Source organism: Clostridium aromativorans (assembly GCF_020908015.1).
GTDB lineage: Bacteria > Bacillota > Clostridia > Clostridiales > Clostridiaceae > Clostridium_B > Clostridium_B aromativorans.
This window is the reverse complement of record NZ_JAJJPB010000028.1, coordinates 1-41,209: the sequence shown is the minus strand read 5'-3', so window position 1 is coordinate 41,209 and position 41,209 is coordinate 1. Positions and strand designations below refer to the sequence as shown.

The 41,209-nt window shown below is 33.2% G+C and carries 38 protein-coding genes; 3 read left to right on the top strand and 35 right to left on the bottom strand.

Annotated features, from left to right (window positions below):
- Positions 1-234: 234 nt before the first annotated feature.
- The 23 genes from LN736_RS15960 to LN736_RS15855 all read right to left on the bottom strand — a co-directional run bounded on the left by LN736_RS15960 (position 235) and on the right by LN736_RS15855 (position 26,368).
- The gene (locus LN736_RS15960; RefSeq protein ID WP_229981979.1) at positions 235-1,710 is read right to left on the bottom strand and encodes an oligosaccharide flippase family protein; all 1,476 of its coding nucleotides are present in this window, start codon (positions 1,708-1,710) and stop codon (positions 235-237) included.
- 300 nt (positions 1,711-2,010) lie between these two features.
- Positions 2,011-3,096, bottom strand: coding sequence for a glycosyltransferase family 4 protein (locus LN736_RS15955; protein ID WP_229981978.1), 1,086 nt, complete (start codon positions 3,094-3,096; stop codon positions 2,011-2,013).
- Positions 3,097-3,170: 74 nt separating this feature from the next.
- Positions 3,171-4,391: a phenylacetate--CoA ligase family protein gene (locus LN736_RS15950; protein ID WP_229981977.1), complete on the bottom strand. Its 1,221-nt coding sequence runs from the start codon at positions 4,389-4,391 to the stop codon at positions 3,171-3,173.
- A 167-nt stretch (positions 4,392-4,558) separates the two neighbouring features.
- Positions 4,559-6,685: a bi-domain-containing oxidoreductase gene (locus tag LN736_RS15945; protein ID WP_229981976.1), complete on the bottom strand. Its 2,127-nt coding sequence runs from the start codon at positions 6,683-6,685 to the stop codon at positions 4,559-4,561.
- A 12-nt stretch (positions 6,686-6,697) separates the two neighbouring features.
- Positions 6,698-8,644 (bottom strand): alginate lyase family protein, encoded by a 1,947-nt coding sequence (locus tag LN736_RS15940; RefSeq protein WP_229981975.1) that lies wholly within the window; start codon positions 8,642-8,644, stop codon positions 6,698-6,700.
- A 13-nt stretch (positions 8,645-8,657) separates the two neighbouring features.
- Positions 8,658-9,962: an O-antigen ligase family protein gene (locus LN736_RS15935; RefSeq protein WP_229981974.1), complete on the bottom strand. Its 1,305-nt coding sequence runs from the start codon at positions 9,960-9,962 to the stop codon at positions 8,658-8,660.
- Positions 9,963-9,991: 29 nt separating this feature from the next.
- The gene (locus LN736_RS15930) at positions 9,992-11,125 is read right to left on the bottom strand and encodes a glycosyltransferase (RefSeq protein ID WP_229981973.1); all 1,134 of its coding nucleotides are present in this window, start codon (positions 11,123-11,125) and stop codon (positions 9,992-9,994) included.
- Positions 11,126-11,152: 27 nt separating this feature from the next.
- Positions 11,153-12,529, bottom strand: coding sequence for a nucleotide sugar dehydrogenase (locus tag LN736_RS15925; RefSeq protein WP_229981972.1), 1,377 nt, complete (start codon positions 12,527-12,529; stop codon positions 11,153-11,155).
- 48 nt (positions 12,530-12,577) lie between these two features.
- Entirely contained in the window at positions 12,578-13,687 is a 1,110-nt protein-coding gene (locus LN736_RS15920) for a glycosyltransferase family 4 protein (RefSeq protein WP_229981971.1), read from the bottom strand.
- 71 nt (positions 13,688-13,758) lie between these two features.
- Complete coding sequence (locus LN736_RS15915) at positions 13,759-14,892, bottom strand: glycosyltransferase family 4 protein (protein WP_229981970.1); 1,134 nt, start codon at positions 14,890-14,892, stop codon at positions 13,759-13,761.
- A gap of 13 nt (positions 14,893-14,905) precedes the next feature.
- Positions 14,906-15,499, bottom strand: coding sequence for a sugar phosphate nucleotidyltransferase (locus tag LN736_RS15910; protein ID WP_326839093.1), 594 nt, complete (start codon positions 15,497-15,499; stop codon positions 14,906-14,908).
- A gap of 11 nt (positions 15,500-15,510) precedes the next feature.
- A complete protein-coding gene (locus LN736_RS19160) occupies positions 15,511-15,774 on the bottom strand; it encodes a sugar phosphate nucleotidyltransferase (RefSeq protein ID WP_326839092.1) in 264 nt (87 codons plus the stop codon).
- Between the two features lie 79 nt (positions 15,775-15,853).
- On the bottom strand, positions 15,854-16,513 hold the full coding sequence (locus LN736_RS15905; RefSeq protein WP_229981980.1) for a sugar transferase: 660 nt from the start codon (positions 16,511-16,513) through the stop codon (positions 15,854-15,856).
- 395 nt (positions 16,514-16,908) lie between these two features.
- Positions 16,909-17,556 (bottom strand): sigma-70 family RNA polymerase sigma factor, encoded by a 648-nt coding sequence (locus LN736_RS15900; RefSeq protein WP_229981969.1) that lies wholly within the window; start codon positions 17,554-17,556, stop codon positions 16,909-16,911.
- Between the two features lie 221 nt (positions 17,557-17,777).
- Positions 17,778-17,996, bottom strand: coding sequence for a DUF2922 domain-containing protein (locus LN736_RS15895; protein WP_150357592.1), 219 nt, complete (start codon positions 17,994-17,996; stop codon positions 17,778-17,780).
- A gap of 82 nt (positions 17,997-18,078) precedes the next feature.
- Positions 18,079-18,303: a DUF1659 domain-containing protein gene (locus tag LN736_RS15890; RefSeq protein ID WP_150357594.1), complete on the bottom strand. Its 225-nt coding sequence runs from the start codon at positions 18,301-18,303 to the stop codon at positions 18,079-18,081.
- 114 nt (positions 18,304-18,417) lie between these two features.
- Complete coding sequence (locus tag LN736_RS15885; RefSeq protein WP_150357596.1) at positions 18,418-19,146, bottom strand: CpsD/CapB family tyrosine-protein kinase; 729 nt, start codon at positions 19,144-19,146, stop codon at positions 18,418-18,420.
- A gap of 34 nt (positions 19,147-19,180) precedes the next feature.
- Positions 19,181-19,948, bottom strand: a complete 768-nt coding sequence (locus LN736_RS15880) for a tyrosine-protein phosphatase (RefSeq protein ID WP_229981968.1) — start codon at positions 19,946-19,948, stop codon at positions 19,181-19,183.
- A gap of 71 nt (positions 19,949-20,019) precedes the next feature.
- Positions 20,020-20,703, bottom strand: coding sequence for a YveK family protein (locus tag LN736_RS15875; protein ID WP_229981967.1), 684 nt, complete (start codon positions 20,701-20,703; stop codon positions 20,020-20,022).
- A 92-nt stretch (positions 20,704-20,795) separates the two neighbouring features.
- A complete protein-coding gene (locus LN736_RS15870) occupies positions 20,796-21,827 on the bottom strand; it encodes a DUF2140 domain-containing protein (protein WP_229981966.1) in 1,032 nt (343 codons plus the stop codon).
- Between the two features lie 147 nt (positions 21,828-21,974).
- Positions 21,975-23,303: a cell wall-binding repeat-containing protein gene (locus LN736_RS15865; RefSeq protein ID WP_229981965.1), complete on the bottom strand. Its 1,329-nt coding sequence runs from the start codon at positions 23,301-23,303 to the stop codon at positions 21,975-21,977.
- Positions 23,304-23,491: 188 nt separating this feature from the next.
- Positions 23,492-25,219 carry a cell wall-binding repeat-containing protein gene (locus tag LN736_RS15860; protein ID WP_229981964.1) on the bottom strand — a complete coding sequence of 576 codons (1,728 nt, stop codon included), beginning with the start codon at positions 25,217-25,219 and terminating at the stop codon, positions 23,492-23,494.
- 276 nt (positions 25,220-25,495) lie between these two features.
- Positions 25,496-26,368 (bottom strand): SLAP domain-containing protein, encoded by an 873-nt coding sequence (locus tag LN736_RS15855; RefSeq protein ID WP_229981963.1) that lies wholly within the window; start codon positions 26,366-26,368, stop codon positions 25,496-25,498.
- Between the two features lie 260 nt (positions 26,369-26,628).
- On the opposite strand from LN736_RS15855, the gene LN736_RS15850 reads away from it, so the two are divergent.
- A complete protein-coding gene (locus LN736_RS15850; protein WP_229981962.1) occupies positions 26,629-28,380 on the top strand; it encodes a WG repeat-containing protein in 1,752 nt (583 codons plus the stop codon).
- Positions 28,381-28,471: 91 nt separating this feature from the next.
- Here LN736_RS15850 and LN736_RS15845 read toward each other — a convergent pair whose 3' ends face one another.
- The 3 genes from LN736_RS15845 to LN736_RS15835 form a co-directional block, all read right to left on the bottom strand.
- Positions 28,472-28,870 (bottom strand): hypothetical protein, encoded by a 399-nt coding sequence (locus LN736_RS15845; protein WP_229981961.1) that lies wholly within the window; start codon positions 28,868-28,870, stop codon positions 28,472-28,474.
- Positions 28,871-28,969: 99 nt separating this feature from the next.
- The gene (locus tag LN736_RS15840) at positions 28,970-30,130 is read right to left on the bottom strand and encodes a TolC family protein (protein WP_229981960.1); all 1,161 of its coding nucleotides are present in this window, start codon (positions 30,128-30,130) and stop codon (positions 28,970-28,972) included.
- A 32-nt stretch (positions 30,131-30,162) separates the two neighbouring features.
- The gene (locus LN736_RS15835; protein ID WP_229981959.1) at positions 30,163-31,299 is read right to left on the bottom strand and encodes a TolC family protein; all 1,137 of its coding nucleotides are present in this window, start codon (positions 31,297-31,299) and stop codon (positions 30,163-30,165) included.
- 238 nt (positions 31,300-31,537) lie between these two features.
- Here LN736_RS15835 and LN736_RS15830 point away from each other — a divergent pair, with 238 nt between their 5' ends.
- A complete protein-coding gene (locus LN736_RS15830; RefSeq protein ID WP_229981958.1) occupies positions 31,538-33,103 on the top strand; it encodes a cell wall-binding repeat-containing protein in 1,566 nt (521 codons plus the stop codon).
- A 109-nt stretch (positions 33,104-33,212) separates the two neighbouring features.
- Here LN736_RS15830 and LN736_RS15825 read toward each other — a convergent pair whose 3' ends face one another.
- Positions 33,213-33,908 (bottom strand): metallophosphoesterase family protein, encoded by a 696-nt coding sequence (locus LN736_RS15825; protein ID WP_229981957.1) that lies wholly within the window; start codon positions 33,906-33,908, stop codon positions 33,213-33,215.
- 110 nt (positions 33,909-34,018) lie between these two features.
- Between LN736_RS15825 and LN736_RS15820 the strand changes: the two genes are divergently transcribed.
- A complete protein-coding gene (locus tag LN736_RS15820; protein ID WP_229981956.1) occupies positions 34,019-34,975 on the top strand; it encodes a helix-turn-helix transcriptional regulator in 957 nt (318 codons plus the stop codon).
- A 148-nt stretch (positions 34,976-35,123) separates the two neighbouring features.
- Here the strand turns inward: LN736_RS15820 and LN736_RS15815 are convergent, their stop codons facing one another.
- The 8 genes from LN736_RS15815 to LN736_RS15780 all read right to left on the bottom strand — a co-directional run.
- Complete coding sequence (locus tag LN736_RS15815; RefSeq protein ID WP_229981955.1) at positions 35,124-36,182, bottom strand: glycoside hydrolase family 130 protein; 1,059 nt, start codon at positions 36,180-36,182, stop codon at positions 35,124-35,126.
- A complete protein-coding gene (locus LN736_RS15810; protein WP_150357634.1) occupies positions 36,179-37,117 on the bottom strand; it encodes a DUF1861 family protein in 939 nt (312 codons plus the stop codon). The genes LN736_RS15815 and LN736_RS15810 overlap by 4 nt, the downstream gene beginning before the upstream one ends.
- 92 nt (positions 37,118-37,209) lie before the next feature.
- Positions 37,210-37,872 (bottom strand): MgtC/SapB family protein, encoded by a 663-nt coding sequence (locus tag LN736_RS15805; protein WP_150357636.1) that lies wholly within the window; start codon positions 37,870-37,872, stop codon positions 37,210-37,212.
- A 129-nt stretch (positions 37,873-38,001) separates the two neighbouring features.
- Positions 38,002-38,445 carry a heat shock protein Hsp18 gene (hsp18, locus tag LN736_RS15800; RefSeq protein WP_150357638.1) on the bottom strand — a complete coding sequence of 148 codons (444 nt, stop codon included), beginning with the start codon at positions 38,443-38,445 and terminating at the stop codon, positions 38,002-38,004.
- 282 nt (positions 38,446-38,727) lie between these two features.
- Positions 38,728-39,570: a dimethylarginine dimethylaminohydrolase family protein gene (locus tag LN736_RS15795; RefSeq protein ID WP_190972222.1), complete on the bottom strand. Its 843-nt coding sequence runs from the start codon at positions 39,568-39,570 to the stop codon at positions 38,728-38,730.
- Positions 39,571-39,810: 240 nt separating this feature from the next.
- The gene (locus LN736_RS15790; RefSeq protein WP_229981954.1) at positions 39,811-40,254 is read right to left on the bottom strand and encodes a hypothetical protein; all 444 of its coding nucleotides are present in this window, start codon (positions 40,252-40,254) and stop codon (positions 39,811-39,813) included.
- Positions 40,255-40,360: 106 nt separating this feature from the next.
- Positions 40,361-40,573, bottom strand: coding sequence for a hypothetical protein (locus tag LN736_RS15785; RefSeq protein WP_229981953.1), 213 nt, complete (start codon positions 40,571-40,573; stop codon positions 40,361-40,363).
- Between the two features lie 65 nt (positions 40,574-40,638).
- On the bottom strand, positions 40,639-41,209 hold a 571-nt coding region (locus LN736_RS15780), incomplete at its 5' end, for a transposase (protein ID WP_229981952.1).

Genomic DNA, 41,209 nt, shown 5'->3' with positions numbered 1-41,209 from the left:
CCTGAAAAAAATTATACCTGCAGATGGAAATTACGTCAAGGATGCTGACGCACCATCTGCGATGGCATGTCCTTGACATAATTTTCATCAACAGGTGAAGTGTATTTAAGGGAAAGCATTATGATACTGTTTATCAACCTAACTATAAATCTACTAAAAAATTGTCTTGACAAAGGGGTGCACTTTAACTAAACCCTAATTGTCTACCATTACCAAGAAGTTTTCTAAAATTATTTACATCGTTCTACTTTTTATTGATAATATCTTCATTTTAACCAATTTAATATACCTCACTAAATCATCTTTTTTAACCAATTTAAATTTTAAACATAAATATATGTATATAAATATAAATAATATATTATAAAAAAATTCTATTATCAAATTTTTATTTATTAATGTCAATAAATAATATCCTCCATATATACCAATAACAATTAAATAATTAATTAATGTAGTTGTAAAATCATATTTAACTTTATATAACGGAACAGAAAATGTGGAATTAATAATGTTAATCGACAAATAAGATATTAAAGTAGCTACTGCCGCACCATACATACCAAACTTAGGTATTAAAATTACATTTAATATTATATTAATCATCCCACCAAGTAGCATTATTATTCCAGTTAAGTAGGTTTTATTTTTTATCTGTATTCCTAAACTATAAAATTCATTCTCACCATATAAAAAATAAGAAAATAAAATCAACATTATAATTTTATAAGCATCCATATAATCTTTTGTTGTAAAAATTGAAATAATAATCCTGCTATATAGAGCAATAAATATTATTATAAGGCAACCAAAAAAATGATATTTTTTATACATATCATTAAATTTGACACTTGCATCATCATCTTTCCATATTTGAAATTTATACGGAGTAAAAATTGATTTAAACGGATCAACAAATAATGGTTGTATTAACATGCCAAATTTATAACCAACAGAATATATCCCTATTTCACTATAATTTCTATAACCAGCTAAAAAATATCTATCTGCTAATGTTAAAATTGTCCCTGAAACATTACATGGTAATAATCCACCACTGAATGTCAGCATATATTTTAACATTTTCTTATCAATTTCAAACTTAAAATTACGAACATTAACCATAACTAAATATATTAATACCATTAATATACTTAATATATATCCACTATACACACCTATAATACCTTGTTTTTTATAAACAACAAAATATATGGATAAAATTAAATTCATTATTAGCATTACCAAATTTATAGTCACTGTTATTACAGCTTCATAATTTAAATTGTAATCACACATTAATAAAATAACAAACTGTGATAATAAGCTACGAATAATTATTAATGCAAATATTTTATATGAATTATTAAAACTAAATATTATATTTGCAATAGTTCTCCCAAATATCATTAAAATTATTAAATCAATAATTGTTAAAATCAAAGCAAAATTTATAGCAGTATTTCTTAATTTATTTCTTTCTTCACCCTTATATTCTCTGTAAAATCTTATATAACCTGAATATATACTTAAAATCACAAATGTATTTATAAAATCAAGTACTGTATCTGCAAGTGAAAGTTGTCCATAACCCACTGTCCCCAATTGTCTTGTATATATTGGAAGTAATATAAAAGATATCGCCTTTGATAATACTTGTCCTATTGCATATATTATTCCCACCTTTATAAATGATTTTTTTTCTGGCATAAGTATAACCTCATATTTATAAATTTATTATCCTTCATTCAATAAAATATTAGATCTTGATTTCATTTATCAAATTTTTTAAATATATATCTAATTTCTTTGAAAAAATAAACATCACATAACCAGAAATTTTCTCAATATTACATAATTATTATTGACTATATTATTTTTTATAAAATCAATAATAATACCATTAAAGCCTTAATTTTTTTAAATTTGATGACATCTTGCCAACTATCTAGCTACCTTTCTGGTTATCATAATATATTTATATATACTAAAATAAATCTTAGATTGATTCTATAAATTAACTAATTTTTTATAAACATTCAATATTTTATCTGCATTGTCTTCTATTTTTATATCTTTTAATTTTTCTTTATAACATTTATAGTTGTCTATTACATCAACAGTTTTACTGTATAAATCTTCAATATCTCTTACTTTAAACAAAATTGTACCTTCTGGTCTTACACATACATTGCTAGCAATAGATGGAACTTTATAATATAATGCTTCAGCTATTGAAACTCCATATCCATCTGTATTAGTTGGTCTTAAAAATAATTTACTTTTTTTTAATATAGGATAAAACTCAGTATCTTTCGCTTCAAAAATAAATATATCACTATCAGGATCAAGTCCATAATCTATTATTTCATTTTTTAACTTTTTATAATATATTTTTTCCTCTTTATTTTGAGAATCACAACCTAAAAGCGCTAAAAATAAATTTACTTCATATCCATCTACCTTTAACTTATGGATTAATTTTATTAACATATCTATTCCGTATAAATCTTCATTATTATAGAATCTAAGCCATCCATTGGCACTTATTAAAAATTTAGACTTATTAACAAATTTCCAAACCCTCTCTGGTATATTTTCAAAATCATATTTACATTCAATTGGATTTATATAGGCTGGTATAGTTACAACTTTATTTTTATCAAATCCTAATTTTAGTAACTCCTCAGAAATACTAGGATTAACACATATTATCATGTCAATATTTTTCAAACTAAAAATTAATAACTTTCTTATAAAAACATTCGATTTAGACAATTGATCATGTATGCTTTGCCCATGTACAGATAAAATTATTTTCAATCCAAAAATTTTGTAAAATCCAAGCAAAATTCTTACTTTCTTATTTATACAATGAAAATGTATCAAATCTGTCTTCAAAAAAGGAATCTTAAAAATAAATTTTTTATAATTATCAATGGAGATTATCTTTTCAGATTTATTATCAAATCTTTTAAATTCATCATACAAAACAACATTAATATTTTTTCTCTCCAAATATTTCCTAATTCTTTTAATATGAACTGAAATACCACCATATGGTGGAGGGTAAGGCCCAATAATTATTACCTTCATAAAAATTATCTCCTAATATTCAACTTCTGAAATATATCTATTATTATTACAAATTTCTAAAATAAGACATATTCTCAGCTTATATTTAAATTTTGAATTAAAAATTTATATTTCCCAGATTTAGTCCTTACAATATTATCCACAATCTTGATTTCTACATCTATCCTATTATATGCTGCATTTTTCATCTTATCAGATATTTCATTTAAATCAGTTTTATTTAGTTTTTCCTTTTCAACTATTTTAACTAACACTTTTCCTACTTCATTCTGGACAAGTTGCATCATTCTAATTTTGCCAAATGCATTAAAATGTTGAGAGAAAATTATACTCGTCATTGCAATTTTAGCTTTATCTTTAGTTATAATTTGTTCCTGTTCTCTACCTTGTACTCTTTTAATTAGTTTATAATTTCTTCCACAACTACAAATTTGGTTTGTATTTACAGCTAGATCCATAGTTTTATATCTTATAAAAGGAACTACATAATTATTAAATCCTGTTGCTACAATTTCCCCTATACCATTCTCTTCTGTAACATCTTCTCCATTTTTATTTATTAATTCTGTATAGCCATATTCACTAAAAATGTGATAATTATTACTCTTTTCACATTCCCCTGCAAGACAACATCCTTCAGTATGACCATACCAGCTATATACTCTTACATTAAATGCCCGTTCAATTTTTCTCCTTTGAAAATCATACATATTTTCTGAGCCACATAACACAGCTTTTAAGTTATTCAATTTAACTTTTAAATTATTATCTAATATAAAATCCGATAATAAACTTATAGATGAAGGATATGCTTGAATAAAATCCGGATTAAATTTTTCCAACAATTTTATGTATATAATCATATTCCCATCAGTTAGTTGATAAGAAGATAATATAAGATTATTTCCTACCTTTTCATATATACCTTTAGACGGTATATTACCTCTCAATATAGCATTTTTATTAATTTTATGGGCATTAAATCCTGTTCTTTCCCATTGTTTACAAATAAATGCATATTCAATAGCAGATGCACTGTTCTTATCTCTATAAAACCCCATCGGTATACCTGTAGAACCACCTGTAGTAACATATGAAATCTGATCTCTATTATAAGAAGTAGAAACCAAATCTTTCAGATTATCCTGCACTATTTTTTTTGTTAGATAAGGTATTCTTTTTAAATCTGTAAAACTTTGTATTTGGTTAGGCTTTATAGCATATTCATTGAATATATTCGTATAATATGGAACTGTTCTATATGCATGTTCAATTAATTTTTTTACTTGGAACATTTGATATTCTTCTAGTTTATTTTTTGACCAATATTGAGACTTTTCAAGGAAATTATACTTATCTCTAAAAACCTTTCCTTGTTTAATATACTCTGGTATATATCCATATAAATTTTTAATAGGTTTCCTAATAAATCGAGGTGAACGTTTAATCATTTCTTTTAACATTACTTTTTCAGCTCCCGCTCTACTAAATAACTTATATTTGTCGCCTGTTTTACCTGCCAAATAGGTATAGTATAATTTGTTCCATTTTTTATTGCTTTTGCAAACTCTTTAAGCTCCTCATATTGTCCCTTCTCTGAATTTCCACTTTCAATATTAGGTAATCTTAAACCATATCCACTGATTTTCTTATAGTCATCAATAGTTATGATATTTCCATCACAGTAAATCTGGCAAAATTCTTTTGGATAAGTGCTATTGCCAAGGGATGTATATGTAAGCGTACATAATGAACCATCTTCATATTTTAAAGTAACTACTACATTATCTTTAGGTGAAATATTTTTAGTTTTGGAATTAATACTATCTACAGATGCGCTCAATATTTTCGAGTCCGTAAAATAATCAAACAAGTCAAATATGTGGCATCCCTCGCCTATAATACGTCCTCCACCCTCTCCTGTATGTACCCAACAATCCAAGGGAATATATCCTGCATTCATTTGATAATTTATTATCATAGGGTTTATTCTATTTTTAATATGTTTTTTAGCTTCAATAGCATACCTGGAAAATCTCCTATTAAATCCTACAGTATATGGCATTTTAGTTTCACCTATTACTTGCAATACTTCTTCCATTTCCTCTTTATCAAGGGCCATGGGTTTTTCAACAAATACGGCTTTACCATTTTTCATAGCTTCCATGGACATACTTGCATGAAGATTATGCCTTGTACATATCATAACCATGTCTACACCATCATCATTCAATATCTCATTATAATCTGTTGTAGCATATTTAGCTCCATATTGTTCAGCTACCGCTTTGGCATTAGTACCAGTTCTGCTCATAATAGCATAAATATTATAAATGTCACTCAATTTCCTCAAATTTGGAAGATGCATTGATTTGGCAAATCCCCCTGCACCTATTACAGCTACATTTATCTTTTGATCCGTTTTTAATAATTTTCTATTTATATAAACTTTTCTTTCTATATTATTGCTATCTTCATTGTCATATTCTAACAGTACAATAAGTGGTTTATTCTCCGAAGTTTTTAATTCTTCATAAGCTTTTGCTGCTTCATCTAAAGGATATACCCTCTCGATGAGAGGTTTTAAATTTATTTTTTTCTCTGATAAAAGCTTCAAATATTCCTCCATATTTCTATTTTCTGTCCATCTTACATATGCATAAGGATAATCGATACATTTTTCTTCATACGTGGGATCATATCTTCCTGGTCCATAGGATGTTGAAATTATAAAATCCAGTTCTTTTTGATACATATCCTCTCTTTTATATTCATTACCTACAACACCAACAAGTACAACCTTGCCCTTCCTCCTGCATATATTAAATGCCTGGGAAAGTATTTGATTGGAATTTGAGGAAGCCGTTATTATCGCGGCATCAATTCCAAATCCTTCTGTAATTTTATCAACTTCTTCAATTATATTAAGTTTAGAAGAATTTACAGTAAAATCACATCCAGTTTTTTTAGCAATACCCAGTCTCCTATCGTCAATATCTATCCCTATAACTTTACACCCTGAAGCTTTTAACATCTGCACTGCAAGCTGTCCCATTATTCCCATTCCAATTACAGCTACAATCTCACCTAACCTCAAATCAGCCCTTCTAACTCCCTGCATCGCGATACCACCAACAGTAACTGTGGATGCCAAATCCATATTAAGTCCATCAGGGACCTTCATAACAAGGCTTCTTGGAACATCTATATATTCTGCATGGTTTGCAATTCCAGCACCTGCACAAGCTACTCTATCACCTATTTTCAAATCTTTAATGTTTTTGCCCAATCCTATTATTATACCAGAAGCACTGTAGCCTGTAGGCTTTCCCGATTCCATATCTGTAACTTTATTTAAAACAGCTCCAAAGCCCTGATTTTTTAACATATTCAATGCCTTCTTCACTTTTTCAGGCTGTTCCATAGCTTTTTTTACAATAGATTTACCAGATTCATTTACCCCCATAATTTCTGTTCCTGCACTAATGCAAGAATACAAGACTTTTACCAAAACGCCATTATCTGAAACCAGAGGTGCCGGAACATCTGATACTATAGCCTGTCCTTTTTTTATAAGTACCTGTTTCAAATTATCAACTCCCTAACAACATATCAATTCTACCTTATTATAATCTTTTTTCAGCATTATACTGAGCTTTTTAGTTTTAAATTTTTGTCCATATCCATATGACACATAGGTATCAGTTATCAAATATGGATTATGAAATTTCATAAATATACTTTTATTGTTCTTAATAAGATCTATTCCATTTTCTCTTCTTATTATATCAACATCACAATCCAATATGAAATTTACATATATGTCATCATTAATTTTATCCGGTAAAACATTATCTTCAATAATCATTCCATTATTTCTCAACTTAACAGTTCTTCTATGTATTACACCACATTTTCTTTTATATCCATAATGTTCACCCGAAAAAGTACTTTCATTGAAAATTACACATTTTGCAAAACTCTGCTCCTTCATATAAAACAAATCATATTTATTAAAATCATTCTGTTCATAACTACCAACCTGCAAAGTATTATGCATACCTGTACTCCTAAATAAATTCCTCATTTTATAATTAGAAGTATATACATAAGTCCCCGGGTCTACAATAAAATCTTCATTATCAACATTAAGCTCGATACTCAATTGATCATTATGGCTGTGACCCCCTTCACCACTGCAGGACAATTCCCCGCACCTTATAATGCAATAAATTCTATCATTCCTTAATATGTAATAACCGCCTTTATCATAAGCTTTAGAATTTAATGAAGGTACCTCACCAGATTCTTTAAAATTCCCTGTTATCCACAATGCATCCTCTCTATAATCTCTGCCAAAATATCTAAAATCATCTCTGTCAAAATACTCTCCCGCAGCAGCCAAGACATGCCTGAAATCCCTTCTATTCCAATTTCCATAATTTGATACTATCAATAATCTTCCATCATCTTCATCACCAATAATCGGTGACAACCCATTAGGTTTAATTATATTCATCATGAATTCACACATTTTTTCAAGCTTTTGCATATATTCATCTGAAAAGTAAATATCATTTTTATTACATAAAATTGTAGTAATTAAAAACAATTCAGTAACAAGTCTATGATAAGAAGTAGATGCCTCATAATCCGTTCCATCTAAATTCACTTCATTTTTCATTTCATTTTTAAATTCAGAGATTCCAAATTCAAGCCAAGCTTTTGGATTATTTTTCACTTTTTTATCTTCCATAATAAAATTATTAAAATATATTCCAAGCCATATAAGACCACATAAATCGGATAAATAATGGTTTCCGTTATGCTGGCCTTCATTTTCAAGGTTCCTATATATAAATTTTCCATGGAGGTAAAGAGATTTATTGAATTCAACCCAAAAATCATTATCAATATTTTTAGACTTTGTGAAGAAAAAATATCCACAAATTAAATTAACAGCTCTTATAGCAACATCCATAGTACAAGTCCAATTAACTGACATCTCAACAGGGTTGTTCTGTATCCAATTTGTAATTTCATTCTTAAATTCTATGGCATATTTTTCATTATCAGTTATCCAATATGCCTTTCCTAGAGTAATTATATGCTGAAATCTTGAAAGCTCCCAAGGAACTTTCACATCTGAATTATTTGACAAATTCACAATTTTTATATTTTTATAAAATCCATTCTTCCATACATACCCTGTTTTAAAATCCTTATTCCAAGACAAATCTTTACCTAAATATTTTTTTCCTGAACCGAGCAAATCAAATTTATGATTACAAATATTATCAGCTGATGTAATTATATTTATACTTAAACTATATTCATATAATTTTTCTTTAAATTTTTCCTTGTCCACTATATTATATAGAAAATTACATTTTGAATTAAACTTATGAAAGTATTGCTTCTCTAATATAATTGGATTGCTTTTAATTTTTATCATTCTAAAAATATAGTATATTCTCTTATTAGCTTTTTTTAATAATTTGCTTAAAATCTGCATTAGTGTTAAGTTACAAATTCTATATATTCTCAATTTAATAATTCTCCTATTTCCAACTAGTCATATTCAAAACTTTATAATTATTCTTATCAAGTAAAATTATAAATATTACTAGAAAATATATGCTCCCTGATTTAGACAAATAAGGCATATTAAACCAAGCCATGCATAAATAAGCTATAACTATTCCATATAAATACATTTTAGGTTGTGTATTTAATTTATTTGCTTTATTTAATAAATTAATATGGAATATTATAAATAATAACAGTCCAAAGAAACCATAAGCTATATAATATCCAAAAATATTATTATGTGGTCCTATATAATGAATACTGTCAATATTCTGAGATTCAGAAGATATCGTTCCGCCACCTAATCCGAAAAATACTTCCGGTTTTTCCATAACAGATTTAGAATTTTTCCATTGAATATCTTTTCGTTCTTGTATTGAATCATCTTGAGAAAAATTAAAAGTTATTACATTATATAATCTCATATATGCCATTGATGTATTAGGGTTATTTTTAAAATAATTTGTAAATAAATTTATAGAAATTATCAATATAAAAGCTAGCGGAATTAACTTTAATATAAATAATTTATTTAAAATCTTTCTATAATTCAAAAACAACATTATAATTATGAACATAATTATAGGTGATCTTTCCAAAGAAAACACTAGAAAATAAATGCTAAAACAAAAATTTATAAGAAATACAACTTTATTTCTTATTTTATTTTTATATAGATATAAAAAGGACACAATAACTACAATAAATAGCTGATATTCAACAAAAGAGTTCATTGTCCCAAAAAACCTTAATAACCCTCCGGATTGAAATAAATTTTGAACATTTTGCTGCAGCATTTGCTCTATATTAAGCCTATCCCATGGAAACAAGGCAGCAATAGAATTATATTTATACCATAAAATCTCTTGAATAACACCATAAAAAACAAATGGTAAATATACAATGTTTATAAAATTTACATACTTATTCACTTTAGTATAATATATAGCAATAAAACAGCTCATAAATGGTACTATTATATCTTTAACAGAATATACATTATCTATAAATGTACAATATACAGTATTAAAAATATAAGCAATAAAAAATAAAAGTAATATTATTAGATAAAAATAATAATTTTTAATTAAGCTAACATTTACAATAAAAATTAAATTTATACACAATATAAATAGCACTAAATAAGATAATATATTAAAATTAATATTTATATTATAATAGTTTATTATTCTCGTAAATAAATTTGAAAATAACATTAATATAATAAACATATAAGTACATAAATCTATAAAAAATCCATTTGATTTTTTTACCATAAAATACTCCTTATAAATTAAATGAAAAATTATAAATAACTTTGTATCTCTTCAAATCTTTTCTGCCATGTATTTTTCATTGCAAATTTAATATTATTTTCTTTATTTTTATACTTGTTCTCAATTGACTTTATTATATCTTTACAAAACTCATCATAACTTTTAGCAACATAAGCTGGGCTAATTATATATTTCATTTCTTTGAAATTAGTAGACACAACATTTAATCCTACACTCATATACTCGTAAAGTTTTATAGGAGTTATCGAATCTGTTAAGTTATTTACTTTGAATGGTATAATTCCAACATCACTATAATATAAATAATTAGGTATTTGTTTATAATCTATCTTGCCTAATATATGAATATTTTCACATGATTTTAATGATATTAAATCTATTTTATATGGACCAATCAGATAAAAATCTATTTGATTCAATCTTTCTGCACAATATTTTAATAAATTTAAGTCAAACCAATGATCAATTGCACCTACATAAATACACTTTTTTCTTTTATTATTCTGGAATTTTTTTGGAATAATATATTTTTTTCTAATAAAATTGCCTAACTCAACTCCATTTGGCAGATAAATCAAATCTTTCCTCAAACATTGTTTCTTTTTAATTAAATTATGTGCAGTAACAAAAACCAAATCAGCTTTTTTAATTATTCTCTTCTCAAAATATGACATTGTCTTACATGCCCAATTAAAGCTAGATAAATCATCAGCACATCTATAAATTAATTTATTATATTTAATTATTTTAGTTAAATAATAATATTTAGGGTTTGTAAGCCATAATATATCAACATTATCAAAATTATTTCGTTTAAAACTATTTTTTAAATTAGGTATAATTAATTTAATACTTAACTTATTAGCAAACTTTGTATTTAATATTGGTAATTTCCCATACAAAATCAAAGAATAAGGTGAATATCCAAATATATTTCTGTCTATTTGTTCAAAAAATTTTTTATTCAAATTTTTTCTCTGATTGAAAATCCTTTCATTAGCAATTCCTGTCATATGATTATACACCGGTGATAACCATAAAACTTTATACCCACTATTTGCAAACATTTTTGCATAATGATGATTACCAACTTTAAAATCACTATTATACTCTAAGTATTCCGCCATAACAATTTTTTTCATTTCTATCCTCACTCTATAAAATATCTATTATATTCTCCAATATAAAAAACCATATTTCCTAGCTTCTACAGCATTAACCACTGCTTTGGTATCTATGCATACAGGATTTTTATTCATAAGCTTGGCCATATGTTCACAGTCATCATAATTCATATCATTTTGTTTCGTTAGAATCAATACTGCATCTGCTTTTTTCAAAGCTTCTTTTTCATTTTCAACCTTGAAATCATATCTTGTAGGTACTATGGGATCAAAGGCTCTCACTTTCGCCCCAACTTTTACAAGAAGCTTGCATATATCTATAGAAGGGCTTATCCTGTCATCATTGGAATAATCTTTCATAGCTAGCCCCAAAACAGCTATCTTACAATCTTTAATATTTTTATTTCTGCTCTTTAAAAGTTCTCGAAGTTTATCAACTATAAATTGCGGAATTAAAGCATTTTTTTTTCGTGCAAGCTTTAATATATCCATAGATACATTCATTTTCTCCGCTCTTGGAGCTATATAATGATATGCATTTGGAATGCAGTATCCACCAACACCAGGACCCGGCGTTAAAAGATTTACTCTTTTATGTGTATTTGCAAGTTTTATTACCTCAAAAATATCTATACCCAGAGCTTCTGCAAATCTGGCAAATTCCTGGGACATGGCAATATTTACATCTCTCTGGACATTTTCAAATACCTTCGAAGTTTCCACTGCCTTTATACAGGAAGCCTTTACTATTCGAGCTTTACAAACCACTGCCAAAAGTGATGCCGCCCTTTCCAAGCTTCTCTTATTTACTGCCCCTACAAGTGTGGGCATATTTGCAAATTCTTCAAAGGCCTTTCCCTCTGCAATTCTCTCTGAAGCATAGGCAAGATAAAAATCAGTTCCCGCTTTCATATTTGATTCTCTTTCAAATATGGGCATTATAAATTCTTCTGTCGTTCCCGGAATCACAGTACTCCTTATAACAACTAGATCACCTTTTTTTAAATTTTTCCCTATGGTTACACATGCATTCTTCAGATAATCCATTATATACTCACCATTTTTTATCGGTATACCTACAGTTACAATTATATTATTACATTTTCTTACTGCTGCCTCACCATCTACCGTAGCTTTATATTTACCTTTTTTTATCTGCATGTTCAATATTTGTCGTATACTTACTTTATAAAATTTCTCAGTATGATTAGTCAGTCCCTTATTAGTGTTTGCCACAAGCAAATCATCTACATCCACACCTATGGTTTCACATCCTCTCAATGCAAAGCTAAGGGTAAGGGGCAAACCCACAAATCCCTGTCCAAATATACATACCTTTTTATTAATATCATTTTCATCTATGTTTTCATCTAAGCTTTCAATTATATCCAAACCACTTAAATTATTTTTTACTATTTCCATAAAATTTTCCCCTTCTATGTATTTAAATTAAAAAATATAAATAAATCTTCAATTTCTTAAATAAATATCAATTACAGCATTACAACATTTTTCCCATGAAAAACACTTTAATCTATTCCTAGATTTTAAAATTAAATCATCACATATTTTTTTATCTTGAACTACTTTTATAATCATATCACCTATTCCATTTAAATCATAAGGATCAATTTTTATTGCAGCTTCTCCCACAACTTCAGGAATAGAAGTTTTATTAGACACCACACATGGTATCCCATAACTCATAGCTTCAAGCGGTGGTAATCCAAATCCTTCATAAAACGATGGATAAACAAATACCACGGCATTTTTATATAAAAATTTTAACTCATCATCATTTACTTCACCAGTAAATAATATTCTATTGCTCAATTTTAAAGTATCCACCAAATCGTAAACTCCCTGATACATCCAACCGTTCTTACCAACAATAACCAGCTTATAATCATTAATTTGATTCTTAATTAAATCAAAAGCTTTTATAAGTCCATCAACATTTTTTCTTGGCGATATTGTGCTAACTGTAAGAATATATTTATTACCTTTTAAATTTAAAATGCTTTTATTAACATTGTTAATATCAATAAGCTCTTTGGAAAAATCATTAAATCCATTATAAACAACTTTGACTTTGTTTTTAACATCAGGATAATACTTTAATATTTCACTTCTAGCAAAATTAGTTATTGCTATTATCTTGCTAACTTTTTTTATAGATAAAGCAGTTATAAAATTTTTCCATATAGTTGTCTTCCATGTAAAAGCGTTTTTAAAACTTTTAAATGCTAAATCATGAATTGTGATAATAATTTTATTTTTAGAACATAACGGTGCCATAGTATCAGGATAATGAATAATTGCATCAGGATATTTTTTATAAATCAGTTTAGGAAGTTTAAATTGCTCATAATAATTTCTCTGCATACTATTTTTTATTCCATAAATAATTATTAAATCTTTATTACTAGCAAAATCAAATAAATCTTTATCCTCTTCTCTTATGACAATCTTAAAATCAACTTCATGTCGTTTATATACAGCTTTCGATAATTCATAACAATACCTTCCTATTCCTCCACTTAACGAAGTTTGAAGTGCATTAAATACTACCTGTTTCATTTATAATACCTTCCAGTTCTATTAATTATTTATAAAATTTCTATTTTTAATTAATATAGCTACCATCTGTTTTACATATCCATTAAATTTAAGTATAACTCTTCATGTTCTCTAGCAACTCTTTCAGCATTAAACATTTCATTTACACTTTTATAGCCATTATTTACTAAATATTTTCTAAGTTTATCATTATTTTTAATTTTAATAATAGCATGACAAAATCTATCTATATCTCCATAATCAATTAATAATCCATTATAGTTATTTCTTACTACATCTGGGATTCCGCCAGAATTAAAAGCTACAACTGGTTTGTTAGCTGCCATATATTCCGCTAAAACAAGTCCAAATCCTTCCCACTTTGAGGTTAATATACCAACATCAAATAAAGAGACATATTTAGGTACTTCATCAGTCCAACCTGTTATTAAAAAATTATTTCTTAATCTATATCTATCAATTAATTCTTCAACTTTACTTCTTAATTCACCGTCTCCAACTAGTATAAAATAACAACAATCCAATTTTTTTTTCAAACTATTAGCTATCTGAATAAAACTTTCAGGGGACTTTTGTGCTGATATTCTAGCCACCATACCAACAACAAATGCATTAGATGGTATATTTAATTCCCTTTTTATTTTTTCAATATCATATTTAACTTTATATCTTTCTAAATCTATACCATTATATATAACTTTGGTATATTTTTTCGGTTTTATATTATATTTTAATTGACTATTTTTTTCATGATTAGATATATTAATTATTACATCTGTAAAATTTGCCAACACTTTTTCCACATATACATATATCAATTTTTTTCTATTATCCACATCCATATCAAAGGCCCAACCATGTGCATTATATACAACAGGTATACTTAAAAACATAGATGCTATTCTTCCCAATGCTCCTGCTTTACTACTATGTAAATGAATAATATCCGGATTGATTTTTTTTATGTATCTTCTTATCATTATAATAGACTTTAAATCCAAATTAGGGGAAATTTCTCTTACCATGACAATTGTATCTAATTTACATCCAATCTCTTCAAAATTTTTTCTTTCTTCTTCATATTCCCTAGATGCCAATAAATAAAATTCAAATTTCCCTCTATCCATGTATTTAATAAGAATCTTCAAATATTCTAAAACCCCACCATTTGACTGAGTTATATGTAATATTCTAATTTTCTTCATAGGTTTCATCCCGCTAATGTTTATTTATCTTTCCCTTTATCTCTTTAATCCTCTCAATATCCTCTTTTTTTCCGACAAAAATAATATTGTTGCTGCTTCTAAGGCTCCTTATGTCACCCATACACACGTTGTTGTTATTGCCCTTTTCTCTGTACCTCTCAACTGCATGCCAGGTTCCTACATCATCCCATCCAAAATCCGAGGGGATAACATATATGTTTTTAGTTCTTTCCATTATTCCGCAATCCACAGAAATATTGTCTACCTTTGGATATCTTTCTGCAAGCAGTCTGCTGAAATTTTCATCATCTTTTTTAAACACACCTTTTAGAATATCATATGTACTGTTTAGATATTTTTTTGTAAGTTCCAATATAGTACTGCATTTCCATATGAACATCCCGCCATTCCAGAGAAAATTCCCTTCTTTAATATATTTCTTTGCAGTATCGACATCAGGCTTCTCCACAAATTTTTCAACCTTATATATATTAAAAGACTTATCACTTTTTTCCATGGCAGCTGCAGCCTCATTAATTGTACACTGTGAATTATAAACTGTAAATTGAATATATCCATAACCTGTCTCAGGTCTGTCAGGCTTTATTCCCAGGGTAACTATTGCAGAGTATCTTGTATGAAATCAGCCCCATAAGCTATGGTATTTCTAAATCTATTTTCGTCTACTACAAGATGATCTGAAGGAATCACTAAAATAGCTGCATCATTACATCGTTTTTTTATATAAAAGGCCGAAAGTGCTATACAAGGTGCTGTATTTCTTCCCACAGGTTCCACTATTATATTGTTTTCTGGTAAATTAGGAAGTTGTTCTTTCACAATCTGTACATACCTTTTCCACCTGCCATTATTAGTGCACACATCATATTAACAACCATCCTATAATATGTCTTAAAATATTTTTTACAAAAATTCTAGGGTTTTAACATTCAATCAAATTTCACCTAGCCCCATCGTCACCAAAAAACACTTTAAATGTTTTGAAAATAAGTTTTAAATCCAGCATTGTGTTTCTGTCTTTTATGTATTTCAAGTCCAGTTTCATCCAGTCATCAAAGTCAATATTGCTTCTTCCCATTACCTGCCAGTAGCAGGTAAGTCCAGGTTTAACCATTAATTTCATTCTCTGACGTTTTGTGAATTTGAGAACTTCCCTTGGAAGATTTGGTCTTGGACCTACAAGTGACATTTCACCTTTAATCACATTGAAAAGCTGTGGGAGCTCATCAAGACTTGTTTTTCTTATAAACCTACCGACCCTGGTAACTCGTGGATCTTCTTTCATTTTAAACATGGGCCCTGTCATCTCATTTTTATCTTTTAGCTTGTCCAAAAGTTCCTCAGCACCACTTACCATGGAACGAAACTTATACATTTTAAAAGGCTTTCCATTTAACCCAATCCTGACTTGCGAAAATATTGCAGGACCCTTTGAATCCAATTTGATTGCAGCCGCTACTATGAACATAACAGGGGATAACACAATAATTCCAATTAACGAAAATAATATATCCCCTGCTCTCTTGAAAAAATAATAACCGATAGTCTTCTCGTACTCATACTCATCTTCATTCTTATACTCATCTTCATTTTCTACCAATATACCAGTTATGCTAGTGACTTTATCCTCCAATTCTGTCAATATATCTCCCCCTCATACCAACAAAATTCACATAAATGTTACATTTATTATAACACCACAGCATTTGGCAGACAACCATAAAAGTCCCATTTATTTGTCCAATTTTATCATTTTAAAATATTATCGTATTTTAAAATGATAATTTTATATGTATTAAAATAGATTTAAAATTCTCTATTTTATGTCTATATGATGTGAGTTTTTATTACATTTTTCCCTATAAATTTTGATTTTACATTTATATCCACATTTCAAATTAGGCTCTGTAAATTGTCATTTACGCAAAACAGCCAACATCATATTCCAAAAAATCACTTTGGCATATAGTATTGGCTGAATATTTTCACATATTATCATCCAAAATTCATTATACTTCTCAGATGATCTACAGCTCTTTTTTTCCTGGCAGCTGCTGTCCTATATGGTATCTTCTCCTTTACTGCATATTCTTTTAAGCTTATTTCCCATATATAATACCAGACTATTGCACTTTTTTCTTCCTCAGAAAGTTTTCTTACAGCTCTCCACAGATCAGAATACTGCTGTTTTTCTATGAACTCTTCCTCGATATTTTCTTCTGACTCCACCGTGTCCACGAGTTCATCACCGCCGCTGTTCACACTATAAAGGCTGCAGCAAAAATATTTTTTCACACTGTTCCTTATTTTGCAGTAGAAATTCTTTTTGATGGCAGCTGCGGCATAAGTGGAAAAATGGCACTTGGAATTCATGTTGTATTTGTAAATGGACTTTATAAGTGAAAGCCTTCCTTCCTGCACCATATCCTCAAGAGTGTACCCTTCTATATAAAAGGAACTGGTAAGATTTATAACCATTCCGTCAAACCTTCTGCAGATTTCACCTATGGCAGATTTGTCCTTATTTTTAGCTCTTACAAGAAGTTCCACGAGGTGAGTCTTTTTCAGGCAGCTGTAATCTGTATTCACAATTTCTGGGGAATGCTTGTCCATAATATAATCGGGTTTGAATTTATATCCCATAACATTCTCTCCCTATGATTTCAAATTGAACCTATTGCACTTCAAATATATATTTCCTGTCTTAAATATTTTATTACAAATTCAAAATTTCGTGCCTTTCTGCCAGACTTTTCATCAATTAATCCTTAAATTCAGGCAGAACTTGTAAATAGCAGCGTTCGGATAAAAAGCGGGTCTGGAACAAGTATATCTGAAGCCAGACCCTATATGAGCACTACTTACTATTTCACCTCAAGCTCAACAGTAGAAGTATCCTGTATATGGGCAGAATCTACAGCTTTTAAATCCCCGTTTTTAGTGGTAAATATATTTTTTGCAATAATTGTTTCCATGGCAGTTTTTACTTCCTGATCCGTTATACCTTCTTTTACATTGGAGATCCTTATAGAAGCCTTTTTACCTTCTTCAGTCAGAAAACTCATAATCAATGATTTGGACATATAATTCACCCCCTTTTTCAATTCACGGTTCACAATACACAGTCCACAATTGTTCATTGTACATTGTCAATTATTAATTTGTCTAAGCGTTTGTTATACCACTTTCATCCTGCCTTATGAGCTCTTCTAAAGTCTTTCCGAGAAGCTTTTCTATTTCTCCGGCAACATCATAAATATCCTGAACAGCAGCATCTATTTTTATATTTGAAAAGGTCTGTCTTTTGATTATATCTTTTCCCTCTTCATCCAGACCATCTTTATATTTCAATATCACTGAAGTGTTCAATAAAGTAGTTTTAGCAGCCATCCTCATCACCTCCCTTCAAATAATATATATGCAGTTTTTCAAAAATAGGCAAGATTTTTTACAAAAAAAATAAAAGATATAAAGATCATTTCAAAATCTTTATACCTTTTAAGTCTATTTTCTCCTTCTGCTCTTTTTCTTACTCTTCTTGACTTTGCTGCCGTCCTCTCCGTAATAATACTGATAGTAATACCCATAGTATCCTTTTTCCTTTATCTCAAGCTTGTTTAAAACCGCTCCAAGTATATTGGCACCTACTTTCGATAAAAGATCTCTGGCTTTTACAGCTGCCTCTTTTTCCACCTGAGAAGACGATATTACCAGAAGACAGCCGTCCACGCAGCGGGATAAAAGCTGGGCATCCGTCACTGCCACTACAGGAGGAGTATCCAGTATTATATATTCATACTTCTCTTTCAACTGCTGCAAAAAAATTTCCATTTTCCTGGAGGCCAGAAGTTCTGCCGGATTGGGGGGTCTTATACCAGATGTGAGAAGATCCAGATTTTCAACTATATTTTGTTTAACCGCATCTTCAAAACTAATTTGCCCTGCCAGCACATTCGAAAGCCCGTTTTCATTAGATGTCAAAAATATTTTATGCAGATTGGGTTTCCTCTGATCACAATCCACAAGCAAGGTTTTGGCACCCGTTTCCGACATGACCACTGCCAGGTTGGCAGAAGTAGTGGACTTACCCTCCCCAGGTCCTGAGCTCGTGATCATTATAGACTGTATTTTCTTATCAAAAGAAGAAAATTGAATATTTGTTCTCAATGTCCTATAAGCTTCTGCAATAGGATCCATTGGGTTTCTTATAGTGACTATATGTACTTTATCCATCATCTTCACTCCATCTGTGTCTCAAATCTTATTACTATGTTCTAAAAAGGCTGAAAATTCTCTTTTTCTCTCTTATTCTCCCGCTTACGGGGTCTATAAGCTGATTTTTCAACAATCTCTCACAATTTTTTTCCATATACATATAAATATCATGATTGACTTGAGAAGCCATTTCAAGTGCACTGCTGATGCCCGGATGCCGCCCACCAGTGGAATGGGCATCTGATGCTATAAAACTACAGATTTCGTTTTTTATCAGAACCCTGGCAGTATTTTTCACTTTTTTCCCAAATATACCCCTTATACTTCCTGTATTTACCTGGACCAGACATTTTTCATCCAGGAATTCGTTTATCTTGGATGGGTTGTCTATAATATATCTGTATCTTTCAGGATGGGCCACAATTGGATGCACCCCTCTAATTTCAAGTTCATATATTATATCCAGAGCATTTTCCGGCATATTCATCATGGGGAATTCAACCAGCATATAATCTGTATCGCCAATGCAGCCTATTTTCCCGCTTTTATAATATTCAAGGCTGTAATGATCAAGCATTACCTCCTGACCGGGAATAATATTCACATCTATATTCTCTTCTTTGGCTCTGCTTTTTACTTTTTCCAGAAGTTTTTTTATATCATCGCAGCTGTTTTCATAACAACCACGGTAAAAATGTGATGACGCCACTATGGCTTTTATTCCATCCTCTTTCGTAAGCTTAAGCATTTTCAAGGTCTGCTCCATGGATTTTGAACCGTCGTCTATACCCGGAAGTATATGGCTGTGTATATCTATCATATAAATATCACCACCTTTTGTCCAATTTACAGCTTGCAATTGTAAGCTGTGCACTGTCAATTGTGAATTGATTAAACTCGTCCTTTTGGTATTATCCCCAGCACTGGAATTCCCAGCTGTTTTTTTATATCATCTTCGGTCTTTATAGTGTTGTCCATATATTCAAGCATAAAGGAAAATCCCACAGAAACCAAAAGACCTACAAAAAATGCAATAGCTACATTCAGCATTTTCTTGGGCTTTACAGGCTTGTCTGGAAACTGTGGCCTGTCCATTATATTTATGTCTCCACCTGTAGGAAATACTTTCTTTGATTCCGCTATAAAACAACTGCTCACTGCATTTACCATCTTTACAGCCTCAGATGGATCCCTGCTCTGCCCTGTTATCTGTAAAATCTGAGTTCCCTGCTGGGGCTCTATGGAAACCAGTTTTTTAAGTTCTTTTGGAGTAAAAGCCCCATTTAATTTGCTAGAGGCATTTTTCATAACAACATTGGAACCTGCAATCTGTGCATATGTCTTTATAAGATTCTGATACATCATCACATCATTGTACTGGGTATTGCTCTTCCCGTCTTCAGCAAGTTTTCCTATTATTATTGTGGTACTTGCTTCATAAGTCGGCTTTATCACAAAAAAACTCAGTAATCCAGATGCCAGAGTACATATTACAACCATAAGTGCTATAAGTTTTCTTCTCTTTTTCAATATATTATAAAAATCTCTCAGATCCAGCGTTGTTTCTTCTTCCACTTAGTTATTCCTCCTATATTTCAGTAATTGTTTTGCATCAAGGCTAACACTTTCAAAATACCCACTTTACAAAACCGCGGATAAAATTCTCCCTATTTTCCAATCATATTGTAAAGTATGCTGGCAGAAGATGCATCCACATTTGAAAATACCGCAGCTTTAAGCTGTGTCTTCTCACTGGATGACAATTTACTGTACATTGACCTAACACTGCTTTCTGCCGAATAAGGATTATAGGAAGGATCTTTCATGCTGCCCACCACAGACATCATCTGGGATATAACCGCTTTTTGAGCTCCTGTATTTACAGCTCCAGAGGCTGCACTCAATCCGTTTATCACCCTGGCAAGTGCCTGCTGCCTTTCTCCTGAACTGGCTGATCCCAAGGATGTACCTGTACTGCTGCCAGAATTTCCAGTACCAGTACCCTCTCCACTTACAACATTAGTTTTCGTAGATAAATTGGAATTCTTTAGGCTGGAATATTTTTTTATGATGTCTTCTATGGACTGAAGTTTACCCTTCAGTATATCCTCAATGTTCAGTTTTCTCTTTTCAAGGGTAACTAAAAGCCTATTATCTTTCACACTCAAGGCAGTGATACCTACAGGAAATCCCTTTGTGCTCACCACTATGGAATTCTGCTCGACGGCTCCCTTGTTTTTCAACCTTGTAGACAGTTTCTTCAGAATATAGGATTTGGGCAGGGCGATTTTCCCGGCTTTAAAGTATTTTGGAGTATACCTGATTTCATCATTTTCCTTGGAAAGGGTGCCTTCCGATGTAACAAGGACGTCAAAACCCTTATAGGCTGAAGGTACATAAAATTTTATGTTGTCTCCGTCAAAATCCGCTTCCACCGCTTTCACAGTAATATCACTGCCCCTGTACTCTTTAAAATACAGAGATATAATCTGATTCACCTCATCTTTTGTAAGCTGTGCAGTTCCTCCCGTATCCTGGGCTTTTATTATCTTTTCAAAGAGCCCTACTGTAAATTTGTATTCAGGTACACTATAGGATGACTGCCAGAAAAGAAGTCTTCCAAAAACTGCTGCTATCAGAATTAAAACAATAACCACAGCTAAAAATATTGTTTTTTTACTTTTACTTGAATTTTTCATATATGCTCTCCCAAAATTTAAAATAAAGTTTTTATATAAAGTCACTCAAAAAATTATAAGTTATCCAGAAATATATTATTTATTATAACATATCCCAGAATAACTTATGTGTAAATTTAAAATTAACAATGGAACCAATATATCCCACTATACTCCAAATTTAGCTTCAAGAGCAAGGCCTTCTGAAATTGTAACTCCCGAATCAAATACAGCATTTTCCAGATCAGTCTTTTCTTTATCTGAAAGATTATCAAAAAGGGCTTTCACAGTTTTAGCATCCTGACTGTAATCATAATTTTGATCCGCCAGATATTTTTCCATTGAATCTATTACATCGGATATTATCTCTTTTTGATCAGCATTGAGTGTTGATGTACCTGAAATATCTATTGTTTTGAGTTTTGTCAGCACCGAACTGAAAAGATCATAGTCAGACTGGGAGCCGCCGCCTCCAGCTCCAGGATTTGTGGTATTCCCATCAAGCAAACTCTGAAGTGAGCTCACAATGCTTTCGGGCACTGCTGCAGTTCCCCCTACGGCAATAACTTTGACATCACCCGGCACATTTGATTTTAGAAAATCCTCTATTCCAATACTTACAGAATTATAGGTAAGAACAAGTGGAGAAGCCGTCTTTGCCGCCAAAGCTGAAGCCGAAAGTGCATCTGCAAATTCCTTTCCCGTAGGTCCGTCAGCCTGGACAACATATATATTGTCAAATTTGAGCTTGCTTTTGAAATAATCAAGTACATTCAAATTGGTATCAAACCTGTTCTGGCCGCTGATTCTTTCAGCAGATGGAAGCTGTGCAAGCACACTGTCACTTACAACAGCGCTGCCTCCAGTTACATAGGAATTTTCTATGGAAGCCCTGTTTTGAGCTATATACTTTTTTACTGAATCCGGCAGGGAGCCAGCTCCTGTAAGAAGTATGGGCATGTTTTCACTGGCAGCCACAGGTGCTATGGAAAGAGCATCTGCAAAGCCGTAAGCTGAAGTAACCACCACATTTGTGGAAGTTTTAAGTGCTTCTGCCACTTTTACAGAAGTCTCAAATCTGTCAGCCCCTCCAATTCTCTGGGTATCAAGTCCCATCTCTTTAAGTTCATTTTCTATATTCAGGGATATGGACGCCGTTCCGCCTATTTCTATTACATGCTCTGCCTTGAGCCTTATTATTTCATTTTTGGCATTTGCATCAAGAGCTCCGCTGGTGGTCAAGAGTATGGGAGCAGAATATTTTTTGGCAAGAGGTGCTGCACAGAGAGCATCGGGATAATTCTCTCCGCTGGCAAGTATTACATAACTTGAAGTGTCCCATCCGCTCTGAGATACCTTTGCGGATGTCTCATATCTGTTCTGACCGCCCAATCTCGGCACCGCTGCAGAGACACTTCGCGGCAGTACAATGCCTGCAGAGGAAGCCAGAAATATTCCAATAACCAGTGCCGAAAATATTTTATTTTTTCTTATCATAAAAACACCTTCCTTTCAATTCACAGTTTACAATTCACAATTATGGAGGATTTTCTTCCGCTGTGCTTTAGAAAATCTATATTGTGTGGATTTTCCGCTGGAAAATCTTCTTTTGTTGTCGTTTGTGCTTTAATAAATAGAATTCAGGTTTTCACCTGAATTCTATTTATATTTTTATTTAGTTGATACTAGCCTTGAATTGTAATATAGAAGTATGAATTTCCATTATCAACGTATACTTTAAATGTTCCAACTGTGCTAGTCACACCTAATATATCATCAATGTTTACTTCTCTTGATAAGCTACTATCATATAAAACTTTATTATCTTGTTCAATTCTATTTATGCTAAAAGGTGTACCTTTAATAGCTATTGTAGGCGAAGGATTACTTAGATTAACTGAATCTTTTATAGCAGATTCTAAACTAGTTATAAATGCAGTATAGCTATCGTAGTCTATTTCTTTATTTTTTATTTTCTGTGCTACTAATTGAACATCTATACTTCCACCATCTTTAATATACTGAGAAAACTTAGAATCTTTAGCTTTTTCTGCTATTAAAAAATCCTGAAATGTCTTTCCATCAATTTTAGCTGCATTTACATGAGCAGATGCTAAATCATAAATTTTTTGTACTCTATAAGCTATAGTACCAGGTGTATTTATATCTCCTACATCTGCCTTATCCACGTTATTAAATATATCTTGTACAGTAGTTATCTTATCTTCGTAAGAGCCTTTAACCTTTAATGTTATACTATCAGTTGTGTCAACATCATAATATTTTCCTAAATCAGGATTACTAGCTATAGTATCTTGAATCTTTGGACCATAATATTTAACGATATCAGCAGTAATATCAGTTGCGGTAGTGCTTCCACCGCCGCCACCGCCGTTAGATGCTTTGCCAAAGGCGTCTTTGATCTCGTCAGCCAGTGAATCGGATATGTTGCCTGTTCCGCCCAGTACTGTAAGAGTACTGTTCTTAGGTACATTTTCATCAAGAAAATCTTTTGTAGAAGAACTCAGTGTATATCCTGTTATTATAAGAGGATTCTTGTTCTTTGCTGCCAGTGCACCGCCTGTGAGGGCATCTGCAAATTCATTTCCTATAGGCCCCTTGCCAAGAGCTGCATAGATATTGCCAAAATTAAAGCTTGATGCAAACTCTTTAAGTACAGCTGTATTGGTTTCGTACCTGTCGGCTCCTCCCAGTCTCTTTGGAGAAGTAAACAGATCCTTAATAGAATCACTTACAGATCCAGTTCCGCCTATTACATAAGTTTCAGTTATACTTGAATTTGTTTTCAGATAATTCGCTTCAGCATCAGGAAGGCTGTTTTGTCTTGTCAAAAGTATCGGCATACCGTTTATAGCTGCAGAAGGGCCTGCCGACAGTGCATCTGCATAACCTTCACCACTTGCTATAACTGCTTTTACAGGCTTTGTTTTAAGAGCCTCAGCTATTCTTACAGAAGTTTCATACCTATCTTGTCCACCTAATCTTTGAACATCGGAAACCTGAGCTTTTATCTCATTTAAAACACTTTCAGGAACCACGCCTGTACCACCGACTACAATTACATGCTTTACATTCAGATCTTTTAATTGATTCAATGTATTTTGATTTAAACTCCCACCTGAAGTTAAAAGTACCGGAGCATCTTTAGCTTTTGCAAGAGGTATTGAGCAAAGTGCATCTGCATAACCTTCACCATTTGCCACTATTGCATAATCTGAAGAAGTCCATCCAGCCTGTGCAACTTTTGCAGCTGTCTCATATCTGTCCTGGCCTCCAAGTCTGTTTACCTGATTGGATGAATCAGCTTTTACAGCCGCTGGCAATGTCGTCCCTGCAATTAACAAGGTTGCCACACTGCAAACTGACAAAACCTTCTTACTACCTTTTTGCATATGTATTACCTCCATTCATATTTAATAAGAACTTAAAACAGACAAATACTTCATTTCACTTATACTTCTGTTGTTAACAAATTTGACATATTTATATTATACTATTAAAATAAATAATTTCCAATAGCTCATGACTTATTTGCATATAAGTCCTCTTACTATTTAGTATTCGTCTGTAATCGAAATTCTTTTAGACATTATCTGAAATTTACAAAAAAAATATGGAATTAACTTTATCACCTAAAGCAATTCCATAGCCTTAATACATTTGAGCAATTATATTCTCTTTATATTTTTGCCGCCATTTATATTTACCAATTTATAAATCACCGACCACCCATCCAGAGCTTGATCATATTCTGGATGAACATCTGTCGGAAATGCAAAATTACACAATTTAGCTCTATAGGGGCTCACTGTGAAATCCTTCAAATTGAAGTCCTGTGATTTTACCGCCCGCTTGTTTTTATCAAGCACGGTCATAGGCATTTTATTAATGGTAATCGGCTTGTTTGTAGCATTTCTCATAACTGTCGTTATAAGTATGTTTCCATTTGTCTGAAGTCCTATACTGAAAGTCGATATACTGAATTCTCCCTCTTCCATTTCAGGAAGCTCATCTAGAAACTTATCGAAAACAAGCTTGTCCTTAACGGATATTCCCTCAGGCAGTCCTTCATATCTCGGTCTCACTTTGGAAGTTATATTGAATTCACCATTCAATACAATTTTCCAGTCATCTGCAGGTATCTTATCCACTTTAAGATTTTTCTTTTCAAAATAAAGCTTTACAGGTCTGGCAGAATGAGGGGGCAGTTTTCCCAGTGACGAGAGGTTGAAGGTCTGGGATGCCAGAGTTTCTCCCTTAGAATTTACAATCAGAAAAGGTATTTTCTGCAGATTCAAATTAGTGGAAAGTCCATTTCTCACATAGACCTTAACTTCAACTTTATCTCCCAGGTCATAGGCATATACACCTGACACGTTGAGCTCCCCTTCCTTTATAGGCGGCAGCTCCCTTATCTCATCTATAAAAATTTCTTTTTGTACATCTGAAACTACATTTTCCTCTTCATCCAAAAGTGAAAGCACAGTAGAAACATATTCTTTTTTGTTATTTTTTTTGCCATCTTGTGTTTTCTTTACCATATTAAACCTCCAAAATTCTTTATAATAGCTCATTTATCCACAATACAACTATTGATTATCTTAACTTAATATATCATAAGGATTTTATAAAATCAAATATATATAAGTGTGGTGTTGCTAGTATATAGCCAAAAGTTTCAAGTTTACTTTTTATTAACTTTTTCCCGGGTAAAATTTCAGATTATAATCCAAAAAGATAGTTATTCATTTCTATTGATGGTATAATAATCTAAAAAATATATAATAGGAGGGTAAGGGGTTTGCAGAAGTATTTTAAAAGATATTTTGGATTAGCACTGGTTTTCTTATTCACTTTCAGCGGTACATTCATATGGAATTCACCAAAAGTTAGTGCATCAGCCGGAAAATACACAGTTTCAGATTTGGACATAACTGCAGACAATATATATTCATTTCAAAATGGCCTGGTCAAATTTCAGAGCGGCAGTTTATACGGGTTAATGGATAAAAATGGCACGGTAAAAACAAAACCTGAATTTACTTCCATCGGCTCTTTCAAAAACGGCTGCGCAAAAGTTTCCAAAGGTACAAAGTTCGGCTTTGCAGATGAAAATGGGACAGTTATAGTACAACCTCAGTATGAAGATGCAGGAGATTTTTCTGAAGACGGCCTGGCGGCAGTGAGCACAAATTCAAAGTGGGGATTTATAAACACCAGAGGCAGCGTCGTCACAGAGCCCCAATTTGATGTAATATACGGTTTTCAGCAGGGCTTCGCAAAAGTGAGAAAAGATGGAAAATATGGATTTGTAGATGGTCATGGGAATATATTCCTGGATTGCAAGTACGACAATGCCTATGATTTTCAGAACGGTTATGCTGCTGTAAAGCTCAATAACTCCTGGAGTCTGGTAGACACCCGGGGTAATTTCAAAGCTTTCAGCTTCGATGAGATAAAATCTCCCATACTGGGACTCGTACCTGTAAAATCCGGGGGTAAATGGGGTCTTTCCGACATGGACGGCAAAATAGTACTGGAACCCAAATACAAGAATATATACTATTTGAATAATAATCTGATAAAAGTGTCCAGCGGTGATAAATACGGACTCATCGATAAAAACGGCCGTCTGATCCTCGATACGGACTATGACAGCATCACATCTCTGGGCAGCGGTTTCTCTCAAATAGTTAGATCTGGAAAGTGCGGTATTGTAGATGCCTCCGGAAAAATGGTCCTTCAGCCGCAGCTGGACTGGATAGACAGCTACAAGGAGGGAAAAGCCATTATAACGTCCAATGGAAGATATGGATTTGTAAATTCATCGGGAGAAATAAAATACCTGTCCCAGTTTGACAAAATATATGCTTTCAGTGAAGGACTTGCAAGAGTTCAAAAGGAGAAAAAATGGGGTTTTATAAACAGCAATGGAGATATCGTGATAGATACTATATTTGACAATGCCCTGGATTTTAGTGAAGGCTATGCAGCAGTGAAAAAAAATACAGGCTCTTCAGGCATTGAAGATTCGGGCGATGCATCTCTTATTAAAAAATATATAAAATGGGGTTACATTGACAGATTGGGATCTACCTTTATATCCTATGATTTTGACAATGCCTCATCCTTTAATGACGGTACTGCCGCAGTTTTAAAGGACAATAAATGCAGCATCATAAAGAATTCAGATGTAAAATTAATGACAGCCCTTACTACAAAAGATCCACTTAAAACCTGGAGAATAAAATTCAGCAAGCCGCTTGACGACAAGACAGTCAAAAATGAGGATGACGATACTGTAATAAACGACATAGATATGACAATGACAGATAATATCAAGGTGATAGACAGCAGCGGAAAATACGTAAATGTCTCCTTTAAACTGGAGGATCCAAAAACCATAGCAGTAAGCCCTCCCTATGAGGGATATGAGACCTCCCAGGACTATACCATCACAATACTGAACAACAATAAATACAATATAAGAGATAAAGACGGAAGTACCTTAAAACCTTCTATTATAAAAATACCTTTTTCAGTTAAAAATTAAAAGTGTATAGTTAATGATCAGGTTGATTTTCGGCATTTGCCGGAAATCCTCCTCGCTTTTAACTATACACCATCCATTTTTCACCGTTAAATCATTTCACGGTTATATTTGCTAAGTTTTTATTATCCCTTACTGCCATTACACTGACCTGCATATTTTTATATTTCTTTTTTAAATCATTGGCATATTTTTGTGCCAGATCCTTCGCCTCTTTATCACTCACACCACTTTTAATTACCATAGTCGCTATAGCCCTGTTGCTCTGCACATATACTTTTCCATTCAGTATAGGCTTTTCTTTCTTAAGCTGGGCAGTTTTGTCTGCATCCTCAGTAATTTTAGGTCCTTTTGTATTTTCAGAAGTCTGTGCAGTTTTTTTAGTGTTGTCATTTTGCTGTCCGGATTTATTTCCAAAAGAACAAGCTGTAAAAGATACAATCAGCATCATAATAACTGCAGTAATTCCCAGTGATCTAATCTTTCCTCTCATCAAATTATCTCTCCTATACAACTATAATTGATTTACAGATTATATTCTATCATACCTGCTGCAATTTAACAGCTGCCCTTTAAGTTATTCATAAAAAATTTACTTGGAAAGATTGTATTGGAACTGATCTAAAGCTATCATATAATTGTCCTGGGCACTCTTTAAACTTACCTTTTCACTTTGAAGTGCAAGAGCGGCAGAATCAAGATCCACTTCAGTGAGTACCCCTTCTTTAACCTTGGTCAAAGTATTGTCATAATTCATCTGTGCATTTTCAACCTTTATATTTTCCGTATTCACCAGATCCTCGCTGTTTTTCAAAGAATAATAACTGTTCCACAAATTGACTTTAAGATTCAACTGTGTGCTGTAAAGACTGTTCTGGAGGTTCTGTATGCTGAGCCCCGTATTCACTTCCCCCGTAGCGTCATTGTAGGAATACTGCTTGTATATATCCTCCTGAATTTTAAGTATAGCAATATTATTAGTTATCTTTGCCATATCATAAGAATTGTTCACTGCATTGTCAATTTTTGACTGGATACTGCTGTCATCAAATTTTACAAACTGCTTTGATGCAGGTAGAACTAGATTTACATCAGTATTCAAATCCATATTTATGATCTGTTTTATATTGAGTTCAGACTGCTGAAGCTGTGACCTGGGAGTATTAAGAGAGGCCTCAAACTGGCTCCTTTGAACCTGAAGAGACTGAAGGGCATCATTTGTCAGCTGGCCCTGCTGTATCTTAGCCTCTGTCTGTGCAATCTTTTTATCCACATTTGCTATCTGGGCATTTATAGTAGTTATCTGATCCCGGGCATTTATTGCATTTAGATATTGCTGCTCTGCAGAAAATTTCAAATTCTGCAGTGTATCATCCCTGTCATGCTTGGCATCTTTGATATTCTGTTCATCCTGCTTCGGTACCACATCTATTGCAATTTTCACAGCCGCATACTGACCCGCAGGATAATTGACAGGGCTTTTATCAGCATTGAGCATTGCATTTTGATGGTCCCGGTCAAATTGTCTCTGATATAGAAGTATTTTCTGATCGTACATGTTAATTTCCATATTATTCTTTTCTATGCTGCTTAACACCTGGTCTAAGGTAAGGGTTGTGCTTGTCGTATCTGAAGTACCAACTGCAGCCGTGGTATCAGCAGGGACTGCAGCACTACTAGCTTCTGCAAAACAAGTGCTTCCCATGCCGAGTACCATAGCAAGTCCAACTATGACGCTTAACTTTTTTTTCAACTTTTTTGCCTCCCTACATAATTTAATTCATATCAATTACTGAGCTTTGATGTGTCATCTCCAACACCGCAGGCCAGGTTCAATTTAAGCTGTGCCATCCATATATCCCTTTGAAAGGATTTCAAATCATTCTGTGCTGCCTTTAAATTGCTTGCCTGGACGTCAAAATCCACTTTGCTCATCACACCTGCATTATATTTGACTCTGGCAACATTATAATTTCTCTGCGCCAGATTAAAAGCATCTTTTTTGGAATCAAGCATCTTAGACTTGTTTTGTAAATCACTATACAGATTGTTTATTTCAACAGGTATATTTATTTCAGCAATGTCAAGTGCATCCTGTGCCTGATTTACACCATACTGCCCAATCTGGTTCATAGTGTCATATTTAGAGTGGAATACCCCTTTTATAATATCATATTCAAATTTTTTGAGATTCACATTTTCCTGTGCATTTAAAATTTCCGCCCTGTTTTTCAGCGCATCACTTACATAATTATCATAACTTCTTATATAGGGCGACTCTGTGATTTTATCCCTGAGAAGCACATCGTACTTTGTATATATGTCCCTGTCCAAAACCTGATTTATTTTCATAACTGCAAGATCATATTGTCTCTGGACCTTATTCAGATTTAAATTTTCACTGTAGTAATCTGCCTCTGCCTGCTTTACATCTGCCGGAGAAGCCGTTCCCAGCTTTAGTTTCAATTGTGAAATATTATATTGATCTTTCGCACTTTGAAATTTTTGCTTTTCGAGGTCAAGTGCATCCTTAAAATCCATAAGGGCCGTATATTGGGTGTAAGCAGATAATTTCACCTGATTTTCAGCAACTTTGCCCATATTAGAGTACTTGTAAATGGAAAATTTGGCCTCTGCAGGAGGATTCGCTATGCCCTGCAAAAGTGTAAGCCTAGTATAGCTATCTAAAGTGTCTCCACCCTCATCCAACTGATCTCCATAGTTAGCAGCATTTTTAACTGCCTGATTGTATGAATTTTGAGCCTGCTGTGTTGAAATATCAGCACTTTTCACTTCATAAGACTCTTTTACCGCAGCATCAATGGCAGCATCAATATCCAGGGTATTTCCCTGGGCAAAAACTGAGGTGCTTGTACAAAATATAATTATAACCGCTGCAGCAAATGTTTTTATTTTGTTCATATTTTCCCCCTTTCACACACTACAGTAATTTTTCATTCTTGTGGTATCCAAGCAACTATTCATATTACCAATATCTTACCAGTGAACTAATTTTACCATAATTACATATACATTTCCATAGATACAGCTATAATTTTACATGATATTAAGTGTAAATTTCATGCTTTCCCTATATAGTTTTTCCCACATTTGTGCTAAACTTTAAGTATATACTTTTAAGGGAGGGAAAATACATATAATGAAAAAAATAGTAGGATTAGCTGTAAGTCTAACCATGTTACTCTGTACCGCAGCTCCAGCCTACGCCAAGACTACGTACAACGTAACAAGACTTGCGGGTACTGACAGATATGCAACATCTATAAAAATTGCATCTAGTTTTAAAACCGGAAATCTTCAAAACATAATACTTGCAAGCGGGAGAGATTTTCCGGATGCTCTAAGCGGCAGCGTTTTATCAAAAAAATACAACGCTCCCATACTCTTACTGAATGACAGCACAGATAACAATTCCGATGTCTTTGAATACATAAAAGATCATTTGAATTCTTCCGGAAACATCTATGTTCTCGGGGGCGGTTCATCCATAAGCGAGGACATTTTAGATCATATTAAAGAAATGGGTTACGAAAATGCCAATTTTACAAGACTGGGCGGATCCAACAGATTCGACACCAACAAATATATAATCAATTCACTGAAAGTCACAAACGGAACTCCAATAGTTTTGGCAAATGGATGGGGCTTTCCTGACGCCTTGAGCATATCCAGCATAGCTGCTTCAAAGGGATATCCTATATTCCTGGTAAATACAGACAGCCTGCCTTCAGAGACCAAGGATCTGATTTCATCTATAGAACCATCCAAAGTATACGTAATTGGCGGACAAGCTTCTGTATCTGAAACCGCCGTAGATGAGTTAAAATCCCAGCTGCCGTATTTAAATGATGACAACATAGAAAGATTAGGCGGAGCTACAAGATATGATACATCTATGAGCATATGCAAAAACTTCAGCTTCAATTCAAATACAGCAATACTTGCAAATGGCAAAAACTTTCCCGATGCACTTTCGGGGAGTGCACTGGCCGCCAAATTGAATGCACCTATAATTTTAACCGATGGAAGCGATATATCAAATCAAAAAAGTTTTATAGATGAGAAAAATTACAGGAACATATACCTTCTAGGAGGATTAGGTTCTGTAGATTTACCTGTGGAATATCTGCTAAAATCTCCATCGGCAGTGCCGCAGACTGAAAAAGATTATGTAAATAATTTAAAAGATTATTGTGAATCCTATGAAAACGAAACTTACAATACTGCAGACGAATTAAATCAAACCTATACCAATGCCACAAATACAATGTCAGAGTTAGATTCCGCCAGCAGTGCCGAGGAAATGCAGCAGTATCTTGATCAGATGATCCAGGTGCTTACTACCGGAAGTTCGTATCTTACAACTTATAAAAATAACCTGACAACATTTAGAGATGATGTATCCAAATTATCTGTTCCGGAAGGTCTGGAACCCCTAAACAAACAGTATATAGACAGCATAAATAAACAGATAAATGCTGTAAATCAATCCATAGGCTATACAAATAGCTGCATAGAAATACTGAATTCCATTAAAGATGGAATAGCTGAGAAGAATCAAAACAAAATAGAGACAGGATCTCAGAAATTACAGAACTTGAGCAATGAAATGAACGATATTGCAGATGTTCAAAACAGCAACAGCGGAATATACGATCTATATGTAAGACTCACAGATGCCCTGAACAACTTGAATCAGGAGTAACCTTCAATAGAAAGTTCAGAGTACAAAAAACAAATATCAAATCTAGCTGGTTTTCGGCATATGCCGAAAACCTTCATCATTTCATATCTAAACTTTGAACTTTTTGAATTTATTCCATTCCGGTTCTTATGTTGTCAATGCAGGCTTTTATTATGCCCTTCTGCTCCATGGCAGCTGCAGTTTTCTCATAATCATAGGTAAACTCCACCAGTTCTACATATACATCCCCATATTTTACATCCATGATCACATAAGTGCCATTGGGCCTGCCTATCTTGGGTTTTCCGATACTGCCGTCATTTATAAGTATTTTAGAACCGTATCTGCTTTCACAGGGTATATGGGTGTGGGCACAAACCAGCACATCCCCTGTAAAAGCCTCCATGACTTCCGATGCTTCCCTTGAATTTTCCAGAAGATATTCATTTATGGATCTGGTGCTTCCGTGTACAAAACAGATTTTTTTATCCAAAAACTGAAGATTTATTTCCCTCGGAAGTGATTTCAAATAGACCCTGTTTTCCTCTTTAAGTTCACCAGCTGTCCAGGGCATGCAGAATTCATTGATCCTGTTATTTCTTATGTAGTTGAACTTTTTTTCCAGCACTGCTGCATCGTAGTTGCCCAGTATGTTCAATATATGCTTTTCTCTTATAAATTCCACAACTTCATTTGGATAAGGACCATAGCCAACCAAATCTCCAAGGCATATTACAGCATCCGCCTTTCTTTTTTCTATATTGGAGAAAGCCTCCCTGAGTGCTTCCAGATTTCCGTGTATATCAGAAATAATTGCTATTTTCATATTGTTTCACTCCTTGTCATAACTTATTTTAACACAGTTTCTAATATCAATTTGTATTTCTAAAAAATATGTACTAAAATTATTGTTAGAATAGTATGAGGAGGAATATTATGTCAGGGAACACTGCCTTAACTCCGCAGGAAGTCGCAGATATGTTGAAAATAGCCAAGAACACAGTATACGAATTGATAAAAAGAGGAGAGTTAAAAGGTTATAAAGTAGGTAAAAAAATTAGAGTGGATACGAGAGATGTGGAGGAATATAAAAACAGGAAAAAGAATACTGTCAGCCGGCAAAACAATACACGTAAAAAGGACAATTCTTCACTTTTAGATATTCTTTACCCGGGAAATACCAGAGAGGATGATTTTGTAATCTGCGGTCAGGATATGCTTTTGGATATACTATCCCGTTATATAGAGATGCACTATCCTGAAATCAGGACATTTCGTTCATATATTGGAAGTTACAAGGGATTACTGGGGCTTTACATGGGAAAAGTACAGGTAGCTACCGCCCACCTATGGGATGGAGACTCCGGGAAATACAATATACCTTTTGTAAGGAGGCTTATTCCCGGCATACCCACCGTTATAATCCACCTGGCCTGCCGCATGGAAGGCTTTTATGTTGCAAAGGGCAATCCTAAAAATATTCACAGTTGGGAAGATTTTAAAAGACCGGATATCAATTTAATAAACAGGGAAAGGGGATGCGGCGTCAGAATACTCTTAGATGAGCACCTAAGACTGCTCAATATAAAGGGCAAAAACATATCAGGCTACAACAGGGAATGTCTTTCCCACCTTGCCGTAGCCAGCACCGTGGCCAGGGGAGAAGCAGATGTCGGCATTGGAAATGAAAAAACCAGCCTTCAAGTTCAAAACATAGATTTTATACCACTTCAAAAAGAGAGATATGAACTTGTCATAAAAAAAGATGACATGGATAATCCTCCTTTTAACTCGATAACCAAAATACTCAAGTCGGATAAATTCAAGCAGGAGCTTGCAGGTATAGGAGGCTATGATCTTTCAGAAACGGGCAATATCACAGCAGAACTTTAGGCAATGCACAATTGACAATTCACAGTTTACAATTTATTTACAATTTATTTACAATTTATTTACAACCCCCGGCAACAGCTTGAGCTGCAGGAGCAGCCTGGCCGGGGATAACCTGACCGGGGGGATAGCCACCCAGCCACCCTTGATCTTAGCCAAGGGTGCTTAAGATATCTTCTAATGCTGCAGCTGCAAGCCCAATGGAATTATCCGATATACCATAATATATATACAATTTTTCATGTTTTTTTACTGCACCACAGGGAAAAACCACATTTGAAAAAAATCCCCCTGTTTCATAATCCATCCTGGGATCAAGAAGCGGTTTCTCACTGCGGGCAATAATTCTTGAAGGGCAGTTGACATCGAGCAGAAGAGCTCCCATGCTGTAATGCCCCTGATCATCCACCCCGTGGTACAATTCCAGCCAGCCTCTATCTGTTTTAACAGGAGGTATCCCGGCACCTATTTTTTCAGAATCCCAGTGACCCTTTCTAGTACATGCCAATATTCTGTGATTTCCCCAATGGAGAAGATCATAGGATTCAGATATCCAGATGACAGGATCACCTGTACTTTTTGATACGGGCCTGTTTAGTGCAAAGTACCTGCCATTTATTTTTTCAGGGAAAATCACTACATCCTTGTTTTCCGTTTCAAAAATATTCCCGAGCTTTTTATAATCCTTAAAATCAGAAGTTACGGCTAGACTAGTGACAATTCCATATTGTGATACTGAACTATAGGTTATAAAATAGCTGCCGTCTATCTCAGTTATTCTCGGATCCTCGATGCCAAAGCTCTCGTATCTATTTTCCGGAAATATGAAAGGTTTGTCCTCTATTTTAAAATTCACTCCATCCGTACTTCTGGCGAGCCTTACATGGGACATGGAAGTGAGATATACAAAATCGCAGCAACTATCTTTCTCTTTAATTACTCTGGAATCACTAAAGTCATATCTGTCATCTTCCTTATCCAGATCTACAGTTTTCAGAGCAGCACTCTGCCCGTCTATAACTGGAATTTTTATATGCCCATCATTATTGTCCTTAAACCTCTCCGCAACCCTCATGGCAAGTACTATTTCACCTTTATAGAGGGCCGCGCCAGGATTAAACGCACCTATGACTTCAAAATCCCTGCTGGAGGGAACAACATCTTTACAGGTTACGATGGGATTAAATTTACACCTTTTTATATTCATCATGACACTTCTCCTTTTTTACGCATATATTCATAAAAAGGATTATCTATCTCAAGAGTCTGGGCTTCAATATCGCTTATTCCGGCATACAAGACCGCTTTTTTATCTTTAAATTCAAGTCCACCACTAAATACAACATCGTACAAACTTCCGTCTTTACTTGGTCCAGGCAAAAAATCCTCCCTGGTTGCAATTATTTTTACATCCTTGTATCTCATAGAATTCATATCCAATACAAAAGTCATGGAATAATAATGCTTCATCCCGTCCTCATCCATTTTAGCTATATGTCCCAGTAATCCAATGTTATTTTCATCAATAGGATATATACTGTTTATTCCGCCCCACTCATCATCATGTAAAAAGTCATTCAAAATTGGCGCATCCTCAATAACTCCCATACTCAGATCATTCAATCTCCTGATTTTTGTAAAACCTATTTTTCCCTTTCCTCCCTTGGCTCCCTGTGGACGTGTCAAAACTCCTATACTTCCATCCTTGAGCTCAGCTATACGCAAATCCTTCATACCGTCAGGACCCACAAAAAAAAGCTTCAGATGAAAAATATCCCTTCCCTTATACATTATGGTTCTCCATATAAGATTATAAGGGTTATTTATGCTGTTAAACACCTCTACACCGCCTATCACCAGCTCATCGCCTATCTTGGTGAAAAAAGGATCTTCCAATTCCATAATAGGTGATTCAACTACATGACACCAGGCGTCCTTATATTTTTCAAAAAACAATACCATGGAATCCCTTCCCATTTTGGACTCAACCCTTCCAGCTATTACAATCCTTCCATTATTTAAAAAGGGAGCTGTTATATTATACACATCTTTGTTAAATATTCCTATGAATTTCACTCTTTTTGCCGCTTTTTTTGTCTTTATAGTCTTATGTTCCTTTAATAGCTTATCACAATTAATAATCATACATTTTACACCTTCTCCATCCAACCGGCATATAAAATGGCAACACCCGTCTTAATAATAATTATTACTTTCCCCTATATTCTACTACTATATCATTCTATATTCACGTTTTTTACATAAGGTATTTTTAGAAGACTTACCATAATTTTTTTTGTTTCATTTTGATTCTTAGTATAAATTCTAAAGGTAAGCCTTACCTCCAAATCCTTGTCAGTTTTGTTATAATGCCTATTCACTTGAATGCCTGATATTTTTATTTTTGAATTTTTCAAAGTATCCAGCGCAGGATTGATCCCATCCGGTGAAAGATCTGCCCTGCCCATAGAATAAGAGACAGTCTTTTTAAATTTATTGAATATTTCAAGTGCCACAAGGATGAGCACAGTAGCACTTATACCGGGAATATACATACCTGCACCAATTGCTATGCCAATTCCAGCTGTAGCCCACAATCCAGCCGCAGTAGTCAGCCCTCTTACAAATTGATGCTCCACTATTATAGTACCAGCCCCGAGAAATCCAATCCCGCTCACTACCTGGGCAGCTATTCTGCTTGGATCCACCGATATGGCATTTGTATATAACAGATCTGTAAAACCATACTTGGACACTAACATGATAAGGGCACTGCCCACTGCTACAACAAAATGTGTCCTGAGTCCCGCTTCCTTGAAGTGACTTCTCCTTTCAAAACCTATTAAACCTCCCAGCACTCCCGAAAGAACCAACCTAATTATCATTTCCCACTGACTCATAAAATTTCCTCCTGTACTTACACAAAAAATCCGAAAAACAGATTTCCAATTAATTATTATACTTTTATAGTATTTAATTATAACATAAAATGGCACTGTGAAATTAATCACAGTGCCACAGCAATTAGTTTAGTTAATGTCAATTCTCTTGCTTTTGTCCTTGTGTTTCTCGGATTTTGGAAGATTTACCTTCAAAACTCCATCTTTAAAAGAGGCGCTGATTCTCTTGTCATCTACATTGTCAATATAAAAACTTCTTTTAAATTCTCCATAACTTCTTTCACGCCTTACAAAATCTTCTCTCTTATCCTCCTTGGAATCTTCTCTCTTTGCAGATATAGTCAAATAATTATTTTCAAAACTTAAATCTATAGAATCTTTATTTATTCCCGGAAGATCTGCTTCAACTACATAGGAGTCATCATTTTCTTTAAGATCAACCTTAAAATCCCTGCCAAAACCATTTAATCCAGCGGGTAAAAAATCATGGTTGAAAAAGGATCTCATGAATTTTTCAAATTCATCACCCCTGCTTAAAGAATTATCTCTTCTGAATGGAATCATATCAAACATAATATACAACCTCCTAAATCATCATAATTTGCTGTTTCCAACTGTCTCATTGTCTGTTAATCCTTATTACAGTTATTATAATACAATAAAGGTCAAAGAAAGTCAAAGTCTAAAAAATACAGCTTTGCCTTGTAACCAGCAGTCATCGGCAGTAATAGCTATATATTTTAGTATAAACATTATATTAAAATATAAACTGTATATATGATGTTTTTTATGATAGTCACTAGAAAAATTGAAAAAAATTTTTAAATTTTATACAAATAACAGCCCTTGAATGTATTATGCTCTGCTCAAAGGAAAAGTCATACAGTGTATTCCTCCGCCGTGCTTAAACATTTCGCTTATATGAGTCTCTATTACTTCAATTCCATAGGATCTCAGAGCACTGTTGACTTCTCTATTATCCCTGAAGGACACTACTTTTTCATTTCCCAGTGCCTGAAGGTTGCAGTGGCATTTCAGCAAATTTTCTCTATTCACTTCTATGAATTTGAAATTTCTGTCCTTCAATATGTTCAGAAATTCATCTGGAAGGACTTCACTGCATATTACAGCAAGCTTTTCCGCCACTATGTTAAAGCACATATCCAGATGAAGACATTTTTCAGGAGATTTAACGGATATTATTTCATAACCATATCTACTTCCTATCTGCTTCCTTATTTCATCAATTCCTGTCTCATCAGTACGCTCCAATATGCCTATGGCCATGGTCTTATCGTCCAGCATCCAGAAGTCGCCGCCCTCAAAATGTCCTCTGCTGCACCTTGCAATACATGGAATTTCAAGTTCCTTCATTTTCTTTTCATAGGCTTCTGTCTCGCCCTCCCTGGGATGTATTCTAAAATTCCCCAGTATATAACCTTCTTTTACGCAGGCGCCAAAATCCCTGGCAAATACCTGATCATGCAAATTGCGATCCGGTGTCATTAAAACCACTTCAACTCCATTTGACCTATACGCCTCAACCAGTTCATCATGTTCCTTCATGCAAAGCTCACTGTTTATTTTAGCTTTATTGCCATTTCTACCTGCATTTTCCTTTAAATATGCATAGGTAGGAGGGCACATAAGTACTTTTTTCAAAGATGCAGTCGAGTTTCTTACAAAACATCTGTCCACTTTTGTATTCACCTTTGTTTCCTCCTTATGATCATAGAGTTTTCTATATTTTATATTACCCCGTTATGTTATATATTATCAAATAATTCCTATGTCAAAGTGCAGCCTTGGCCCAAAGTACATTAAAAATAATTTTTCAGCCTCTCATTTTCTTTCCTATATTCACTCCTAAGATTTTTCACTGCAGAATCATACTCTCCCCGTGTACAAGCACCTTCTTTAAGATCCTTATTGAGCTGATTAATCCTTCTCAATATTCCTCTCATTGCTTTGCTTTTTAAATTCAAACACCTCCCTTTCTCTAGCAAGTTTTGCTTGAAATTCCATATCCCTTCTTTTTTCATCTTCATATAAATCAATTGCACTTTTCTTACTAAAAACCCTGCCATTTTTTAAATATGATATAAGTTTTTTAAGAATTTCTTCATTCTGATATTCTTCTGTCACTTCACATTCATTTTCCAAAAAAAATGAATTATTTTTGTATCTGTTCTCCAGTTCATTTATTTTTTCTGAAAATTTTCCGGTTAGATCATTCTTTCCGCTTTCAATTTCTCTGGAACGTTCGCCGCTTGATTCTTTCCACTTCATGTCTTTTTCTCTTTTTACACCATCAATACGCTTATTTTTCTCCTCAATTAAACTGTTAATTTCTCTGGTGTTACTATCAATTTTTTGCACCATTCCAACAACATCAGACTCTTTATCTATTTTTTTATAATAATATCTTTTCTATCACATAATGCTTTATAGGAATCACTGCAGCGTTTTACTCTGGCTTCTACGCTTTTTAAACGAACTCTATATTTCCACGGAAACACAATATTCCAAGGACAAAAGCCGCAGTGCCAATCCAATGAGACAATCCCAAAACTATATTGACAAGAAACCCTCCAATAAAAGATATAATTACTATAGAACTCACCCATTTATAGAATTCATCAGATAAAATCACAGAACGTGAACTACCACCACTTATAGAAGTGGATGGCTTCTTAGTCAATATTCCTAATGGAACAAGTTTACCTAAGCTCTAAAGGTCGAACCAACCTCAGTGTATTACCAAAATTATATGGCTAATTTCAGCAGATTTTTACTGGCGTTTATATCCCTGTCATGGTGTGTGTCACATTTAGGACAAGTCCATTCCCTGAGTGCAAGATTTTTTACTTCTCTATTCTTATATCCACAAACTGAACACAATTGACTACTTGCATAATTACCGGGTGCCACTATTATTTTTCTGCCGTACCACTCAGCCTTGTATTCCAGCATTCTTCTGAATTCACTCCAGCTTGCTTCGCTTATTGCCTTTGCCAGCCTGTGATTCTGCTGCATATTTTTAACTTTTAAGTCCTCAATAACTATAGATTGGTTTTCTCTGATTAGTTTTATTGATAACTTATTTAAGAAGTCTGCCCTTTGATTCACTATCTTCTCGTGTAATTTAGATAATTTTAATCTAGTTTTTTTTCTGTTATTACTGCCTTTTTTCTTCCTTGATAGGTCCCTTTGAAGTTTGACAAGCCTTTTTTCTGATTTTCTCAGATATTTTGGATTGGACTCTCTATATCCATCTGAACATATTGCAAATTCTTTTAGCCCCATATCTATTCCTATTTTTTTACTTACTTCAGGC

Excerpts from the sequence above, each read along its gene's own strand:
- LN736_RS15935 (WP_229981974.1), bottom strand. The coding sequence starts at position 9,962 with ATGGTAAAAAAATCAAATGGATTTTTTATAGATTTATGTACTTATATG.
- LN736_RS15825 (WP_229981957.1), bottom strand. The coding sequence starts at position 33,908 with ATGAAAATAGCAATTATTTCTGATATACACGGAAATCTGGAAGCACTC.
- LN736_RS15895 (WP_150357592.1), bottom strand. The coding sequence starts at position 17,996 with ATGTCCAAATCATTGATTATGAGTTTTCTGACTGAAGAAGGTAAAAAG.
- LN736_RS15890 (WP_150357594.1), bottom strand. The coding sequence starts at position 18,303 with ATGGCTGCTAAAACTACTTTATTGAACACTTCAGTGATATTGAAATAT.
- LN736_RS15870 (WP_229981966.1), bottom strand. The coding sequence starts at position 21,827 with ATGAAAAATTCAAGTAAAAGTAAAAAAACAATATTTTTAGCTGTGGTT.
- LN736_RS15925 (WP_229981972.1), bottom strand. The coding sequence starts at position 12,529 with ATGGAAATAGTAAAAAATAATTTAAGTGGTTTGGATATAATTGAAAGC.
- LN736_RS15960 (WP_229981979.1), bottom strand. The coding sequence starts at position 1,710 with ATGCCAGAAAAAAAATCATTTATAAAGGTGGGAATAATATATGCAATA.
- LN736_RS15860 (WP_229981964.1), bottom strand. The coding sequence starts at position 25,219 with ATGCAAAAAGGTAGTAAGAAGGTTTTGTCAGTTTGCAGTGTGGCAACC.
- LN736_RS15815 (WP_229981955.1), bottom strand. The coding sequence starts at position 36,182 with ATGATGAATATAAAAAGGTGTAAATTTAATCCCATCGTAACCTGTAAA.
- LN736_RS15845 (WP_229981961.1), bottom strand. The coding sequence starts at position 28,870 with ATGAGAGGAAAGATTAGATCACTGGGAATTACTGCAGTTATTATGATG.
- LN736_RS15885 (WP_150357596.1), bottom strand. The coding sequence starts at position 19,146 with ATGGATAAAGTACATATAGTCACTATAAGAAACCCAATGGATCCTATT.
- LN736_RS15880 (WP_229981968.1), bottom strand. The coding sequence starts at position 19,948 with ATGATAGATATACACAGCCATATACTTCCGGGTATAGACGACGGTTCA.
- hsp18 (WP_150357638.1), bottom strand. The coding sequence starts at position 38,445 with ATGTTTGATATGATTCCATTCAGAAGAGATAATTCTTTAAGCAGGGGT.
- LN736_RS15955 (WP_229981978.1), bottom strand. The coding sequence starts at position 3,096 with ATGAAGGTAATAATTATTGGGCCTTACCCTCCACCATATGGTGGTATT.
- LN736_RS15865 (WP_229981965.1), bottom strand. The coding sequence starts at position 23,303 with ATGATAAGAAAAAATAAAATATTTTCGGCACTGGTTATTGGAATATTT.
- LN736_RS15790 (WP_229981954.1), bottom strand. The coding sequence starts at position 40,254 with ATGGTGCAAAAAATTGATAGTAACACCAGAGAAATTAACAGTTTAATT.
- LN736_RS15900 (WP_229981969.1), bottom strand. The coding sequence starts at position 17,556 with ATGGGATATAAATTCAAACCCGATTATATTATGGACAAGCATTCCCCA.
- LN736_RS15820 (WP_229981956.1), top strand. The coding sequence starts at position 34,019 with ATGTCAGGGAACACTGCCTTAACTCCGCAGGAAGTCGCAGATATGTTG.
- LN736_RS15920 (WP_229981971.1), bottom strand. The coding sequence starts at position 13,687 with ATGAAACAGGTAGTATTTAATGCACTTCAAACTTCGTTAAGTGGAGGA.
- LN736_RS15855 (WP_229981963.1), bottom strand. The coding sequence starts at position 26,368 with ATGGTAAAGAAAACACAAGATGGCAAAAAAAATAACAAAAAAGAATAT.
- LN736_RS15930 (WP_229981973.1), bottom strand. The coding sequence starts at position 11,125 with ATGAAAAAAATTGTTATGGCGGAATACTTAGAGTATAATAGTGATTTT.
- LN736_RS15830 (WP_229981958.1), top strand. The coding sequence starts at position 31,538 with ATGAAAAAAATAGTAGGATTAGCTGTAAGTCTAACCATGTTACTCTGT.
- LN736_RS15915 (WP_229981970.1), bottom strand. The coding sequence starts at position 14,892 with ATGAAGAAAATTAGAATATTACATATAACTCAGTCAAATGGTGGGGTT.
- LN736_RS15835 (WP_229981959.1), bottom strand. The coding sequence starts at position 31,299 with ATGAACAAAATAAAAACATTTGCTGCAGCGGTTATAATTATATTTTGT.
- LN736_RS15805 (WP_150357636.1), bottom strand. The coding sequence starts at position 37,872 with ATGAGTCAGTGGGAAATGATAATTAGGTTGGTTCTTTCGGGAGTGCTG.
- LN736_RS15810 (WP_150357634.1), bottom strand. The coding sequence starts at position 37,117 with ATGATTATTAATTGTGATAAGCTATTAAAGGAACATAAGACTATAAAG.
- LN736_RS15950 (WP_229981977.1), bottom strand. The coding sequence starts at position 4,391 with ATGTTCCAAGTAAAAAAATTAATTGAACATGCATATAGAACAGTTCCA.